Here is a 55,354-nt window from a genome sequence, read left to right as displayed (position 1 = left end):
AGCAGTCGTTCGGGCAGCAGCCCCTGGGTGCGCAGGCTGATCAGCGAGCCGAAGGTCAGGAAGCGCAGCCGCAGTTCCAGCTGGCGGCCGATGTGGTCGAGGGCCTCCTCGGCCTCCCCGGACTCCTCCGCGGCCGGGTCGGCGAGCAGCAGCTGCCGGAAATCGGACTCGGCGGCCACGGCCCAGGCCACGGCCTCCTCGGCGAACCCCAGCTCGGCGAGGCGGTCCCCGAGGAAGACCTTGGCCTGGGCCAGGCCCCGCCGGTTGACCGGATCCCGCTGGTCCAGGCCCGCCCACACCTCCACCGCGGCACGGGTCAGATCGCGGGCGCGCTCACCGGCCGCCCGTTCCATGGCGCTCGGTCCCTCGCCGACGGCCGGGCCCAGCGGGTGCTTCGGCAGCCGGGCCCCGTCGCTGAGCGGCCAGGACAGCCAGACCCCGTGGTTGATCAGCCCGCGGGCGTACCAGCGGGCGAACTCGGGGGAGTGCCCGGCCGCCCGCTCGGAGCTGCGTAACCCCTCCTCGATCGTGGCGAGGGCGCCGGCCCGGTCCCCCGCGGCGAACCGCAGGGCGGCCCGGTCGGCGAGGCGCAGCCCGAGCAGTGCGGTGCACCGCGGGTCGTCCGGGAACGGGCGCAGGGCGCCGATCAGCTCGTCGAGGAGCCGCGCCCGCTCGGCGGGCTCCGCGTGCTCCACCCCCGACCGCACGCGTGCCCATCGCTCGTCCAGCCGTAGAACGGCGTCCCGCTGCACCATGTCCGCCCCCCGGCTTCATGTGTGAGGGGCCCATCCTCGCGGCATCGCCGTCAGGAGGGGAGGGATTTCATTCCCAGCGGAAGAGCCGCGCGGCGGCGCCCAGACCGAGTACGGCCCAGCCCGCCAGTACGGCCACGTCGCCCCACGGGAGCGAGGCCCCGTGCCGGAGCACCTCGCGCAGCCCGTCGGACAGGGCCGAGATGGGCAGCAGCTCCAGGAGCGATCGCACGACGTCCGGGAACTTCTCCAGGGGCACGATCACCCCGCCGCCGACCAGCAGCAGCAGGAAGACCAGATTGGCGGCGGCCAGGGTCATCTCGGCCTTGAGGGTGCCCGCCATCAGCAGGCCGAGGCCGGAGAAGGCGGCGGTGCCCAGCAGGATCAGCGCGGCCACCGACAGCGGGTCGCCCTGCGGGGACCAGCCCAGCGCCAGCGCGATCACCGTCAGCAGGGCGATCTGCAGCACCTCGGTGAACAGCACCGACAAGGTCTTGGCGGCCATCAGGGCCCAGCGCGGCAGCGGGGAGGCCCCCAGCCGCTTGAGGACCCCGTAGCGGCGGTCGAAACCGGTGGCGATGGCCTGGCCGGTGAAGGCGGTGGACATCACGGCGAGGGCCAGGATCCCCGGCGCCAGGAAGTCCACGGACCTCTCGCCGCCCCCCTCTTCGATGGGCACAGTGACGATGTCGACCGCGGAGAAGAGGGTCAGCAGCAGCGCCGGGATGATCACGGTGAGCAGCAGCTGCTCACCGTTGCGCAGCAGCATCCGGGTCTCCAGCGCCGTCTGCGCGAGGATCATGCGGGACACGGGCGCGGCCCCCGGGCGGGGGGTGAACGTACCGGCGCTCATGCGCGCAGCTCCTTACCGGTCAGTTCCAGGAACACGTCTTCGAGGGTGTGCCGCTCCACGGTGAGGCTGCTCGGCATCACGCCGTGCTGCGCGCACCAGGAGGCGACGGTGGCCAGCAGCTGCGGGTGGACGTCGCCGGTGACCCGGTAGACGCCCGGGGTGAGCTCGGCCGCCTCGGTGCCGTCGGGCAGCGCCTTCAGCAGCGAGGCGAGGTCGAGGGAGGGGCGGCCGGTGAAGCGCAGGGTGTTCTCGGCGCCGCCGCGGCACAGCTGCTCGGGGCTGCCGTGGACGACGACCCGGCCCGCGTCCACGATGGCGACCTCGTCGGCGAGCTGCTCGGCCTCGTCCATGTGGTGCGTGGTGAGGACGACGGTGACCCCGTCGGCGCGCAGCTCCCGTACGAGGTCCCAGGTCGCGCGGCGGGCCTGCGGGTCCAGGCCGGCGGTGGGCTCGTCGAGGAAGACCAGCTCGGGGCGGCCGACCACGGCCATGGCCAGGGCCAGGCGCTGCTGCTGGCCGCCGGAGAGCCGGCGGTAGGGGGTGCGGCCGCAGCCGCCGAGTCCGAGGCGTTCCACCAGGGTGTCCGGGTCGATCGGGTCGGCGTACAGCTTGGCCATGTGGCGGAGCATCTCGACGGCGCGGGCTCCGGAGTAGACGCCTCCGGACTGGAGCATCACGCCGATGCGCGGGCGCAGGGCCTCGGCCTGGGCGACCGGGTCGAGGCCGAGGACGCGGACGGTGCCGGCGTCGGGGCGCAGGTAGCCCTCGCAGGTCTCCACCGTGGTCGTCTTGCCCGCGCCGTTGGGACCGAGGACCGCGGTGACGGAGCCGCTCCGGACGGTGAGGTCCAGGCCGTCCACCGCGGTCTTGGTGCCGTACCGCTTCACCAGTCCGCGGATCTCCACGGCGGGGTCGTTGCTCATGGGGGGTGAGTCTACGGAGCCCGGGGAGGGGTCGTGGGTGCCGGGGTCATGGCCTCTCGGTCCCCGGTTCGTCGCCGGTTCGTCGTCTGTCCGCCCCTGGTCCGTGGCCGGAGAATCGAACGCCGCATCATGAATGCGGCTCTTTTCGCTCCGCCGGTCCTGGAAGTGTCGGCATGTTTCCGTGATCTTTTCCGGACGTCGTCCTTCCCGGTGCCAAGGAACCGCCACGGGCACGGGTTCGCTGGTGGGAGGCGGTGCGCGGGCTCGGTGGGGGCCTTCGGGAAGATAGCGGAATGTCCTCGTCCGAATAACTCTCCGTCGATAAATAAGGTGACCCTTAGTGATGGAGGCCACCAGGGGTGGCGTCCATCACGGCTTGTCGTCGCTCGGTTAATTACGCAACAATGGCGTTGTGAAATACGGCGAACGGCAGATCGACACCCCTCAGGGGGAGCTCGGCACCGGGGAGCGGTCAACCCGCAACCGCGTGGCGCGCTCGATCCTGGACCACGGTCCGTCCACCGTCGCCGACCTCGCCCAGCGTCTCGGCCTCACCCAGGCCGCCGTCCGCCGCCACCTCGACACGCTCGTCACCGACGACGTGGTCGAACCCCGTGAGCAGCGTGTGTACGGAGCGCGCACCAGGGGTCGGCCCGCCAAGGTCTTCGCGCTCACCGACTGCGGCCGCGACGCCTTCGACCAGTCCTACGACACGCTCGCCGCGGACGCCCTGCGCTGGATCGCGCAGTCGGTCGGCGGCGGCGAGCAGGGCGAGGTGGCCGTCGCCGCCTTCGCCCGGTCACGGATGGAGACGCAGGCGCGGGCCTACCAGGAGGCCGTCGAGGCCGCCGCCCCGCAGGAGCGGACGGAGGCCCTTGCCAGGGCGTTGACCGCGGACGGGTACGCTGCTACGGCGAAGAGCGCTCCCGGTCCGCACAGCGGTGAACAGCTCTGCCAGCACCACTGCCCGGTCGCACACGTCGCCGAGCAGTTCCCGCAGCTCTGCGAGGCGGAGACCGAGGTCTTCTCCCGCCTGCTCGGGACCCATGTGCAGCGCCTCGCCACGATCGCCCATGGCGACGGGGTGTGCACGACGTTCATTCCGCGTAGCGCGAGCACCACACAGACCGACACATCAGTATCTGCAAGTACGGCCGGGAGGAACCCCGCATGACCACGGAGATCGCTCACCCTGAGCTCGATGGCCTGGGCACCTACGAATACGGCTGGGCCGACTCCGACGCGGCCGGCGCCGCTGCCAAGCGGGGTCTCTCCGAGGATGTCGTCCGCGACATCTCGGCGAAGAAGTCCGAGCCGGAGTGGATGCTGAAGCTCCGCCTCAAGGGCCTGAAGCTGTTCGACAAGAAGCCCATGCCGAACTGGGGTTCCGACCTCTCCGGCATCGACTTCGACAACATCAAGTACTTCGTGCGTTCCACCGAGAAGCAGGCCGCTTCGTGGGAGGACCTGCCCGAGGACATCAAGAACACGTACGACAAGCTCGGCATCCCCGAGGCGGAGAAGCAGCGCCTCGTCGCCGGTGTCGCGGCCCAGTACGAGTCCGAGGTCGTCTACCACCAGATCCGTGAGGACCTGGAGGAGCAGGGCGTCATCTTCCTCGACACGGACACCGCGCTCAAGGAGCACCCGGAGCTCTTCCAGGAGTACTTCGGCACGGTCATCCCGGTCGGCGACAACAAGTTCGCGTCGCTGAACACCGCGGTGTGGTCCGGCGGCTCCTTCATCTACGTCCCCAAGGGCGTGAAGGTCGACATCCCGCTCCAGGCCTACTTCCGTATCAACACGGAGAACATGGGCCAGTTCGAGCGGACGCTGATCATCGTCGACGAGGACGCCTACGTCCACTACGTCGAGGGCTGCACCGCCCCGATCTACTCCTCGGACTCGCTGCACAGCGCCGTGGTCGAGATCATCGTCAAGAAGGGCGGCCGCTGCCGCTACACGACGATCCAGAACTGGTCGAACAACGTCTACAACCTGGTCACCAAGCGCGCCGTGGCGTACGAGGGCGCGACCATGGAGTGGATCGACGGCAACATCGGTTCCAAGGTCACCATGAAGTACCCGGCCGTCTACCTGATGGGCGAGCACGCCAAGGGCGAGACCCTGTCGATCGCCTTCGCGGGCGAGGGCCAGCACCAGGACGCCGGCTCCAAGATGGTCCACATGGCGCCGAACACCTCCTCGAACATCGTCTCCAAGTCGGTGGCCCGAGGCGGCGGCCGCACCTCGTACCGAGGCCTGGTCGAGATCGGCGAGGGCGCCCACGGCTCGAAGTCCAACGTGCTGTGCGACGCGCTCCTGGTCGACACCATCTCCCGCTCGGACACGTACCCCTACGTGGACGTCCGCGAGGACGACGTCTCCATGGGCCACGAGGCCACGGTCTCCAAGGTCTCCGACGACCAGCTCTTCTATCTGATGAGCCGCGGTATGACGGAGTTCGAGGCCATGGCCATGATCGTGCGCGGCTTCGTCGAGCCCATCGCGCGTGAGCTGCCCATGGAGTACGCCCTGGAGCTGAACCGGCTGATCGAGCTGCAGATGGAGGGATCGGTCGGCTGACCGCCGGTCGCGCGGCATCCCCCGCCGCACATCCATCTACGTAGGCAGTGTTCTTCAAAGAGAGTGAGCAAGACGACAGCCATGGCTGAGGCTCAGAACATTCCGGCGGGTTCGACCACCGCCGGCGCGATCGCGGTGGCCGCCGAGTCCACCGTCGCCACCCGGATGAGTGCGCCCCCGTCGTTCGACGTGGCGGACTTCCCGGTTCCGAACGGCCGCGAGGAGGAGTGGCGCTTCACGCCGCTCGCCCGCCTCAAGGGCCTGCACGACGGCACCGCGGTCGCCAACGGCACCATGAAGGCCCAGATCGACGCGCCCGAGGGCGTCACGGTCGAGTCGGTGGAGCGCGGCGACGCGCGCATCGGCAAGGCCGGCACCCCGGTGGACCGGGTCGCCGCCCAGGCGTTCTCGTCCTTCGCCAAGGCCACGGTCGTCACCGTGCCCAAGGAGACGGTCCTGACCGAGCCGGTGCGCGTGACGCTGCACGGCGAGGGCGGCACCACCTTCGGCCACACCGTCTTCGACGTGCAGGCCTTCGCCGAGGCCGTCATCGTCATCGACCACACCGGTGACGGCGTGCGCGCCGCCAACGTCGACTTCCTGGTCGGCGACGGCGCCAAGCTCACCGTCGTGTCCGTGCAGGACTGGGACGACACCGCCGTCCACTGCTCCCAGCACAACACGCTGGTCGGCCGCGACGCGACCTTCAAGTCGATCGTGGTCACCTTCGGCGGCGACGTCGTCCGCCTCCACCCGCGGATCAGCTACGCGGGCCCCGGCGGCGAGGCGGAGCTCTTCGGCCTGTACTTCACGGACGCCGGCCAGCACCAGGAGCACCGCCTCCTGGTCACGCACGACGCCCCGCACTGCAAGTCGAACGTGGTCTACAAGGGCGCGCTCCAGGGTCAGGACGCCCACGCGGTCTGGATCGGTGACGTGCTCATCGAGAAGACCGCCGAGGGCACCGACACCTACGAGATGAACCGCAACCTCGTCCTCACGGACGGTGCGCGGGTCGACTCCGTGCCGAACCTGGAGATCGAGACCGGCGAGATCGTCGGCGCCGGCCACGCCTCCGCGACCGGCCGCTTCGACGACGAGCAGCTCTTCTACCTGCAGGCCCGTGGCATCCCGGCCGACGAGGCCCGCCGCCTGGTCGTCCGCGGCTTCTTCGCGGAGCTCGTCCAGCAGATCGGTGTCGACGACATCGAGGAGCGTCTGCTCGCCAAGATCGAGACCGAGCTCCAGGGTTCCGTCTGATGAATTACGTCAAGGCCTGCGCGCTCAGCGAGCTGGAGGAGGACACCCCGAAGCGGGTGGAACTCGACGGCACGCCGGTGTCCATCGTCTCCACCGAGGGGGAGGTGTTCGCGATCAACGACATCTGCTCGCACGCGAACGTCTCGCTCTCGGAGGGCGAGGTCGAAGACTGCATGATCGAGTGCTGGCTGCACGGGTCGGCCTTCGACCTGCGCACCGGCAAGCCCTCGGGTCTGCCCGCGACGCGCCCCGTACCCGTATACCCCGTAAAGATCGAAGGGGACGACGTGCTCGTCTCCCTCACCCAGGAGTCCTGAGGTATCCATGGCAACGCTTGAAATCCACGACCTGCACGTCTCCGTCGAGGCCGAGAACGGCGCCCGCGAGATCCTCAAGGGCGTCGACCTCACCGTCAAGCAGGGTGAGACGCACGCCATCATGGGTCCGAACGGCTCCGGCAAGTCCACCCTGGCGTACTCGCTCGCCGGTCACCCGAAGTACACCATCACCGGTGGCACCGTGACCCTCGACGGCGAGGACGTCCTGGAGATGTCCGTCGACGAGCGCGCCCGCGCCGGCGTCTTCCTCGCGATGCAGTACCCGGTCGAGGTCCCCGGTGTCTCGGTCTCCAACTTCCTGCGCACCTCGGCCACCGCGATCCGCGGCGAGGCGCCGAAGCTGCGTACCTGGGTGAAGGAGGTCAAGTCCGCGATGGAGCAGCTCCAGATGGACCCGTCCTTCGCCGAGCGCAACGTCAACGAGGGCTTCTCCGGCGGTGAGAAGAAGCGCCACGAGATCCTGCAGCTGGAGCTCCTGAAGCCGAAGATCGCGATCCTCGACGAGACCGACTCCGGCCTCGACGTCGACGCCCTGCGCATCGTCTCCGAGGGCGTCAACCGCGTCCGCGAGACCGGTGAGGTCGGCACCCTGCTGATCACCCACTACACGCGCATCCTGCGCTACATCAAGCCCGACTTCGTGCACGTGTTCGCGAACGGCCGTATCGCCGAGTCCGGTGGCGCCGAGCTCGCCGACCAGCTGGAGGCCGAGGGCTACGACAAGTACGTGAAGGGTGGCGCGACCGCGTGACACAGCTGCCTGGCCTCCTCGACATCGAGGCGATCCGCAAGGACTTCCCCCTGCTGGATCGTGTGGTCCACGACGGGAAGAAGATCGTTTACCTGGACAACGCTGCGACCTCGCAGAAGCCGCGCCAGGTGCTCGACGCGCTGAACGAGTACTACGAGCAGCACAACGCCAACGTCCACCGTGGCGTGCACGTGCTGGCCGAGGAGGCCACGGCGCTGTACGAGGGCGCTCGCGACAAGGTCGCCGCCTTCATCAACGCGCCGAGCCGCGACGAGGTGATCTTCACCAAGAACGCCTCGGAGTCGCTCAACCTGGTCGCGAACATGCTCGGCTGGGCGGACGAGCCCTACCGGGTCGACCGCGAGACCGAGATCGCCATCACGGAGATGGAGCACCACTCCAACATCGTGCCGTGGCAGCTGCTCTCGCAGCGCACCGGCGCGAAGCTGAAGTGGTTCGGCCTCACCGACGACGGCCGGCTCGACCTGTCCAACATCGAAGAGGTCATCACGGAGAAGACGAAGATCGTCTCCTTCACGCTGGTCTCCAACATCATGGGCACGGTCAACCCGGTCGAGGCGATCGTCCGGCGCGCCCAGGACGTCGGCGCCCTCGTGCTGATCGACGCCTCCCAGGCCGCCCCTCACATGCCGCTGGACGTGCAGGCGCTCGGCGCCGACTTCGTGGCCTTCACCGGCCACAAGATGTGCGGCCCGACCGGCATCGGCGTCCTGTGGGGCCGCCAGGAGCTCCTGGAGGACCTGCCTCCGTTCCTCGGTGGCGGCGAGATGATCGAGACCGTGTCGATGCACGCCTCGACCTACGCCCCGGCCCCCCACAAGTTCGAGGCGGGTACGCCCCCGATCGCCCAGGCCGTCGGCCTCGGCGCGGCCGTGGACTACCTGACCGCGATCGGCATGGACAAGATCGCCGCGCACGAGCACGCGATCACCGAGTACGCGATCAAGCGTCTCGCGGAGGTGCCCGACCTGCGGATCATCGGCCCCACCACGGCCGAGGACCGCGGCGCCGCGATCTCCTTCGTGCTGGGTGACATCCACCCGCACGACGTCGGTCAGGTGCTGGACGAGCAGGGCATCGCGGTCCGCGTGGGACACCACTGCGCGCGCCCCGTCTGCCTGCGCTACGGAATTCCTGCGACGACGCGAGCGTCTTTCTACCTGTACTCCTCTCCGGCCGATGTCGACGCGCTGATCGACGGGCTGGAGCACGTACGGAACTTCTTCGGCTGACGGACGAGGCGACGAGGACGCAGTGAAGCTGGATTCGATGTACCAGGAACTGATCCTGGACCACTACAAGCACCCGCACGGGCGTGGCCTGCGCGACGGCGACGCCGAGGTGCACCACGTCAACCCGACGTGCGGTGACGAGATCACGCTGCGCGTGAAGTACGACGGCGAGACGCTGACCGACGTCTCCTACGAGGGCCAGGGCTGCTCCATCAGCCAGGCCAGCGCGTCCGTACTGAACGAGCTGCTCGTGGGCAAGGAACTGGCCGAGGCGCAGAAGATCCAGGCTGTCTTCCTGGAGATGATGCAGTCCAAGGGCAAGATCGAGCCCGACGAGGCCATGGAGGAGGTGCTGGAGGACGCGGTCGCGTTCGTCGGCGTCTCCAAGTACCCGGCTCGTGTGAAGTGTGCTCTGCTGAGCTGGATGGCGTGGAAGGACGCGACGGCCCAGGCTCTGGGCGGCGCGGAGAGGGAGACGGCATGACCGAGAACGCGACGCCCGAGGCGTCGATCAAGCCGGCCACCGAGGAGGAGGTCCGCGAGGCCCTCTACGACGTGGTCGACCCCGAGCTGGGCATCGACGTCGTCAACCTGGGCCTGATCTACGGCATCCACATCGACGACGCGAACATCGCCACCCTCGACATGACCCTGACGTCGGCGGCCTGCCCGCTGACGGACGTCATCGAGGACCAGGCGAAGTCGGCGACGGACGGCATCGTGAGCGAACTTCGGATCAACTGGGTCTGGATGCCGCCGTGGGGCCCGGACAAGATCACGGACGACGGCCGCGAGCAGCTCCGCGCGCTCGGCTTCAACGTCTGAGCGGTTCTGAGGTTCTGAGTTTCTGCATGAGGAAGGGCCCCCGGCATGGCGCCGGGGGCCCTTCCTCGTGTCCGCGCCGCGGCCCGTCGGGCCGCTCAGTCGTCCGTCGGCTTGTTCGGCAGGGTGTTCGGCAGGGTGTCGGGCCGGGTGTCCGGCTCCGGGTCGGGTTGCCGTTCCGGCCGGTCCGGGTGCGCGAGGGTGGGTGCTTCCGCATCCGCATCCGCGTCCGTGAGCGTGGGCGCGAGCGTGGGTGCGTCCGCGTCCGTGGACGTGGGCGCGGAGGTAGGTGCGGGTCCGGCGGCGGGGGCCTGCGCGGCGAGTTCGGCGAGGAGGGCCTGGGCGAGGTTCTCGCGCCGGATCCGCTGGTCCACGTACAGCAGATTGCTGAACAGCTGGGTGTACCCGATCTGGAACATCTGGCTCATGCCGGCGCCGACCATGATGCACAGGAAGGCGAACGCGAGGGCGACGATCATGCCCGTCGTCGGGCCGGCCCCCTCCGCCCCCTCGCCCGCCTCGGCCATGATCGGGATCATCCCGAACGTGCCGACGAGCTGGAAGGGCATCTGGATCATGTAGGCGATGCTCATCGCGATCATGCTGCCGACCAGGGTGATGCCGAAGATCCGCCACCAGTCGCCCTTGACCAGCGCGGCCGAGCGGCGCAGCGCGGCGACGGGACCGGCCTTCTCCATGACCGCCACGGCGGGGGCCAGGCTGAGCCGGGTGCCGAGCCAGACGGATACCGGGATGGCGGGCAGGAGGAGCAGGGGCAGGAGGAGCAGTGCCCCGGGGGAAGGATCGTCGGCGGAGAGGGAGAAGATCAGCACCGGAATCCACACCACCAGGGCGGCGAGCACGGGAGCGCCCGCGATCAGTCCGGTGAGCACCTGCGCGCCCAGCACGGAGGGAGTCCGCCGCAGGGCCGTGCGCCACATCGCACGGAAGGTGGTCGGCCGGCCGACGACCGCCTCCTGGAGGATCGCCGGACACACCGCGGTGATCACGGCCATGCTCAGCAGCCCCACCGCGAACAGCAACACGAACAGCGTGATGGCGGCGACGAGGAACGGGGTGAGGTGCTCGGCCGCCGGGTCCTGGCCGTAGGGCGGGTCGAAGACCGGTTCGATGTGGTCGTACACCGCGGCGACGGCGATGCCCACCAGCAGGGCCATGACCGGCAGGCACAGGCCCAGCACGGCCAGCATCACGCCGGCGAGCTGCTTCCAGTAGCGGCCGAACGTGGCGAAGGAGGCGCTCACGACCTCCCCGAGGCCCAAGGGCTTCAGCGGCACCACCCCGGGCTGCGGCGGTGGCGGCGGGGCCCATCCTCCCCACTGCGGCGCGCCGCCGGGGCCTCTCGGCCCGGCTGCCCCCGTGGATCCCCACCCTGTGTTCTGCGTCATGCCTGCGCTCCGTCTTTTCGTTCCCCCGACGAGGCACACGGTATATCAGCATGTCAGGAGCATGGCAGCGGGATCAGGCGGATGTGTACGCACGTACGCATCGCTGTGTACAGTTGTACGCATGCCCTACGTCATGCTTGCCGCGGCCATCGCGGCTGAGGTCGCCGGAACCACCGCCATGAAGTACAGCGACGGCTTCACCAAGCTGTGGCCGTCGCTGGGCACCCTGCTGGGCTACGCCATCGCCTTCACCCTGCTCGCGCAGACGCTGAAATCGATGTCGGTCGGCACGGCGTACGCGATCTGGGCGGGTGTCGGCACCGCCGCGATCGCCGCCATCGGCATGGTCTTCCTGGGGGAGGCGGCCACCGCGGCCAAGATCGCCGGCATCGCCCTGGTGATCGGCGGCGTGGTCCTGCTGAATCTTGGCGGGGCCCACTGATGGCCTCCGGTGGACGGCGCTACGACCCGGACCGGCGGCAGCGGATCATCGACGCCGCGCTCCGGGTGGTAGGCGAACGGGGCATCGCCGGGCTGACCCACCGCAGCGCGGCGGCCGCCGCCGACGTCCCGCTCGGGTCGACGACGTACCACTTCAAGACGCTGGACGACCTGCTGGTCGCCGCGCTGCGCCAGGCCAATGAGGGCTTCGCCCAGGTGGTGGCCCGCTCGGCCGCACTGGCCGACCCGGACGCCGACCTCGCGGAGATCTTGGCCCGCCTGCTCGGGGAGTCCCTGGCGGCGGACCGGGGCCGGGTCGAGCTGGAGTACGAGCTCTACCTCGCGGCACTGCGCCGCCCGGCGCTGAGGCCGGTGGCGGCGCAGTGGTGCGAGGCGGTGTCGGCCGCACTGACCCCGCGGACCGACCCGGTGACCGCGCGGGCGCTGGTGGCGGCCATGGACGGGATCGGCCTGCAGGTCCTGCTGACGGACGCCCCGTACGACGAGGCGTTCACTCGCGAGGTCCTGCGGCGGATCATGCGTCAAGGCTGAGCGGGCCGGGCCAGGCCGGGTCGGGGCGGGTCAGGTGCCGGCGCCCGTGGACGCGGTGCGGACCGCCGTCAGGGCCGTGCCCACGCTCGCATCGATGTCCTGGATCGGGTAGATCACCTCGCGGATCGTGCGGTCGCGGTCGATGACCAGCGTCAGCCGCTTGATCCGGCTCGTGCCCGCCGCGCGGAACGTCGGCAGGCGCAGCGCGGCCGTCAGGGACAGGTCGGCGTCCGACAGCAGGGGGAATCGCAGCCGCTCCTGCTCCGCGAACTCCCGCTGCTCGTCCGGGCGCTGGGTCGACACCCCGTGCACGGTGGCACCGGCCGCGGTGAACTCCGCGAGCTGGTCGCGGTAGGTGCACGACTCGAACGTACAGCCCCTGGCGCCCGGGATCCCGGCCCAGCCGGGCGGGTAGGACTCGGCGCGTGCGTACGCGCCCGGGAAGCAGTACAGGACCGTGAACGGGGTGTCCGCCACCGGGTCGCTCAGCTCGCCGAAGCGGTCCGGCAGCAGCAGCGGCGGCACCCGCGTACCGCGCAGCGCGTGTACCCGTGCCGCCTCGCGCGAGGCCTCGTCGGTCGTCGCCGTCATCTCTCCCTCTCCCAGGACCCAGGTGTCTCCCCAGTCCTGGAGGGCCACCAGGACGGGCAGCAGCCCCCGCCCGCGCGGGGTCAGCCGGTACTCGTGCCGCACAGGACGTTCCTGGTACGGCTCGCGCGACAGCACCCCGGCCTCGACGAGCAACTTCAGTCGCTCCGCCAGCACCTTGCGGGACATCCCCAACTCGCGCTGGAGCTCGTCGAAGCGGTGCACGCCGCGCGCCGCGTCGCGCACGATCAGCAGCGTCCACCAGTCGCCCACCACATCGAGGGCCTGGGCGATGGCGCAGTCCGCGTCGCCGAGGTGTGTGCGCTGGGCCATGGCACTCCTTTGTCCGTTGACCCCAAGGCTGCCATGCTGACATAGTCAGTTCCTAAAGGGAACTTAGTCGATGGACGCAGGGGGACACGGGTGTGCTGCAGGGGTTCAAGGACATACCGAGGGTTGTGTGGTTGCTGGCTGCGGGGGTCTTCGTCAACGCCGTCGTCAGCTTCACCTTCGTCTTCGTCTTCCTCTACCTGACCGGCCCGCGGGGCCTCGGCGCCGCCCAGGCGGGCCTGGTCGTCGGCATCGGCGGCGTCGGGTTGATCGCCGGTAACTTCACCGGGGGTTGGTACGGCGACCGCTTCGGGCACCGCCGGGTCCTGCTCGCCGCCGCCACCCTCGGCGGCATGGCCCTCACCGTGCTCCCGCTGCTGCCCACCCCGCTGCTCTACGCGGCCCTGCCGGTGGCCGAGTACGCCTCCGGCGTGATTCGGGCCGCCAACTCCGCGCTGGTCGCGGTCGCCGTCCCGGAGGGTGCCCGCCGTCAGGCCTTCGCCCTCATGCGCTCCGTCTCCAACGGCGGATTCGCCCTCGGGCCGCCCGTGGGCGCCCTGGTCGCCACCGGCCTCTCCTACGACTGGCTCTTCGTCGGCGACGGCGTCGGCACGCTCCTCTTCGCCGTCTGGACCGCGCGGGTCGTCCCGGCCCGCGGCGTTTCCCCCCTACCCGCCGTGGCCCAGGACGGGGGTCCGGGCCACGGCGAACAGAGCCTCTGGCGCGAACTGCGCGCCCGCCCCGCCGTGCTGGTGCTGCTGGGCGCGATCCTGGTGACCGATGTCGTCTACCGCCAGCAGTACTCCACCTTCCCGGCCTCCCTCGCCGACCACGGCCTGGACGCGCGCGTCTTCGGGCTCGTCGTCGCCCTGAACGGCGGGGTGATCCTGCTGCTGGAACTGCCCGCCGCCGTAGCCCTGCGCGACCGGCCGGCCCTGCCGGTCATCGGCACCGGGATGGTGCTCGTCGGGGCCGGGTACGCGGCGCTGCTGCTCGGCGTCGGGATCGGTAGTGCCGTGGCGATGATGATCCTGCTCAGCCTCGGGGAGATCCTCTACAAGACCACCGCCACCGCCTACATGGCGGACCAGGCGCCCGAGCACGCCATCGGACGGTTCCAGAGCCTGTACGCGGGCGTCTCGGTCAGTGGCGTCGTCCTCGGGCCGCCGCTCGGCGGAGCCATGTATTCCGCCGCGCCCGGGCTGCTGTGGCCGCTCTGCGCGGTGCTCGCCGCGGGGGCGGGTGCGGCGCTGTGGGCGGCGCACGCCCGACGGGCCCGGCACGCGGCGCGACCCGCGCGCCCGGCACATGAGACCGGTTCGCGACCGACGGCCGTCGCCGGTTAGGTTTCGGCTATGACTGCTACGCGTACCACCGGCGCCGTCGCCGCCGGACTTGCCACCCTCACCGCCGACGGCACCGTCCTCGACACCTGGTTCCCCGCCCCCGAGCTGGTCGCCGAGCCCGGCCCGGCCGGCACCGAGCGCCTCACCGCCGACCAGGCCGTGGAGCTGCTGGGCGCCGCCGCGGCCAAGGCGATCCGCACGGACGCGGTCCGCGGTGTCGAGGTCGTAGCCGTCCGCACCGTCATCTCCTCCCTGGAGGACAAGCCGCTGGACGCGCACGACGCGTATCTGCGTCTGCACCTGCTCAGCCACCGCCTGGTCAAGCCGCACGGCCAGAACCTCGACGGCGTCTTCGGCCTGCTGACCAACGTCGCCTGGACCTCGCTGGGCCCGGTCGCCGTCGACCAGGTCGAGACCGTCCGCCTCAACGCGCGCGCCGAGGGCCTGCACCTCCAGGTCACCTCGATCGACAAGTTCCCGCGGATGACGGACTACGTCGCGCCCAAGGGCGTGCGCATCGCCGACGCGGACCGCGTCCGCCTCGGCGCGCACCTCGCCGAGGGCACCACCGTGATGCACGAGGGCTTCGTCAACTTCAACGCCGGCACCCTCGGCACCTCCATGGTCGAGGGCCGCATCTCCGCGGGCGTCGTGGTCGGCGACGGCTCCGACATCGGCGGCGGCGCCTCCACCATGGGCACCCTGTCGGGCGGCGGCAAGCAGATCATCTCGATCGGCGAGCGCACCCTGATCGGCGCCGAGGCGGGCGTGGGCATCGCGCTGGGCGACGAGTGCGTGGTCGAGGCCGGCCTCTACGTGACCGCGGGCACCCGCGTGACCCTGCCGGACGGCCAGATCGTCAAGGCCCTGGAGCTCTCCGGCGCCAACAACATCCTCTTCCGCCGCAACTCGGTGACCGGTGCCGTCGAGGCCCGCCCGTACAAGGCGGCCTGGGGCGGCCTGAACGAGGTCCTGCACAGCCACAACTGACGGCGGCCGACGGCCCCACCGGCCGGCCCCGTCACCCCGAGCGCCCTCCCGCCGTCCACCACCGGCCGGCCCCGTCACCCCGAGCGCCCTCCCGCCGTCCACCACGGCCGGGAGGGCGCTCGGTCGTTGTCGGGGCCGGCAGGCCGGCAGGCCGGCGGAGCCTGGGCCCGCGGGCCGGGGGCTGGGGGCCGGGGGTGTACGTACGTACTCGGTCGGGACTGAGTATGTGCGCGCTGGTGGCAGGCGGGGCCCGGGGGAAGGCTGGGGGCATGCGACGACGAATGGACTCCGCCCCCGCCTCCCCCCTCATGGTCGCCCTGGCGCTCGCCGTGACGGCGGCGGCCGCGTGGGCCGCCTGGCTCGGCTGGGACCAGCACCGCGACGTGCAGCCCGACGGTTCGGAGACCGGGCCCTACGAGGCCTGGCAGGTGATCGGGCTCGGGCTGACGCTGCTGGTGCCCGTGTGCTGGGCGGCGTACCGGGGCCTCGCGGCGGGCGCCGTCGTCGTGGGTGTCACGGCCGGACTGACCGTCGCCGCCGCCTATGACTGGTCGGACGACGCCAGCGGACTCTTCGTGATCGGCGTGGGGATGGTCATGGTCGGGAGCCTGGCGGTGACCGCCGGGGTCTGTGCCCTGATCGGCGCCCTGAGGCCGAAGGCGTCCGCGGGGCGACGCGACGGATAGGGCGTGGGCCGCCGTGCTCAGTGCAGGGGGATCGTGCGGATCAGGCCCGCGAAGGCCTGCTTCTCCGCCTCGGTCAGCTCCACCGACTCCATCGGGTGTCCGGCGGCGCCGCGCTGGGACGGGATCATCGGCAGGCCTTGGGCGACGGCGGGCTCCGCGGGGCGGAACCGGTCCTCGCCCCGCAGGTGGCGGAGGCCGGTGAACGAGACGATCGCGGCCACGAGCAGGACGGCGAGGCCGATTTCCTGCGCGAGGGAGATGGAGGGGAGCACGAGGATCCTCCGGGAGTGCGGTCGGTACGAGCCGGTACAAGATCGAGCGTGGAAATACTCAACCACCACAACCGGTCGATTCGGCCAGGATGTGTCGAGGGTCACGCCAGGGCCGAAAGTCCCTACCTTGTCCGGGAAGGCCCGGTTACGGCGCCAGGTGCAGTTTGAAGCCCTCGTGGCTGCGTGCGAAGCCCAGCCTCTCGTAGAACCGGTGCGCGGCCGTACGCCGCTTGTTACTGGTCAGCTGGACCAGGCCGCAGCCACGCTCGCGGGCCCGCTCCGCGGCGAGCCGCATCAGCTCGGCACCGAGCCCTGAGCCCCGCCGGTCCGCGCGGATCCGTACCGCCTCCACCAGCGCCCGCTCCTGGCCGTTCTGGCCCAGGCCCGGGACGTAGGTGAGCTGGAGGCAGCCGAGGACGACCTCACCCGCGGCGCCCGACCCGCCCGCCGATCCCGCCTCGCCTGCCGGCTCCGCCCTGTCGGTGAGCACCAGCATCTCGTTGCGGGCGTCCGCCTCGATCGCCGCGAAGGCCCGCTCGTGCGCCTCGCCGACCGCGATCGACGCCGGGTCGAGGACCGCGTCCTCGTCGGCGAGCAGGGCGAGCACGGCGGGCAGGTCCTGGCGCGTGGCCACACGGAAGATCATGGCCGGATTGTGGCAGGGGGCCCGGCCGGGACGGCGGCCGGACCCCCTGCGACTGCGGTACCCGAAGGGTTACGGGCGGAAGCGCAGCACCTGCGGGTCGTGGTCGCTGTTCTGCGCCGCGAACTCCGCGTTGATGTGCACGCTGTCGTACGTGAACTTCTTGATCGCCGGGCTGGTCAGGATCTGGTCCAGCACCTGCGCGTTGCCCTGGTAGACGTACGAGTAGCGCTCGGCCTTCGGCAGCGACTTGATCGCCGGGTACAGCGCCCCGCCGTCGGCCAGCGCGTCCGTCGTCGCCGAGAACTCGAAGTCGTTGATGTCACCGAGGACCAGGACGTTGGCGTTCTTGTCCTCGGCCAGGATCTGCTTCACGAAGCCGTTCACGGCCTGCGCCTGCTGCAGTCGCTTGGCCTCCGAGGAGCGGACCGGCGGCTGGTGGTGCGAGGTCAGGCCCTCGTCGCCGCCCTTGGAGCCGAAGTGGTTGGCGATCACGAAGACCGTCTTGCCACGGAAGACGAACTCGCCGGCCAGCGGCTTGCGGCTGTCCGCCCACGCCGGGTTGGCGGGGTCGACGCGGCCGGGGGAGTGGGTCAGGGCGGCCTTGCCGTTCACCTTGGTCACGCCGGTCGCGGTCACCGCGTCACCCGCGGCGCGCTCGGTGAAGGAGACCCGCGCCGGGTTGAAGAGGAACACCTGACGGATGTTGCCGCCGGGCTCGCCGCCGTCCTTCTTGTCCTCCGGGTTGACCGTCCGCCACTGGTAGGCAGGGCCGCCGGCGGCCGAGATCGCCGCGGTGAACTTGGCGAGGGTCTGCTCGGCCGAGACGGTGCCGTCGTTCTTGGCGCCGTTGTCGTCCTGGATCTCCTCCAGGGCGAGGACGTCGGGGGAGGCCAGGTTCTCGACGACGGCCTTCGCCAGCGCGTCGAACTTCTCCTGCGGGTCGGTCGGGTCGAGGTTCTCGACGTTGTACGTGGCCACCGCGAGCTCCTGCTCGGCCTGCGGCTTGGTCTTCTCGGGGGCGAGGGTGCCCGCCTTGACGGTGCCGAGGGTGCGCGCCACCAGCGTGTAGCCGCCGAACTGGTTGAAGTCCAGCGGGCCTTCCGTGGTGCCGGTCAGCCGGTCGCCGACGTTGGCCACCGGGAAGGGCTGCTGCGCGATGGGCGCGAGCTGCTGGATCTGCAGGCGGCCGGTGTTCTGGGACTCGTAGGAGCCGTAGATGGTGCCGCCGCGCTTGGCGGTGTTCTCCCAGCCCTTCACCGTGACCCACAGCTCCGAGTACGGGTCGGTGGCGCCGACCACGCGGGAGGTGCCGATCTTGACGTTCATGCCCTCCAGCGACTCGTAGTGGTCGAGGGCGTAGCGCGAGGGCTCCAGGGTGAGGCCGTTGATGCTGCCGCCGGCGGCCGGGTCACCGGCCGGGGCGTACTCGGCGGGCACCGTGTACTCGTTGATCGCGGTGGCCTCGGGCAGCGCGTTGCCGGAGGAGACCACGGTCACCGTCGGCTTGGAGATCTGGGTGACCGACTGGTTGCCGGAGTTCAGGCCGCCGGGGACGTACTCACCCACGGTGCCGGAGACCTTGACCGCGTCGCCCGCGGCGACGGTCGGGACCGAGTTGGTGAAGACGAAGACGCCCTCGCTGGTGGCGTCGTTGTCGTCGGCGTCGGGGTCCTGGATCCAGAAGCCGCGCGAACCGTACGTACGGACGGCCGTCACGATGCCCTCGACGTCCGTGACCTGCTTGCCGTTGAGCGGGGATATCCGAGTGGTGCCCTGAATGTCGTGGATGCGTATCGGATCGGCCGACACGGCGCCTTCGGCCGCGTCGGCGGAACCCGCGAGCAGGCCGGTGGCCAGTGCGGTGGCGACGAGGGCCGCGACGGCGGCGGAACGGGGATGCGAGGAGCGCATGGGCAGGAACTCCGGTGTGGGAGAGGGAAAAGGTGGGGGGTGCGGCAGTGATATCTGCGGGAGACGAGCCGCTCCCTATACATCTACGCGCGTCAATTTCCTGTGTGGTCAGCAAAGTTGTCAAGCCCTCCAGGGAATACGACAGCTGACTGTGGGATGAACCAAAGGGGATGGCCCGCCGGACACGCCCGAAATGCGTCTACGCTGGAGCGCCGTACGAAGGCCACGCCTGTCATCTGCGCCACATCCGCATGCCCGCACTGCCCGTCATGTCGGCCATGTCAGCGAAATCCGGGCGCACATGACGGTCCGGGCAGAAGTACGGCCGTGTCACCAACGCCACACCCCGTTCCACCCCGTACCGCCCGGCTCGACCCCGCTTCACCCCCGCCCTACCCCGTCCCATCGCGTCCGCGAGGAGATCCGCCCCATGTCCGCAGACTCGCACCCCACGCTGCCGCCCGTACGGCTGCGCTCCGACGCGGAACTGGCCCGCGACGCCCTCGGTGCCCCGCTGTTCGCGCGCGCCGTACGGCTCGCCCGCTGGGCCGGACCCGACACCCGGGTCGGGGTGGGCGGCGAGCTCGCCACCGACCAGCTGCCCGAGGCCGCGGCGATGCTCGGCCTCGACGCCGCCGACGAGGACTCCGCGGGGTACGCGAGCCAGGCCTGGCGGGTGGCCGTGGACACCGGGCTGGTCGACGTGACCGAGCCGGAGGACGACAACGGCGAAAGCACCGGGGAAGGCGCCGGAGAAGGCGACGAGGAGCGCTTCGGCACGGCCGCGCCCGGTGAGGACCTCGCGCTGGTGACGAGCGGTGCGCCCGGCGACGTACTGGACCTCTGGCTGGCGGCCCTGGACACGGTGCTCGCCGACGCGGCCGTGCCCGACCTGGACGACCTCGTCGACGCGCTGGACGCGGGCGGCGAGATCGACTTCGACCGGCTGGACTGGAACCCGGGGCGCGAGGCGGACTTCCTCGACGGGGTCCTCGCCAACCTCTACCTGCTGACCGTCACCGAGGGCGGGGCCGCGGACGGTCCGGTTCCGCTGCCGGTGCTCGCCGCGTCGATGATCGTGCCCGACGACATGGGCGAGCCGACCGACGCCGTGCTGGAGCAGGTCTCGGACGCGATGATGCGCCTCGACGACCAGTTCCGGCAGTTGGAGCCGATCGGACTGGTGGAGTTCCGGCCCGTCGACGAGGAGCTGATGGCGGAGGCCGACGGCCCCTTGGAGTCGGAGACCGCGGGCGCCGCGGACGACGAGGACGTCTCCCGCTACGGGATGGTCCGCCTCACCCCCCTCGGCCTGTACGGGATCCGGGCCCGGATGCTGGAGGCGGGGGTCGATGCCCCCGCCGTCGGCGAACTGGCCGAGAAGGGTGCCGACGCGCTCCTGGACGCGGTCTCCCTCTACTCGGAGAACGCCGCTCAGGCCGAGATCGAGCAGTGGCTGGCCGGCCGGGAACAGCCCGCCGCGGCCGCCGAACTCCTGGCCGCCGCCCGCGGGGACGACGAGGGCGGCCCGCTGCGCCGGCTCCGATGCCAGCAGGCCCTGGCACCGGCCGGACCGGAGGCCGAGCCCGCGGTCCGCTCGGTGCTGGACGACCCGGAGCTCGGTGGGCTCGCCCGGGTGTGGCTGGCGGAGCGCGGGGTGGGCGACGTACCGGCGCCGGACCCGGAGATGGTGTTCTGGCTGACGGTGGACACGATCGCGGCGCAGCTGGCCGCCGACGGGGAGACGGAGGAGCTGCCGCTCCTGATGGAGACCCTGACCGCTCATCACACCGGCTTCTTCGAGCAGGTGTGGCGGGTGGAGCACCCGGCGACCGCGTACGTCCTGGAGGCGATGGGCCGCCTGCACCCGGACAAGAAGGCGGCCAAGGAGGCCCGCAAGGCCGCCTTCAAGGCCCGCTCCCGCCGCCCGGCCTAGGCCGGTCCCTCGCGGATCGTGCCGGGCCCCTCCCCCCGGCACGGTCCGGCAGGAGCGGCTCGGCCTGCCGGAACCGGGTGGTGACAATGCGCCTTTCCTGGGGCCGGAGTTGGCCATTCCGGGGCAGGGCAAGGGGTCGGTTCCTCGTGGTGGGTAGTTCAGCCGCCGTTCACGTGCGGGCGAGAGCGTGTGCGCCGACGACCGCACGACAGGCGCACCACCTCCCCACCCATGGAGCCCCGATGCCGCTCAGCCGTAGAGACTTCACCGCCCGTACCGTCATCGCCGGCGCGGGAGTCGCGCTCACCGGGACGGTCGGCGCCCTCGCCACCGCCCCCGGGGCGCTCGCCGCCGAGGACAGCACCGATCGCGACGAGCACGGGCGGCCCTGCGAGCCCGGCTACGGCCCTCTCGTCCCCGACCCGGCCGGACTGCTGGCCCTGCCCGCCGGGTTCACGTACCGCGTCATCACGCACAGCGGGGTCACCGAGCTGGACTCCGGCGAGACCACCCCGTCCAACCACGACGGGACCGCCGCCTTCGAGGGCCACCGCGGGGTCACCCTCCTCGTCAACAACCACGAGCTCAAGGGCAAGCGGGAGAGCTGGGCCCGTCCGGTCCCGCTCACCGAGGGCCTGGTCTACGACCCGGCCGCGGCCGGCGGGTGCACGGTCGTCGAGGTCCGGCGCGGCGGCGAGGTCGCCGAATGGGTGGGCATCGCCGGTACGTCGACCAACTGCGCGGGTGGCGCCACCCCCTGGAACACCTGGCTGACCTGCGAGGAGAACTCGGACCTCGCCGGCAAGAACGGCATGACGAAGGACCACGGCTACGTCTTCGAGGTCGACCCGCACGACCGGCGCGCCAACCGCGACCCGCGGCCGATCAAGGCCTTCGGCCGTTACGACCACGAGGCCGTGGTCATCGACCCGCGCCAGGGCCACGCCTACCTGACCGAGGACGCTTCCGGCCCCAACGGGCTGCTCTACCGCTGGACCCCGCCCCGCGGTTTCCACCACGGGCGCGGCAAGCTCCGTACGCTCTCCGCCGACGCCGGTGTGCTCCAGGCCGCCAAGTGCATCGACAGCTCCGGCCGGTTCGTCGACGACTTCTCGCGCGCCACGAGGATCGGCACCGTGTACGGGGTCGACTGGGTGGACGTACCCGACCGCGACGCCCGGACCGTGCCGGTGCGCAAGCAGTTCGCGGACGGCGCGGTGACGCGCGGCCGCAAGCTGGAGGGCATGTGGTGGGCGGACGGCGGCGCCTACTTCGTCTCGTCCTACGCCCGTGAGGAGAGCCCGGGCACGGCCCACGACGGTCAGGTCTGGTTCTACGACCCCAAGCGGCGCACGGTCCGGCTCACCGTCCTCATCGGGGTCAACGCGGACCCGTCGGTCGACGGCGGCTACGACGGCCCCGACAACATCACCGTGTCGCCGTACGGCGGCCTGATCATCGCGGAGGACGGCTCGGGGCTGCAGCACCTGTTCGGGGCGACGGAGTCGGGTCGCACCTACCCGCTGGCGCGCAACGAGCTGAACAACGGGTCGGCGGAGGAGCCGGAGTACTCCGAATTCACCGGTGTCTGCTTCTCGCCGGACGGGCGCACGCTGTACGCCAACATCCAGGACCCGGGCATCATGCTGGCCATCACCGGGCCGTGGCGGCGCCGCCACTGACGCCACTGACGCCGGAGGCGTCCCGGCGTGGGGCCCCGGCGTGGGCACGGACGCCTCACGGGCCGCCTACAGGGCCGGGGAAACCTCCGCGCGAGAGGCCTCGGCCCACTCGGCGAGCAGGAACTCGTACGCCTCCGAGGGCCACTCGCCGTCCACCCGCGTCTCGACAAGGTGCCGTATCGCCTCGTTCGCCTCGGCGGCGGACGGGCGGGCGGGCCCCGCGGGGGTGAGTGTCTTGTGCATGGTTTCAAGGCTACGGGCGGGCACTGACAGCCACCTACGGATTACGCGTGGCATCCATCACCCGGATCGCGCACCGATGGCCGCTCGTGCCCGCCCACCTGCTCAGAGTGCCTGCGCGGCGGGCTTGACCATGCCGCGCACTGTGCGCGACTTCACAAAGTCGCCCATGGCGGTCATCTCCCACTCGCCGGAGAACTGCTTGATCAGCTTGGCCATCATCACGCCGGTCTGGGGCTCGGCGCCCGTCAGGTCGAAGCGCACCAGCTCTTCGCCGCTCGCCGCGTCGATGAGGCGGCAGTAGGCCTTGGCCACCTCGGTGAACTTCTGGCCGGAGAAGGAATTGACCGTGAAGACCAGGCCGGTGGCGTCGGCGGGGATCCGGCCGAGGTCCACGACGATCACCTCGTCGTCGCCCGCGCCCTCACCGGTGAGGTTGTCACCGGAGTGCTTGATGGCGCCCCCGAGGATGGACAGCTTGCCGAAGTAGCAGCTGTCGATGTGGTTGCGCTGGGGGCCGTACGCGATGACGGAGGCGTCGAGGTCGATGTCCTTGCCGCGGAAGGCGGGCTCCCAGCCCAGACCCATCTTGACCTGCGAGAGCAGCGGGCGGCCGCCCTTGACGAGGGAGACGGTCTGGTTCTTCTGGAGGCTGACCCGACCCTTGTCGAGGTTGATCTTTCCGGCACCGGGGGCGGGAGCCGGCGGCGCGGGGGGCGCGACGGGGGCGGCCGGGGCGGGAGCCGCGGGCTGGGTGGCGCTGCCGAGCCAGGGGGAGGCCGGGTAGGAGACCGGCGCGGCCGGCGGCGCGGCGGGCGCCGGGGGCGCGGGCGGGGCCACGGCCTGGGGTGCCGCGGGCTCCTCCTCCACGGAGACCCCGAAGTCGGTGGCGATCCCGGCGAGGCCGTTCGCATACCCCTGGCCGACCGCGCGCACCTTCCACACGCCGCCGCGCAGGTAGATCTCGACGACGACGAGCGCGGTCTCGGTGCCCAGCTGCGGCGGGGTGAAGCCGGCGATCACCGTGCCGCCGTCGGCGTTGCGCACGGTGGCGGTGGGCTCGATGCCCTGGAAGGTCTGCCCGGCGGCGTCCGGGCTGGCCGTGACCACGATCCGCTCGATGCCCGGGGGCACGGCGCCGGTGTCCACGGTGATCGAGTCCGGCGTCGCACCGCCGCCGGACCGGTAGCTGACACCGGGCCCGGTGGGCTGGTTGAAGAAGATGAAGTCGGCGTCGGAGCGCACCTTGCCGTCCGCCGTCAGGAGCAGGGCCGATACGTCGAGCCGCACCGGCGCAGCCACGTCGACCGTCACGCGGACGGCATTGAGCGGCAGGTTGGATCCAGGGGTCATAGCGGTCATGCCCGGAGAACGACCGGAGGTGCTTTGCCGTTCCCTTACCCAAGCCACATTTCCGTTCCGCTTCCGACGGGTGCGCCTTCGCGGATTTTGGTGGCCGGGTTCTGCGGGCAGCCTTCCCGTTCCGGTAGAGGATCCGGTTCCGGTTCCGGCCGAAGGCGTGGTGCGAGGACGGCGCGGAGAACCCTGCCTCCTCCTCCTCCGCCTCCGCCTGTGCCATCAGCCGTTCACCGCGTCGGCATGCCCCCGTGAGGACTGTTCAGGACCATGGCCAGTGATCCTGCGGCAAGGTAGTGGTGACCCGGGTGGTGCTCGATGTGCTGGTGCCCGCCGTCGTCCGTCTCCGCCGTCGACCGCACCTCGTCGGCGAGGGCGCTCAGGCCCCGCCCGTCGCCCTCGACGAGCAGGACGCGGTGCTCCAGGTCAACCCGCATACGGACCCCCGGTCCGCCGCTGCCCACCACGTCGACCGAGGCCGGTTCGGTGCCGCCGAAGCGCGGCTCGGCCGAGGCGGTCGTCCGTACGCGGCCCTTCCCCGCGGCGAGGGCGAGGGCCAGGGCGACGAGTTCCGTCGCGCCGCCCGAGACGTCCACCTCACTGTCGTCGGGGAAGAACAGGACCCTCATCCGGCATCACCCCTTCGGGTCCACCGCACCGGACTCAACGGTCGACGCTGTCGCCCGTGACCTGGCGCGGCAGTCCCAGCGGGTTGGACTCGCGCAGCTCCGGCGGAAGGAGCGCGTCCGGCACGGACTGGTAGGCCACCGGCCGCAGCCAGCGCTCGATCGCCGTGCCGCCCACCGAGGTGGAGTGCGAGGTGGCCGCAGGGTAGGGGCCGCCGTGGTGCTGGGCCGGGGCCACCGCCACCCCGGTCGGCCAGCCGTTGACCACGATCCGCCCCGCCAGGGCGGTGACCTGCCCGATCAGCTCGGCGGCCGGGCCCGGCGCGCCCTCGGTCTCGGCGGCCGACAGCTGGAGGGTGGCGCTCAGGTTCCCGCCGAGGAGCCCGAGGACCGCGCCCGCCTCGTCCTGATCGGCGTACCGCACGACGACGGTGACCGGACCGAAGCACTCCTCCAGCAGGACCTCGTACGCGTCGCCCTCCAGGAGCTGCCGGGCCCGCACGGTCAGGTAGCCCGCCCCGACGGTGTGCTCCCCTCCGGAACCGGGGGTCACGGGTGCCTCGACGCCGGGCAGCGCGGCCCGTTCGCGTACCCCGGAGACGAAGTTCTCCCGCATCCGGTGGTCGAGCAGCACCCCCGGCTCGGTCTCCCCGAGCGCCTTGGTGAGCTCGCCGGTGACTCTGTCGCCGTCCACGCCCTCGGGGACCAGCACCAGGCCGGGCTTCACGCAGAACTGGCCGACGCCGAGGGTGACCGAGCCCGCGAGTCCGACCCCGATCTCCTCGGCGCGTTCGGCGGCGGCGGCCGGGGTGACCACGACGGGGTTGAGGGAGCCCAGTTCACCGTGGAACGGGATGGGCACGGGCCGGGCGGCGGCCGCGTCGAAGAGGGCTCGCCCGCCCCGGATGGAACCGGTGAATCCGGCGGCCGACACCAGGGGGTGGCGGATCAGTTCCAGGCCGGCGTCGAACCCGTGGACCACGCTCACCACTTCGGCCGGGAGCCCGGTCGCGACCGCGGCCCGGCGCAGCAGCGAGGCGCACAGCTCGGAGGTGGCCGGGTGGTCGGGGTGCGCCTTGACGACCACCGGGCAGCCGGCCGCGAGCGCGCTCGCGGTGTCACCGCCGGGGACGGAGAAGGCGAGCGGGAAGTTGGAGGCGGCGTAGACGGCGACGACGCCGAGCGGGATCTTGTAGCGGCGCAGCTCGGGGCGCGGCGGGGTGAGGGTGGGGTCGGCGCGGTCGATCCGGATGTCGAGGTAGGACCCGGCGTCCACGGCGTCGGCGAAGGCGCGCAGCTGGCCGGTGGTGCGGGCCAGTTCGCCGGTGAGCCGGCCCGGGCCGAGCGCGGTCTCGGCGTCGGCGGCCTCGATCACGTGGGCGGCCGACTCGTCCAGCAGCGCGGCGGCCGCACGCAGGAAGGCGGCGCGGACGGTGGCGTCGGCGAGCGCGCCGCGGGCGGTGTGGGCGGCCCGTACGGCTTCGTCCACCTCCTGGGGTGTGGCCTCCACCGCAACCTGTTCGCGCTGCTTCCCGGTGCGGGGGTCCACACTCCAGACTGAAGTCGTTGTCATGGCCCGCCGCCTCCTGGATCGTTCAGTATTCTGAACGTCGTTCTGGTGGATGAATGATCACATCTGCTGTGGACTCTATTTCCGCGTCCTCGGCGTGACAAGAGGCGACCAGAGGGGGAGCAGGCGTATGACGACGGCCGAGTCGGGGATTCCGGTCCAGGCGGCGCCGGTCAAATCGGCGGTGCGGACCGTCCTGCTGCTGGAGCATTTCGCGGCGCGGCCGGGCCTGCACAGCCTGGCCGACATCCAGAACGACCTCTCGCTGCCGAAGTCCAGCCTCTATATGCTGCTGCGGACGCTCGTGAACCTGGGGTGGGTGGAGACGGACGCGACGGGCACCCGGTACGGCATCGGCGTGCGGGCCCTGTTGGTCGGCAGCTCGTACATCGACGGCGACGAGGTGGTCGCCGCAGCCCGGCCCACCCTGGACCGGCTGTCCGACGACACGACGGAGACGATCCACCTGGCCCGGCTGGACGGGACGAGCGTGGTCTACCTCGCCACCCGGCAGTCCCAGCACTACCTGCGCCCCTTCACCCGGGTCGGGCGGCGGCTGCCCGTGCACTCGACGGCGCTGGGCAAGGCCCTGCTGGCGACGCACACGGACCAGGAGGTACGGGGGCTGCTGCCGCGGCGGTTGGAGGCTGTCACCGAGCACACCGTCACCGACCGGGAGCAGCTGATCGAGGAGCTGGCGCTGGTGCGGGAGCAGGGGTACGCGGTGGACCGGGAGGAGAACACGCTCGGGCTGCGCTGCTTCGGGGTGGCCGTGCCGTACCGGACGCCGGCGCGGGACGCGGTGAGCTGCTCGGTGCCGGTGGCCCGGCTGACGGGGGAGCACGAGCAGCTCATCAAGGCGGCGCTGTTCGAGGCGCGGGACCGGCTGTCGGTGGTCACCCGCCGCATGTGACGCGTGGCGGGTGGCGTGGGCGGGTGATGCGGGGTGGGTGGCGTGGGCGGGTGATGCGGGGTGGGTGGCGCGAGGCCGGAGGGGCGGGTCGCGGTGGGTGGGGCGGGCGCTCGGCGGGCGGGTCGTGGTGGGTAGGGCGGGTCGCCGTTCCTCCCCCGCGTGGGGGAGGCGGTTCCCCATCACGGGGGAGGTGGCGGGGCCGCGCAGCCGCGAACGTTGAGTCATGAACACGCGAGCGACTCACCCGAGTGACCTGACGGAAGCGAAGCTGCCGTCGCCCTCCCGTCCGGGGGTCGGGCGGCGGGTCCCGCGGGCGGTGGCCCTGGCCGCCACCGTGCCGTATCTGGGGCTCAAGACGGCCTGGCTGTGCGGGAGTCACCTCGGGATACCCGAGGGCAGCGTGCTGCGGGAGCCGGGCCCGTTCTTCATGGCGGCCAATTCCGTCACGTTGGCCATGGACGCCTGCGTGATCCTGCTCGTCCTGGTGCTCACCCGGCCGTGGGGCATACGGGTGCCGGGCCCGCTGCTGACCGTCCCGGTGTTCGTGGCCACCGGGCTGCTGACCCCGATCCTCCTCGGATTCTCGGGCCAACTGCTCGTACGGGCCCTCGGCTTCGGGACGGAACCGAGGGGACAGGCGGCGCGGGAACCCTTCCTGGACCCGTGGGTGTTCCACGTCGTCTACACCGGATTCTCGATCCAAGGACTCGCCCTGGCGGCTCTGTTCGTGCCCTACGCGCGGGAGCGCTGGGGGCGGGCCTGGCGGGGCGTGACGGGGAAGCGGCTGCCGTCGTCCACGGGGGTGGTGGCGGCAGCCGCGGCGGTCACCGGCCTGGCGGTCGCGGGGGTCTCGCTCTACTGGGCCTTCGGTGGCGCCGCCGGCCTGGGCGCCGAGCGGGCGGCCGCCCATTCCTCCGACACGGCCGTGGTGTCCGCGGTCCACGCGGTGTGCGCGATCGCCGCCGGAGCCGGGGCTCTGCTGCTGGCCCGTGGCGGCACGCTGCGGGCGGCGTGGCCGCTGGGCCTCACCTGGGTCGGTGGGGCGGCGACGCTGAGCTGGGGGGCGTGGATGACGCTCGCCGCGCTGGGACCGCAGTTGGACCGCGGTGAAGCGCCTCCCGTCACCACGGTGTTGATCTACGCTGGCCAGATGACCACCGGATTGCTCGCCGGAACCGTACTCATACGGTTCCTCGCCACCCGCCGCCCGGGGTGAACCGGTCGTCGGTTGCGCGGGCCCGGTGGCGCTGGGTGCATCTGATCCTCGGCGGCGCCCTGCTGATGCCGTACTTCCTCCTCACGGAGGTGGTGGTCGGTGTCGTCGCGGGTGGGGTCAACGCGCTCAACTCCGGCTCCCTCACCCTCCTGTCCTACGTCGCCTCCCTGCCCCTGGTCGCCGTCACGGCGCTGTTCGGGCCGGTCCGGCCGATGTCGGTGGCCGCCGTACGGGCCATGTGCGAGGTGCCGGGGGAGGGATTGGCCGACGGGCCGGCGAGGTCCTGGGCCGCGCGGGTGCGGGCCTCGGCCTGGTGGACCCTGCACCTGGGGATCGGCGCGCTGATCAGCGCGATGACCCTCGCGGTACCGCCCATGGCGGTCCTGCTGATCGCGGTGCCCGTCGTGGGGCGGATGCGGGACGTCCAGTTGGGGTACGGCTGGTTCTCCACGGCCGCCGACCCGTACGTCGCCCCCCTGCTCGGAATCGGACTGCTCGCGGGGCTCACCCTGTGCGCGGTCGGGGCCGGGAGGCTGCTGGCCGGGAGGGCGCCCGTACTGCTCGGGCCCACGGCCGCGGACCGGCTGGCCGCGGCCGAGGAGCGGGCCGCCGACCTGGCGGTGCGCAACCGGCTGGCCCGGGAGCTCCACGACGCGGTCGGGCACGCCCTGAGCGCCGTCACCCTCCAGGCCGCCGCCGCCCGGCGGATGCTGGAGCGCGACCCCGAATTCGTGCGGGAGGCGCTGGCCGCGATCGAGGACACCACGCGGCGGACGGTGGGCGAGCTCGACGCCGTGCTGGGCCTGCTGCGGGACGGGGACCCGGCCCGGCCGGACACCGCGCCCGCACCCACCCTCGCCGCCGACCTCGACGGGCTGCTGGCCCGCACCCGGGCCGCCGGCACCACCGTGGCCGCCCACCAGGACCCCGGACCCGCCGGGGACTGGGCCGCCCTCCCGGCGATCGCCTCCCGCGAGGCGTACCGGATCGTCCAGGAGGGCCTGACCAACGCCCTGCGGCACGGGGCGGGCCCGGTGGATCTACGGATCCGCGTCCAGGCCGGCTCCGACACCGCACATCGTGAACTGGAGATCGTCATGACCAATCCGCCGGCGGACCCCGCCGAGGGCCGGGAGGCCCGTACCACCGGGGGTCGCGGACTGCGCGGCTCCGCCGAGCGGGCCGCCCTGCTCGGCGGCAGCGTCGAAGCCGGTCCGCACGGGGACCGGTGGCGGCTGCGGGCCGTCCTCCCGCTCGCCGGGGAGGACCGATGACCGTGCCCGCGACCACCCCCGCCACCCCGCCCGCGACCATGTCCGCCACCACTCCCGCCACCACTCCCGCGCCGCGGCCGCCGCTGCGCATCGTGCTCTGCGACGACGAGCGGATGGTCCGTACCGCGCTGCGGGTCATCCTGGAGGCCGAGGCCGACCTGGAGGTCGTCGGAGAGGCGGCCACGGGGGCCGAGGCGATTCCGTTGGTGCGCTCACTGGCCCCCGACATCGTGCTCATGGACGTCCGGATGCCCGAGATCGACGGCATCCGGGCCACCGAGCAGATCCTCGCCACCATGGCCGAACCGCCCCGGATCGTGGTCGTCACCACCTTCGAGAACGACGCCTACGTCTACGACGCGCTGCGCGCCGGAGCCGCCGGCTTCCTCCTCAAACGGGCCGACCCCGACGAGCTGATCGGCGCGGTCCGGCTCGTCGCCCGCGGCGACTCGCTGCTCTTCCCGGCCGCCGTCCGCTCCCTGGCCGCCGCCCACACGGCCGGCGCCCCGCCCGCCGACGCGCCCTGGGTGGCCCGACTCACCGAACGCGAGGCCGACGTACTGCGTCTGATGGCCACCGGGCTGTCCAACCACGAGATGAGCGAACGCCTCGGGGTCGGACCGCAGACCGTCAAGACCCACGTCGCGGCGGTCCTCACCAAGACCGGCTCCCGCGACCGTACCCAGGCGGTCATCGCGGCCTACGAGGGAGGCTTCATCATGAAGAAAGGCTGAGAACCCCGCCACAATCGGGTCAGAGCGGAACGGTCGGCGCGGCTGGGACGTCCTTCTGGGGGATGAACAAGACGATCAGGCGTGCGTCGGTCTTCTGTCTGCTTCTGGTGCTGGCCCTGCTGGTCCGCGTCACCTGGGTGCAGGCATACCAAGGCCAGGCCCTCGCAGAAGACAAGCACAACCGCCGGAATCTCATCGCGCAGTACGAGAACCCGCTGGGCAACATCATCGTGGGCGGGGAGGCGATCACCGGCTCGGAGAAGACGGGCGGCAAGGACTTCGGCTACAAGCGGACGTACGTCGACGGCCCCCTGTACGCGCCCATCACGGGCTACAGCTCCCAGGCCTACGGCACCACCCTGCTGGAGGGCATCTACCAGAACATCCTCAACGGTTCCGACAGTCGGCTGAGGACCGTGATGGACATGCTCACCAACAAGCGTGCCTCCCCCGGCAACGTCATGACCACCATCGACAAGGACGTCCAGAAGGCCACCTACGAGGCGCTCCAGGGCAAGCAGGGCGCGGCCGTGGCCATGGACCCCAAGACCGGCGAGATCCTCGCCGTGGTGAACAACCCCTCCTTCGACCCGGGCAGCATCGCCGGCGCCAACGACAAGGCGGCCTGGGAGGCGCTCTCCGCGGACAAGGGCAAGGCCATGGAGAACGTGGCGCTGCGCAAGCCCCAGGCGCCCGGCTCCACCTTCAAGCTGGTCACCCTCGCCGCGGCGATCGAGAACGGCCTCGTCACCGACCTCGACCGACAGACCGGGATCGCCGACCCGTACACGATCCCCGGCACCCGCACCCCGCTGCCCAGTGAGGCGGGCTCCGCGGCCTGCAACAACGTCTCGGTGCGCACCGCCCTGCGGCTGTCCTGCAACAACGTCTTCGCCGAGCTCGCCTTCAAGCTGGGCCAGGACAAGATGCGGGCGATGGCCGAGAAGCTCGGTTTCAACGTGCAGATCGACACCCCGGTCCGCACCAACCCGCCCAGCAAGTACCCGACGAAGAAGATGTCGGTCGACCAGGTCGCGCAGACCGGCATCGGCCAGTTCGACGTGCAGGCCACCCCGCTCCAGATGGCGATGGTGACGGCCGCGATCGAGAACGGCGGCAAGCTCGTCGCCCCGCACCTGGTCTCCGAGGTCACCGACTCCGGCGGCGACGTGCTGGAGAGCTTCAAGGACCCGAAGTCCCAGCAGGTCATGGGGGAGAGGACCGCCTCGATGATCCGCGACGCCATGCGTACGGTCGCCACCGAGGGCGGCGGCAAGCCGGCCCAGGTGTCCGGCGCCGAGGTCGGCGGCAAGACCGGTACCGCCCAGCGCGGTGTCAACAACAGCCTCGCCCCGCTGGCCTGGTTCACCTCCTACGGCAAGTCGAACGGCAAGCAGATCGCGGTGGCCGTGGTGATCGAGAACTCCGACACCGACCGCTCCGAGATCGGTGGCGGAAAGCTGGCAGCCCCCATCGCCCAGAAGATGATGGCGGCGTGGCTGAAGAAGTAGCCACGAACAGCGCGCGGCCGACGCGCCGGGAACCGTCGGGGTTCCCGGCGCGTTCCCACTCCCATGATCAGAGCCGCGCACCCCGCCGACCTCCCCGCGATCGCCGCCCTGCACACCCGGGCCCGCGCCACCTACTACCAGGGCCACTTCCCCGAGCAGGCCTACCTGGGCGACGCCGAGCTCCAGCGGACCCGCGAGGGCTGGTCGCGGGCCCTCGCGAACGCCGCCGAGGGTGAGGTGCTCTGCGCCGAGCAGGACGGCGAGCTGACGGGGGTCGCTGCGTTCCGCACGAGGGACGGCCGGACCACCCTCACCCAGCTCCACGTCGACCCCGTCCACTGGCGCCGCGGCACCGGGGCCGCCCTGCACGCCGCCTGCCTGGACGCCTGGCGGCGGGCCGGAGTCCGCCGGGTCCGTCTGGAGGTCTACGAGCACAACCTCCGAGCCCAGGCCTTCTACGCCACCCAGGGCTGGCTCGCGGACCCGTCGGCACCCCGCTCCGGCTCCCACCGGACCCTCTGGCTACAGGTGGGCCAGGCGCCGGAGCCGTCCGGGGAATGAGACGGACCCGCGGATGGTTGAACCGCAAACCGTCCACCCCCTGAATTCGGAGAACAGAAGGATCATGCGCGTCGAAATCTGGTCCGACATCGCTTGTCCCTGGTGCTACATCGGGAAGGCCCGTTTCACCAAGGGACTGGCCGAGTTCGCGCACCGGGACGAGGTGGAGGTCGTCTTCCGGTCCTTCGAGCTCGACCCGGGCGGTGCGAAGGGCGTGACCGCTCCCGTCGTGGAGATGCTCGCCAAGAAGTACGGCCGCACCCTCGACGAGGCGCGCGGCATGGAGGAGCACGTCGCCGCCACCGCCCGCGCGGAGGGGCTCACCTACCTCACCGACGGCCGCGACCACGGCAACACCTTCGACATCCACCGACTGCTGCACCTGGCCGCCGCCCGCGGCCGGCAGGAGGAGCTGCTCGACCTCGCCTACCGGGCCAACTTCGGCGAGGAACGCTCCGTCTTCGACCCCGAGGTGCTGATCGCCCTCGCCGTCGAGGCCGGCCTGGACGAGGCCGAGGCACGCGCCGTCCTCGCCGACGACTCCGCCTACGCCGACGAGGTCCGGGCCGACGAGCGCGAGGCCGCCGAGCTGGGCGCGAACGCCGTACCGTTCTTCGTCCTGGACCGCCGCTACGGGATCTCCGGCGGGCAGCCGGCGGAGGTGTTCACCCAGGCCCTGGAGCAGGCGTGGGCCGGACGCGAGGTACTGGAGCCGGCCGCGGCCGCCGAGGCCTGCGAGCCCGACGGCGCGTGCGCGGTCCCGCAGGCCTGAGGCTCGCCCGGGCGGGCTGAGGATCGCCCGGGGAGGGGCTGAGGCTCGCCCGGGCGGGCTGAGGATCGCCCGGAGAAGGGCTGAGGATCGTCCGGGGAGGCCGGCGAGGCCTGGGGAGGGTGGACTACGGGTCGTCGCCGGCGCAGAGTGGAAGGCATGGATCTTGCGCTCGCCGAAGCGACCCGTGCCGAGTTCGCCCCATCCACCACCTACCTCAACACCGCCAAGTGCGGGGTCGTCCCGCGTTCCGCCGTCGCGGCCGTACGGGAGCTGGCCGAGGCGGCGGGGGCCGGGCTCCCCACCGGCTTCGGCGACTTCGACCGCGTGGACGGGGCCCGGGCGGCCTTCGCCCGCCTCGTCGGGGTGGACACCGACCGGGTGTCCGTCGGCTCCGCCGTCTCCACCCACGTCGGCCTCGTCGCCGCCTCGCTCCCGTCCGGCGCCGAAGTGCTCTGCCCCGAGGGCGAGTTCTCCTCCGTGATCAACCCCTTCGTGGCGCGCGGCGACCTCAAGACGCGTTTCGCCCCGCTCGAATCCGTCGCCGAGCACATCGGTCCCGGCACCGCTCTGGTCGCGCTGAGCGTCGTGCAGTCCATGGACGGCCGCAAGGCCGACCTGGCCGCGGTGCGCGCGGCGGCGACCGCGTACGGGACCCGGATGCTCGTCGACGCGACCCAGGCGGCCGGCTGGCTCCCCTTCGACGCCTCTCCCTACGAATACACGGTCGCCGGCGGCTTCAAATGGCTGCTCGGCATGCGCGGAGCCTCGTACCTGACCGTGTCGCGCGAGGCCCAGCACACGCTGACCCCGCTGCACGCCGGCTGGGTGCCCGCGGTCGCCGACGGGGACGCCACCTACGGGCCGATGGCGGGACTCGCCCACGGGGCACGGCGGTTCGACGAGTCCCCCGCCTTCCTGGCCTACCACGCGTCCGCGTCCGCGCTGGCCCTGTTGGAGCGGATCGGCATCGAGGCCGTCCACGCCCACGACACCGCCCTGGCCGCCCGCTACCGGGCCGGCGTCGAGCGCCTGGGCCACGAGCCCGTCCCCGGCGACTCCGCCATCGTCTCCGTGCCGGGCCTCGCGGGCCGGCAGCCCGACCTGGAGGCGGCCGGCATCGCCACATCGGCCCGCGCGGGCCTGTTGCGCGCCTCGTTCCACCTCTACAACACGGAGGCGGACGTGGACCGGCTCCTGAACGCCCTCGCAGGCTCCTGACGCGGCAGGTCCCGTGCGTACAGTGCCGCCATGAGTGATGTGAGGGATGTGAGCGACGTGAGCGACGCGAGCGACGTGCTGCACGTGAAGGGGCGGGTGCTGGTCGGGCCCGACGAGGTACGCGACGAGCTCTGGGTGGTCGGCGGGCGGATCACCTACGAGCGCCCGTTCGCCGCCCGTGAGATCACCACGGTGACCGGCTGGGCCCTGCCCGGACTGGTCGACGCGCACTGCCACGTGGGGCTGGACGCCCACGGCCCGGTCGACGCCGAGACCGCCGAGCGCCAGGCCCTCACCGACCGCGACGCCGGGACGCTCCTCATCCGCGACGCCGGATCGCCCTCCGACACCCGCTGGATCGACGACCGCGAGGACCTCCCGAAGATCATCCGAGCCGGCCGGCACATCGCGCGCACCCGCCGCTACATCCGCAACTACGCCCACGAGATCGAGCCCGCCGACCTCGTCGAGTACGTCGGCCGCGAGGCGCTGCGCGGCGACGGCTGGGTCAAGCTCGTCGGCGACTGGATCGACCGCGACGCCGGTGACCTCGCCGCCTGCTGGCCGCGTGCCGAGGTCGAGGCGGCCATCGCGGAGGCGCACCGGCTGGGTGCCCGCGTCACGGCGCACTGCTTCGCCGAGGACTCGCTGCGCGACCTCGTCGAGGCGGGCATCGACTGCATCGAACACGCCACCGGCCTCACCGAGGACACCGTCCCGTTGTTCGCGGAGCGGGGGGTCGCGATCGTCCCTACGCTCGTGAACATCGCGAACTTCCCGAAGATGGCGGCGGGCGGCGAGGCGAAGTTCCCGGACTGGTCGGCGCACATGCGCCGGCTCCACGAGCGGCGCTACGACACCGTCCGAGCCGCCTACGACGCGGGCATCGAAGTCTTCGTCGGCACCGACGCGGGCGGCTCCCTGCCGCACGGTCTGGTCGCGGCGGAGGTCGCGGAGCTGGTCAAGGCCGGTATCCCGGCGATCGACGCCCTCTCCGCGACGGCCTGGGCGGCCCGCGAGTGGCTCGGCAGGCCGGGGCTGACCGAGGGGGCGCCCGCCGACCTCGTGGTGTACGCCGCCGACCCCCGAGCCGACGTGGGCGTGCTGGCGCAGCCGCTGCGGGTCGTCGTGAACGGCAGGGTCCGGGCCTGAGTCATGTGTCGTGGCGCCCGGTTGACGTCGCGTGACATCGGTGGCCCGTCGGTCGTTGAAGACGGCCGCACGAGCCGGATCTCCGTGAAAGGAGAGCACTTGCGTTCATCCTGAGGCGCAATGATTCGAATATGCGCCCGGAAACCACCCTTTGGGGTGAAGTAACGTCAGGTTGCCCCTCGTTCACCCACAGTGCGTAAAGATTCCGGGGTCGAGTCCGTCGGCGCCCGCGGTGTCCCCCATCGGCGGCGCGACGGCACCCAACTCCCCGGGGGTTCCACCACCGTGAACAGCCATACCTTCCGCCTGCCCGCGGCCGTCCTCCTCGCCACGGGCGCGGTCGCCCTGCTCACCGCGCCGCCCGCCTTCGCCACGGGAGGAGGCGCGGCCGGGGGTGAGGGCAAGGCCGGCGCCGTCGTCCTGCGCGCCGGACTGGACGTGGGCCTGCTCAACGCCGTGCACGTCCCGCTGAAGACGACCCTCAACGAGGTCAGTGCCCCGGCGACGGCCGAGAAGACCGCGCTGACCGTCACGCTGGACGGGGCCGAGGGGAACAAGCCGGTCAGTGTGCTGCGCGCCGACGTGGCGACCTCGAAGGCGACCGCCGACAAGACCCGGGCCGAGGCGGAGGCGAACCTCGCCAAGGCTTCCGTCCACGTCCCCGGACTGCCGCTGCTCTCCCTCATCGAGGTGGAGAAGGTCACCTCCAAGGCCGTCTGCGAGGCGGGCAAGAAGCCGGTGGCCCGTGCGAACGTCCTCGGGACGGTGACGGCGCTCGGCAAGAAGGTCACCCTGTCCGCAGGCGGCCCCACCAAGGTCGAGGTCCCCGGAGTGGGCCGGATCGACCTGGAGTTGTCCGGTACGGAGACGACCTCCACCACGGCCGCCGCGGCCGCGCTCCGCCTGAAGATCGCGGTGAACCCGCTCAACCTGAACGTCGCGAAGGTCGACGGCGAGATCGTCCTCGCCGAGGCGCACTGCGAGTCCCCGGCGGGTGCGGCGGCGGCCCCGCCCGCGAACCCGGACGTCAAGCCCCAGGCGGCGACCGGGCCGGGCGCCGGCTCGGCCACGTCCGGCGGCACGTCCGGCACGTCCGGCACCACCGGCGCCAACCTCGCCGAGACCGGCGGCGGTTCACTGACCCCGTACGTCGCGGGCGGGGCCCTGACCCTGCTCGCCATCGGCGGCGGCGCCCTCCTGATCACCCGGCGGGGCAGGGCCTCGTAGGGCGGCCGGGAGTCCCGGGCCGCCGCCCGGCGCGCCCGCCCGAGGAGCGCACGGAGGGGAGTGCTCAACGGGATGACGGGCGAGGACGAGCGGCGGACCCGGGGCGACTCGTGGACCGTCGGGCCCCGGCCGATCCCGGCCCGGCCCCGTCGGGCACCCGTGCTCAGCGGGTGGCGTGCTCCAGGCCCTGCGGGCCCGCGCCACGTGACATCACGGCCTCGGTGACCTGCTGGTCGATCCGCGCGTACTCGCTCCGTTTCGCGGCCGTGAGCGAGGTGTCGGAGGCCGCGCAGGAGGCGCAGACGACACGGAACGGCGGCCCCATGTCCGAGTACTGCGTGAGGAATTCGGCCTTCACCACCTCCCAGCGGCCCGGACGGCCCGCCGCCGGGGAGAAGGTGAAGCGGGGGACCGAGGACTGGTTGCCGCGCAGTTTGTCGGCCGGGACGAAGCTGGCGACCTGGTCGCCCATCCCGAAGACCACCCAGGTGCCGTTGATCTTCTCGTAGGGCTGCGGAACGTGGTTGTGCGTGCCGATGATCAGATCGATGTCGGGGAGCCCGTCGGCCGCGCGGGAGGCGGTCAGTGCCTGCGCCAGCGCCTTCTGCTGCTCGTCGGGCGCCGTCTGCCACTCGGTACCCCAGTGGACGCTCAGCACCACCACGTTCGCGCCCTGCGCCCGGGCGGCCCGGGCGTCCGCGATGATCCGGTCCTGGTCGATCAGATTGACGGCCCACGGCTTGCCCTGCGGAAGCGGGATGCCGTTCGTGCCGTACGTGTAGGAGAGCTGGGCCACCTTCGCCCCGCCGGCCGCGAGCAGAGCCGGGGCCTTGGCCTCCTCCGCGCTGCGGGCCGAGCCGACGTGCGGGATGCCGACCCGGTCGAGGTGCTCCAGGGTGCGGGCGAGGCCCTCGTAGCCGTCGTCCAGGGTGTGGTTCGAGGCGGTGGAACAGCTGTCGTACCCGGCATCCTTGAGCGCGTCCGCCAACTGGTGCGGGGCCTTGAAGGTGGGATAGCCGGTATAGGGGCCGCCGGGCCGCCCGTACGGTATCTCGTGGTGGCATATCGCCAGGTCGGCGGCGGACACCAGGGGTTTCACCCCGGCGAGTATCTTCCGGAAGTCGTACTCCCCGGCCTTGCCCGCGTCGTCGGCCGACCGCTGGACGATCGACGGGTACGGGATGATGTCGCCGGTCGCCACCAGGGTGAACGGCTTCCCGGGGACCGCCGCGGCGGTGCCCTCGGGCGCGTCCGCCTCGCCCTGTCCCGGTCTGCCGTGGAACCTTTGCCCCGTGGCCGGCGTCGCCCCTTCGTCGAACAGTCGCGGTACGGCGTAGATCCCCCCGCCCACGACCGCCAGTACGGCCAGCGCGATGCCTGTCCTCGCGGATGCCCTCATTCCCGCCCCCCGGTGTCATGCACTGATGCGGGGATCCTCACCCGGCCCCGCCCCCGCGGCCATCGTAGGGGGTCGAACGGGTGATCGCATGATCGGCGCTCGGTGACGACCGCAGGTCAGACGGGTGCTGCGCGGCGCGCGTTCAGCGCGCGACCAGTGCGAGGGCGTGGTCCATGGCCTGGAGCAGCCGGCCCGTCGTCGCCCGGTCGCGCACCGCCAGCCGCAGCCAGGAGTGGTCCAGCCCCGGGAAGGTGTCCCCGCGACGGACGGCGAAGCCGAGGGCGCGCAACCGGGTGCGGACCTCGGCCCCGCCCGCCACCCGGATCAGGACGAACGGCCCCTCCGCCACCCCGACGGACGTCACCTCGTCGAACTCCGCGAGCCCGGCCAGCAGGTGCGCCCGGTCCACCGCGATCCGCCGGGCCGCCTCCTCGGCCTCGGCCAGCGCCGCCGGGGCCATACAGGCCTCGGCCGCGACCAACGCCGGGGTCGAGACCGGCCACAGCGGCTGCGCGGCCGCCAGCTTCGCGATCACCTCGGGCTCGGCCAGTACGTAGCCGATCCGCAGCCCCGCCAGCCCCCACGTCTTGGTCAGGCTCCGCAGCACCACCAGCCCCGGCAGGTCCATCCGTCCCGCCAGGGCCTCCCGCTCGCCCGGGACCGCGTCCATGAACGCCTCGTCCACGACCAGGATCCGGCCCGGCCGGGCCAGCGCGGAGAGGGTTCCGGCCGGGTGCAGCACGGACGTCGGGTTGGTCGGATTGCCGATCACCACGAGGTCCGCGTCCTCGGGCACGGCCGCCGGGTCCAGCCGGAAGCCGTCCGCCGCCCGCAGCACCACGCGCTCGACCTGGTGCCCGGCGTCCCGCAGCGCGGCCTCCGGCTCGGTGAACTGCGGATGCACCACCACCGGCCGCACGGCTCCCAGGGCCCGGGCGATCAGTACGAAGGCCTCCGCGGCCCCGGCCGTCAACAGCACCCGCTCGACCGGCAGCCCGTGCCGAGCCGCCACCGCGGCGCGGGCGGGCCGCCCGTCGGGGTATGCGGCGAGATCCCCGAGGGAGGCGGCGATCCGCTGCTTGAGCCAGTCCGGGGGCGTGTCCGCCCGTACGTTGACGGCCAGGTCCACCAAGGCGGAGCCCGCGTCGATCACCTCGGCGTCCCCGTGGTGGCGCAGGTCGTGCGTGTGCGCCGTGGCCACGGCGCAGGTCGCGGCCACCGACCGCCGCTTGGGTACGAGGAGTTCCCCGCCGCCCGCGAGGGCGGCGGCCTCCGCCACCGAGGGGGTCCCCGTGGCGGCACGCGCGGCCTCCGAGGGATGCGGCACGGTGACGGCGGCCAGTCGGTCGGCGGGGTAGCTCACCAGGGGGACGCCGAAACGTTCCGCCGCACCCGTGATCCCCGGCTCGCCCGCCTTCGCCTCCACCGTGGCCAGCGCCGTCACCGCCCCCACGGCCAGCCCGGCCCCCCGCAGCGTCTCCTCGACCAGGGCGCAGACCTCCGCGACGGAGACCCCCGCGCGTCCGCCGACCCCGACCACCACCTGCGTCGTGTACTCGCCCACCGGGGGCCCTCCCTCCGTAGTCACCGTCACCGTCACTGCCACCGATACATCACCGGCACCGGGCGTTCGTCAACACTCCGCCGCCTACCCACCCGCGCGCGTACGTGCGCGCGGGCCGAGGAGTCTGTATTCAGGGGCGCATGGCCGTGATCGTGGCGCTGGGCGCGTTCCTGATGACCCTGGCGGGCGGATGGGCGGCGCAGCGCGTCACCGACCGCCGCCACCTCGTGCTGGGCCTGGCCGGCGGGCTGATGCTCGGCGTCGTCGGCCTCGACCTGCTCCCGGAGGCCCTCCACGCGGCGGGCGACGAGGTGTTCGGTGTCCCGCTCGCCCTGCTGCTCTTCGTGGCCGGGTTCCTGGTCGCGCACGTCGTGGAACGGCTGCTGGCGGTCCGCCAGGCCGCGCACGGCGCCGAGGACGGCGCCCGGGTGCCGCAGGTCGGGCTCACCGCGGCCGCGGCCATGGTCGGCCACAGCCTCGCCGACGGGGTGGCCCTGGGCGCGGCCTTCCAGGTCGGCGGGGGGATGGGTGTGGCCGTGGCGCTGGCCGTCATCACGCACGACTTCGCCGACGGCTTCAACACCTACACGCTCACCAGCCTGTACGGGAACGACCGCCGCAAGGCCCTGATCATGCTCTTCGCGGACGCCGTCGCCCCCGTCGTGGGCGCGGCGTCCACTCTGCTGTTCACCCTTCCGGAGGAACCCCTCGGCGCGTACCTCGGCTTCTTCGGAGGCGTCCTGCTGTACCTCGCGTCCGCCGAGATCCTCCCCGAGGCCCACCACAAGCACCCCGCCCTGTCCACGCTGATGTGCACGGTGGGCGGCGTGGCCGGGATCTGGCTGGTGGTGGGCATCGCGGACTGAGCGCCGGCCGGGGACGGAGGTCACCGCCGTGCTGCCGCGGCTTCCGTGAAGCGGCGGGCGACGGACGGCTCCGCCGCCCAGTGCGTGTGCAGGTAGCTGGCGTGCACGCCCTGCTGCACGAAGCCCTCCACGCGGCGCTCCGGGTGCGTGAACCCCCAGGCCGGGGACGCTCCGGCGCCCGGCTCGATCACCGTCCGGTGGAACTCGTGCCCACGCAGCCGGGTCCCGGCCCGCGCGAGCGCGCTGTCGGACACCGCCACCGCTTCGCGGTAGCCGAGGGTGAGGCGTTCCGACATCCGCGCGTCGGCGTCGAGCACCCCGCACATGGGCTTCCCGTCCAGCGACCGGCCGAGGTAGAGCAGCCCCGCGCACTCGGCGGCGACCGGGCCGCCCGCCGCCGCGAAGGCGGCGACGGCCGCCCGGAGCGGCTCGTTGGCGGACAGTTCGGGCGCGTACATCTCCGGGAAGCCGCCGCCTATCACCAGGCCGCCGGTACCGGGCGGGAGCGCCTCGTCCCGCAGGGGGTCGAAGGTGACGACCTCCGCCCCGGCGGCGGTGAGCAGCTCGGTGTGTTCGGCGTAGGAGAACGTGAACGCGGCGCCGCCGGCGACCGCGATCACCGGCGCGGCGCCGTCGCCCGGGGCGCCGCTGACCGGGGCGCCGCCGACCGGTTCGAGTTCCGCGGAGTCACGAGCGCCGGCGGCCGCCAGGGATCGTTCGGGCGACCAGGCCTCGCAGTCCAAGGGCGGGGCCGTGCGGGCCAGGGCCATCAGGGCGTCCAGGTCGCAGCCCGCCCGGACCTGCGCGGCCAGCGCCGACACCGAGGCCAGCGCGTCGGTGTGCCGCTCGGCCACCGGGACCAGCCCCAGGTGGCGCGAGGGCGTGGCGACCTGCGGCGCCCGCCGCAGGACGCCGAGCACCGGCATCCCCGCCTCCTCCAGGGCCTCCCGCAGCATCACCTCGTGCCGGTCGGAGCCGACCTTGTTCAGGATCACCCCGCCGAGGCGCACCTGCGGGTCGAAGGACGCGAAGCCGTGCACCAGCGCCGCCACCGACCGCGACTGCGAGGAGGCGTCGACCACCAGCACCACCGGTGCCCGCAGCAACTTCGCGACCTGCGCCGTCGACGCCAACTCACCCCGGCCCGCGGCGCCGTCGTAGAGCCCCATGACACCCTCGACCACGGCCAGATCGCACCCGGCCGCCCCGTGCGCGAACAGCGGGGCGACCAGGTCCGGCCCGCACATGAAGGCGTCGAGGTTGCGCCCCGGCCGGCCGGTGGCCAGCGCGTGGTAGCCGGGGTCGATGTAGTCGGGCCCGGCCTTGTGCGGGGACACGGCGAGGCCGCGCTCCGCGAAGGCCGCCATCAGGCCCGTGGCCACGGTGGTCTTGCCGCTGCCCGACGAGGGAGCGGCGATGACCAGACGCGGCACGTCGCAGCGGTACGAAGTCACCACTCGATGCCCTTCTGGCCCTTCTGCCCCGTGTCCATCGGGTGCTTGACCTTGGTCATCTCGGTGACGAGGTCCGCGAACTCCACCAGCTTCTCCGGCGCGTTGCGGCCCGTGATCACCACGTGCTGCGTGCCGGGACGGTTCCGCAGCACCTCGATGACCTCGTCGACGTCGATCCAGCCCCAGTGCATCGGGTAGGCGAACTCGTCCAGCACGTACAGCTTGTGCGTCTCGGCGGCCAGATCGCGCTTGACCTGCTCCCAGCCTTCCTTGGCCGCCTGCTCGTTGTCGAGCTGCGCGTCCCGCTGGACCCAGGACCAGCCCTCGCCCATCTTGTGCCAGACGACGGAGCCGCCCTCGCCGGAGGCGCCGAGCACCTTGAGCGCGTTCTCCTCGCCGACCTTCCACTTCGCCGACTTGACGAACTGGAACACCCCGATCGGCCAGCCCTGGTTCCAGGCGCGCAGCGCCAGCCCGAAGGCCGCCGTGGACTTGCCCTTGCCGGGGCCGGTGTGGACGAAGACCAGCGGACGGTTACGGCGCTGGCGCGTCGTGAGCCCGTCGTCCGGAACGACGGACGGCTGTCCCTGAGGCATTACGCGGCCCTCCTGTTGCTGCTGCTGTCGGATGAAGCGGTGGATGCCACCGCGGTACGTACGTTCTTCACGAGCCCGGCCAGCGAGTCGGCCCGCAGACCGTCCAGCGTGACGGCGGGCCCGCCGAGGTCACGGGCCAGTACGCCGGCCAGCCCCAGCCGGACCGGCCCGGACTCGCAGTCCACGACCACCGAGGCGACCCCCCCGGCCTGCAACAGCCGCGCGCTGTGCCCCGCGAGCTCCCGCGGGCTGCTGTCCGTACGGCCCCCGAGGTTCCCGGCCGAGGTGGCCCGCCCGTCGGTGACCACCACGAGCAGCGGCCGCCGCGAGGGATCCCGGAGCCGCTCGATCCGCAGCACCTCGTGGGCCTTCAGCAGTCCGGCGGCCAGTGGGGTGCGGCCCCCCGTCGGCAGCTGCTCCAGCCGGGCCGCCGCCGCGTCCACCGAGGAGGTCGGCGGCAGGGCGAGCTCGGCCGTGGCACCCCGGAAGGTGATCAGGCCGACCTTGTCCCGGCGCTGGTACGCGTCCAGGAGCAGCGACAGCACGGCGCCCTTGACCGCGCTCATGCGCTGCCGGGCTGCCATGGAGCCGGAGGCGTCGACGACGAAGAGGACGAGGTTGCCCTCGCGGCCCTCCCGCGTGGCCTGCCGCAGATCGTCCTTGCGGATCACGAGCCCGCGCCCGTCACGGCCGCGCGCCTTCTGGTGCGGGGCGGCGGCCTGGATGGTCGCGGCCAGGTGCAGCTTCGTCAGGTGCCCGCGCGGGCGCTGGGCTCCGGTGGTGCGGCCGTGGGCGGTGCGGGCGCGGGACCGGCGTCCGGACGCGCCTTCGCCGAGGCCGGGCACGCTGAGCATCTTGGTCCGGAACGGCTCGGCGGCACGCACCGCGGCCTGCTCGGGCCCGGTGGCTTCCTGGGCGGCGGGCTGCGGAGACTCGGGGGCCTCCGCGGGGGCCTCGCCGGTCTCGGGCGCCTCGGGGGCCTCGGGGGTGTCGGCCGGGGCGCCCGGGTCCTGGGACCCGTCGCCCCGCGGGGGCGTGCCACCGGGCCCGCCGTCGGGACCGCCGTCCTCGGGACCGCCGTCGTCAGGGCCCTCGGGCTCCGGCTCCGGCTCGGGGTCCTCGTCGGGGAACTCGTCCAGGATCCGGTCGAGCATGTCCTCGTCGAGCCCGGGCGCGTCGAACGGGTTGCGGCGCCGCCGGTGGGGGAGCGCCAGCAGGGCCGCCTGCCGGACGTCTTCCTTCCGTACCTCGGTCCGCCCGGCCCAGGCGGCCAGCGCCGTCGCGGTCCGCGCCATCACGATGTCCGCCCGCATCCCGTCGACCTCGAACCCGGCGCAGGTCGCCGCGATCTGCAGGAGCGCGGTGTCGCCGAGCGAGACCTTCGGGAGCAGCGCCCGCGCGGCCACCACCCGGGCGCGGACCTCGTGCTCGTCCCCGGCCCAGCGGGTCGCGAACCCGGCGGGGTCGTCCTCGTAGGCGAGCCGGCGACGGACCACCTCGACGCGCTGCGCGGGTTCGCGGGAGGCGGCCACCTCGACGGTGAGCCCGAACCGGTCGAGGAGCTGCGGGCGGAGCTCGCCCTCTTCGGGGTTCATCGTGCCGACGAGCAGGAACCGGGCGGCGTGGCGCACGGAGACGCCCTCGCGCTCGACGTAGGAGGCGCCCATCGCGGCGGCGTCCAGCAACAGGTCGATCAGGTGGTCGTGGAGCAGATTCACCTCGTCCACGTAGAGGATCCCGCGGTGGGCGTCGGCGAGCAGGCCGGGCTCGAAGGCCTTCACACCCTCGGCGAGGGCCCGTTCGATGTCGAGGGCTCCGACGAGGCGGTCCTCGGACGCGCCGACCGGCAGCTCCACCATGCGGGCGGGCCGGACTCCACCAGGGCCGGACTCGTGCGGGCCGTCCGGGCAGGCCGGGTCCGGCGTCGTGGGCGCGCAGCTGAACCGGCAGCCCGAGACGACGTCCACCTGCGGCAGCAGTGCGGACAGTGCACGGACGGCGGTGGACTTGGCGGTCCCCTTCTCACCGCGCACGAGCACACCACCGACCGCTGGGCTCACGGCGTTGAGCAGGAGCGCCAGCCGCAGGTCGTTCTGGCCGACCACTGCGGTGAACGGATAGGGGGTGCTCATGCGGTGCCTTTCTTCGGGCGGGTGCGGGTGCGGGTGCGGATGCGAGTGCGAGTGCGGGTCTGTGCGTGCGGGCGATCGCGGTCGTACGGGTCGGCCCCGGGCCGGGGCACCGGTGCGGCGGGCCGCCCGCTCCCCGGGACTCCGCCCCGGACCCCGCGCCTCGAACGCCGGCGGGGCCGGTGTTCGAGGCCCGTCCGGCGATCGCGGACCGGGGCCGGGCAGCGCCCGGTTCCGGGAAGGGGCGGGGAGGGGAGGGCCGCCCGCGGCGCACCGCCCGTCACGGCGCGCCCGGCGGCAGGAAGGGCAGGCTCGCGGGGGCTCCGCCCTCGATCAGCCGCAGCAGCGCCGCGGTGTCCGCGTGTTCCTCGATCAGGTCGCCGAGCAGGTCCAGCTGCTCCTCCCGCAGCGCGCCGAACGAGGTGTCCGGCGCCGGGACGAAGCGCCGTCCGGCGGCCGAGGCCACCTCCCGCAGGAACGCCCGGCGGAAGCCGTCCGACTCCAGCGACCCGTGCCAGTGGGTGCCCCACACCGACCCGACGCGGCAGCCGTCCAGGAAGGCCTCGCCGCCGAGCACCTCGGCCACGCCGTGGTGGATCTCGTAGCCCGCGACGTCCTCGCCCAGTGCCGAACCCACCGGCCGGGCCAGGGTCTTCTCCCGCTCGAAGCGGACCCGTACGGGGAGCAGCCCGAGGCCGTCGACCTCGCCCGCCCGGGATTCGACCTCGTCCGAGATCCGCTCGCCCAGCAGTTGGAACCCGCCGCAGATGCCCAGCACCGGCCGCCCCTCCGCGGCCCGCCGTACGAGGGCGTCCGCGAGTCCGCGTTCCCGCAGCCACTCCAGGGCCTTCACCGTGCCCCGGGTGCCCGGTACGACGACCAGGTCCGCGTCGGCCAGCTCCTCGGCCCGGTCCACGAACCGCACCACGACCCCCGGCTCCGCCGCGAGCGCGTCCACGTCCGTGAAGTTCGACATCAGTGGCACGGCGCACACCGCGACCCGCAGGACGTCCTCGCCCACCGGCGGCGCCACCACGGACTCGCGTACCGCACCGCGCAGGGAGACCCGCAGGCCGTCCTCCTCGTCGATGCCCAGGCCGTGCTGGAACGGCAGCACCCCGTACGTGGCCCGGCCCGTCAGGCCGCGCAGCATCTCCATGCCCGGCTCCAGCAGCGACACGTCGCCGCGGAACTTGTTGACCAGGTAGCCGGCGATCAGGGACTGGTCCTCGGGGGAGAGCAGCGCCGTCGTCCCGAAGAAGGACGCGAAGACCCCGCCCCGGTCGATGTCCCCGACCACGACCACCGGGAACCGCGCGGCGCGCGCGATGCCCATGTTCACGATGTCGGTCCGGCGCAGGTTGATCTCGGCCGGACTCCCCGCCCCCTCGCAGATCACGGCGTCATACGTGCCCCGTAGCTGCTCCAGGCAGTCCGTGACGATGCCGAGCAACTGCTCCTGACGCCCTCCGTGGTAGCCGCGGGCACTCATCTCGCCCACCGGCTTGCCCAGCAGCACCACCTGGCTGCTGCGGTCACTGCCGGGCTTGAGCAGCACCGGGTTCATCAGCGCGGTCGGCTCCACACGGGCCGCCTGGGCCTGCATCGCCTGGGCGCGCCCGATCTCGGCGCCCTCCAGCGTCACGAAGGAGTTCAGCGACATGTTCTGCGCCTTGAACGGCGCCACCTTCACACCCTGCCGGGCCAGCCAACGGCAGATGCCCGCCGTGACCACGCTCTTGCCCGCGTCCGACGTCGTGCCCGCGACCAGCAGGCCCCCGCCACGCTTCGCGCCGCTCATGCGCGTCCCCCTCGTACTCGTGCCACCAGAGTCCGCGCCGCCACGCAGGCGCCCAGGGCCAGCCAGGTCACCTGCCGCGACAGCCGTACCGCCCGCTCGATGTCCGCGACCTCCACCGGCCGCCCCGCCCCGCCGTTCAGCACGGCCCGGTGCTCGACCCGGCCGCCGTACGCGAGGGTTCCGCCCAGTCTGACGCCCAGCGCCCCGGCGAAGGAGGCCTCCACGGGGCCGGCGTTCGGGCTCGGGTGCGCGGCGGCGTCCGCGCGCCAGGCCCGTACGGCGCCCCGCCGGTCGGGGCCCGCCAGTACGGCGGCGACCGCCGTCAGCCGGGCCCCCGGCCAGCCGGCCAGGTCGTCGAGCCGGGCGGAGGCCCAGCCGTAGCGCAGGTAGCGGGGGGACTTGTGGCCGACCATCGCGTCCAGGGTGTTCACGGCGCGGAAGGCCAGCAGTCCGGGGACTCCGGCGACGGCGCCCCACACGAGGGCCCCCACCACCGCGTCAGAGGTGTTCTCGGCGACGGACTCCACGACGGCGCGGGCCATCTGCTGCCCGTCCAGGGCCTGCGGGTCGCGCCCGCACAGGTGGGGCAGCCGCTCCCGGGCCACCTCGATGTCCCCGGCGGCGAGCGCGCCGCCGATGGCGCGGGCCTCCCGGCCCAGCGAGGTGCCGCCCACGACGGCCCAGGTGGCGGCGGCGGTCAGGGCGATACGGGCGGCCGCGGGCCGGGAGCGCACGGCGCGGGCGCCCAGCGCTCCGACGGCGGCCGCGCCCCCGGCGCACACCAGGGTGTGCAGGAGTCCCCGGGCGCGGTCGTCGCGCCACAGGGAGCGTTCGACGGCGGCGGCGGCCCGTCCGAAGGCGGCCACGGGGTGCCCTCGGCGCGGATCCCCGAGGATCCGGTCGCCGATCAGGCCCGCCGTGGCGCCGTACGCGAAGACGCGATCGGCACGCATGGTGGCAGGTATGTCCTCACTCAGGGTCCGCGCCCTGGTTCGACGTGTCCGGCGGCGAGAGTTCCTGGCTCCCGGAACCGCACGCGCGGCGTGCGGTTGCGGTGACAGTGGCGGGACCGCGCCGGATTCGCACCGGACTTCCTCTCCATGCCGCCGTATTGGCTCGGGCAGTCCACCACGCAGCTCGAACGCCCGTCAACTCGCCGTTGACCTGCGGTGCGGCGCGGACGGAGGGTGCGGGAGGGAACGCGAAAGCTCCCCCCGGGACAAACCCGGAGGGAGCCTTCGCACCCGACCCGCCCTACGGCGGTGGATCAGGCGACGATCAGGTAGATCCCGTACGTCACGGCCGCCGCGACGAGCGTGAAGCAGAGGTACGCGCCGGTGCGGGCGAGGGTGGCGGTGCCGCCCTGCTCGGTGGCGGCCTCGTGCTTGGACAGGCCCACCAGGCCCAGGGTGAAGAGGGCCACGAGGGCGACGGTGGCGGAGAGGCTGACCCCGAAGACGGAGCCGAGTGCTTCCCAGTCGATCTTCATACTGCCGTTTTCCTCTGTATGTCTCGGTCAGACCGCGGCGGCGGGAGCCGGGGCGGTCGTCGGGGCGGTCGTCTCGGCCGGGATGGTGGCCTTGAGGTCCTCGTCCGTGACCGCGGCGGTCGTACCGGCGACCGCCACGGACGGACCGGCCGCCGCGACGGTCGGCGGGACGGTGACGGCGGCGATCGCCGTGGTGACGACACCCGGCTCCTCCGCGGCGGCCGACTCCACGTCGTTGACGTTGTGGTGGTCGACGACCTGGCGGCGGGAGATGACCCAGATGGCGAAGCAGGAGGCGACCAGGAAGACGGTGACGGCGGCGATGCCGATGTCACCGGAACGCATGACCAGCTCGGCACCGGCCGAGACCAGCGCGGCGGCCGGCAGGGTCAGGCCCCAGGCGGCGAACATGCGGGTCGCGGTGGACCAGCGGACCACACCGCCCTTGCGGCCCAGGCCCGAACCCATGACGGCGCCGGAGCACGCGTGGGTCGTGGAGAGCGAGAAGCCGAGGTTCGAGGAGGCGAGGATGACGGACGCGGCCGAGGTCTGGGCGGCGAAGCCCTGCTGCGGCTGCAGGTCGGTCAGGCCGGTGCCCATGGTGCGGATGATGCGCCAGCCGCCCAGGTAGGTGCCCATCGCGATGGCCATACCGGCGGAGACGATGACCCAGACCGGCGGGTTCGCGTCGGGCGCGATCGCGCCGCCGGCGATGAGGGCCAGGGTGATGATGCCCATCGTCTTCTGCGCGTCGTTGGTGCCGTGCGCGAGGGAGACGAGACCGGCCGAGGCGATCTGCCCGGCGCGGTAACCCTTGGCGGAGGTCTTCTCGCCGACCTTGTCACCCAGCTTGTAGGTGAGCTTGGCGGCCAGGTACGCGGCGATGCCGGCCACCAGCGGGGCGGCGATCGCGGGGATGAGGACCTTGGTCACGACGACGCTGCCGTTGACCGCGCCGATGCCGGCGGAGGCGACCGCGGCGCCGATCAGGCCGCCCATCAGGGCGTGCGAGGAGCTGGAGGGGAGACCGACCAGCCAGGTGACGAGGTTCCAGAGGATCGCTCCGACCAGGGCGGCGAAGATCACCTCTGGCTGGATGCCTTCTTCGTTGACCAGGCCCTTGGAGATCGTCTTGGCGACCTCCACGGACATGAACGCGCCGACGAGGTTGAGCACGGCGGACATGGCCACCGCCGTCTTGGGCTTGAGGGCGCCGGTCGAGATGGTGGTAGCCATCGCGTTGGCTGTGTCGTGGAAACCGTTCGTGAAGTCGAACACGAGAGCGGTGATGATCACGATCCCGAGGAGAAGCGTTATGTGCTCCATTTACCCAGGCTTCTGTTTGACGTCAGTGGCTCGGCGACCGTAGGCAATCTGGGTGAACGGAAGATGAACTGGCGCAGGCGGAGCGGTGTACTGGCGCGGGGTGTGATCGGGTCATTCGTCCTGATTCTTGCGGACATAACGCCATTAATGCACGTCAAAGCCCGGTGAATGAGTACCTCCGGAGCGTGTCCCGCACGCGTCCGACTCCACCTCCGGAGCGCCGAAAGAGACCCAGATCACTCGACGACGGACCGGCTCGCGCCGCCGGCGGAGGGATCTGCTCCGGTGGCCCGCCGAAGGACCCGACCCGACACTGGAGCAGTGCGTACCGCGACAGCGACGGCAGCGGCCGTCACCACGACTCTGCTGGGTGCCGGCGCGGCCGCCGTCGTCATCGGCAGGCACGCCGCCGACGCGGCCCTGCGGCCCGAACCCGGACGCCCCCTGCCCGGCGGACGGCTCAGCGTCCACTCCGTGGCCGACGGCCGGATCACGCTGACCCGCTCGCTCGCCTCCCTGCGACCCGGTACGTACGGCCTGGTCGCACCCGGCGTGCACGCCGTCGTCGGACCCGTGGTCCCGGGCGCCGACCCCGGCCCGGACGCGGTCGTACGGCGGCTCGTCTCCGTCAGCCACGGCACCCTCGAAGCCGGGACCCGGGTCTCCCTCACCCCCCAGGTGTACGTGGGCAACCCGCGCACCGCCCTCGGGCTCGACCACGCCGACGTGGACATCCCCGGGGAGCTCGGCGCCCTGCCCGCATGGTTCCTGCCCGCCGCCCGGGACACCTGGGTGATCACCGTGCACGGGCTCGGCGGTAGCCGTGAGCACCCGATGGTGGTCATCCCCTTCCTGCACCGCCACCAGCTGCCCGTCCTGGACCTCGGCTACCGGGGCGACCTGGGCGCCCCCGCCTCCCCGGACGGCCTCGGCCACCTCGGCGAATCGGAATGGCGTGACCTGGACGCCGCCATCCGCTACGCCCTGCGCTACGGAGCCCGCCGCGTGATCCTGTACGGCTGGTCCACCGGCGCCACCATGGCCCTGCGCGCCTTCGAGCGCTCGCCGCTGGCCCACCGGATCTCCGGCCTGGTCCTCGACTCCCCGGTGCTCGACCGGAACGCCACCCTGCGGGGGCTCGCCGCGGCACGCGGCGTCCCCCGGGTGGTGCTGCCGCTGGCCGTCCGGGCCGCCGACGGCCTCACGGGCCTGCGCGCCGCCCACGGCCCGGCGGGCGCCGACCCCGGCCTGCTGCGCGTCCCCGTACTGATCGCCCACGGCCCGGACGACACGCTCGCCCCCTGGGGGCCCTCCCGCGCACTCGCCGCCGCCCGCCCCGACCTCGTCACGCTGCACACCGTGGCCGGGGCCGGGCACGGCGCGATGTGGAACGCCGACCCGGCCGGCTACGAGGAGGCCCTGCGCCGCTTCCTCACCCCTCTGATGTGAAGACCGTGTCGAGGCGCGCGCCGAAGCCCTCGTGAGCGGGCGTGTGAAGGGGCTTCATGTGAAGGCCCTGTGACGGACAGGGCCTCACGGGCGGCTTGTCCCGGTCTGCACTGCGGGTGAGCGGCGGCAACGGCCGGTTCCGTTTGGGCTTTCGGCCAGTGACGGGCGAGACTGCTTCCGTGACGTCCCGAAAGCCTGATGAGCAGTTGGCTCGCGACTCCAGACTCCGACTCGTCTCGCCGCGCTCCGTCGCCGCGGCCCGCAAGGCGGTGACCGACCGACGCACCCGGCCCGCGCCCAGGCCCCCGGCGGGCACACCCGCCACGGCCGACCTCGCGAACCGGGCCCGGGCCTCGCTCGCCGACGCCGTACGCCTGACCCGCTGGGCCGAACGCAACCTCGGCGCCGGGGACGGCGGCCGGCCCGCCCCCACGGGCGCCCTGCCCGCGTCCGACGTCGAACGCGCAGCCGAGGAACTGGGGCTGACGCACGGCCAGATCCAGGTCGGCTGGGACCGCGCCCGCCTCGCCGGACTCGTGGAGGTGCACGGCGGCCACGCCCGACCCGGCTGGCGGCTGCGCGCCTGGGACCGCGACGACACCGCCGTACTGCGCGGCTGGGTCGCCCTCTTCGACGCCTGGTCGCTGGTCCATCCCGCACCCGCCGACATCGCCGCCTCTGCCGTCGCCGAGGTCGTCGAGGCGATGCCCCAACTCCTCTCCCTGCTCCAGCTGTCCGCCGGCCCGGTGACCGTCCCCGACCTGCTCGACCTGCTCGGGCAGCGCGTCACCGAACTGCGCGACGAGCGGTGCGAGATCCCCTACGAGTCCGAACCCACCGTGGCGCTGACGTCCGCCGCCGGCTCCGCGGAGGCCCGCCCCGTCCCGCTCGCCCGGCTGCTGCGCTGGGCGCTCGGCGGACTCGCCGCCGTGGACGCCGTCACCCTCGGCCCCGCCCGGGCCACGCTCACCCCGCTCGGCAGCTGGGCCGTCTGGGTCAAGCTGGAGCAGATCTGCGTCGCGGCGCAGAGCCCCGCCGGGAACATCGAGCAGTCCGCCGCCGCCATGCTGCACGGCTGCGCGCGGCTCACCCCCGGCCCGGCCCGCGCCGAATACCAGGCCTGGCTCGCCGCCCGGCCCGTCGGGCACGCCGTCACCGAGCTCCTGCAGGCCGCTCGCGGCGAGGACGCCCTGCTGCGCGGCCTCGCCTTCGAGGCGCTGCGCGTGGTCGGAGCCCCTGCCGAGCCGGAGGTGCGCGCCGCCGTACGCGAACCCGCCCTGCGCCCCTACGCCCTGCTCTGGCTCGCCGTGCACGACGGGGTCGACCCGGACGACGCCCAGGACGTCCTGACCGCCGAGGAGTCGACCTGGCTCTGGGTGGACACCGCGGCGGCCATCGCCGACCACGGCGAGGCCGAGCTGCTCGCCCGCCACCTGGACTCCGCCGTCCGGACCACCGTCCCCCGGCTGCTGGACGAGGTCCGTGCGGTCGGCCATCCGCGCACGGTGCAGGTGCTGGTCGCGCTCGCCGCGGCCCACCCCGACCCGACGCTGGCCAAGGCGGTCCGCCGGGCCGCCTTCCAGGTCCACACCGGTGGCGAGTGACCCCGTAGGAGAACGTGGGCGGGGGCGGGCGCGCCGTCGGGGTCAGACCTGCGGCGCGTACGTCCCGAAGCTCCAGACGTTGCCCTCCGCGTCCCGGGCCATGTAGTCGCGGGAGCCGTAGTCCTGGTCGGTGGGTTCCATCACGATCTCCGCGCCGTGCTCGACCGCCCGCCGGTGGTGGGCGTCGACGTCGTCGACCACGACATAGACCCCCGAGGGGCCGGCGCCCTCCATGGCCTTGTCGAAGGCCCCGCCCCGGCCCGAGCTGCCCAGCATCACCATGCCGTTGCCGTACGCCAGCTCGGCGTGCGTCACCGAGCCGTCCTCACCCTCGTAGACGGCGACCTGGCTGAAGCCGAAGGCCTCGGTCAGCAGCTTGATGGCCGCCTTCGCGTCGCGGTAGACCAGGGTGGGACAGATGGACGGAACGCCTGCCATGGACGATCACTCCCTCTCGTGACGGTGACCCGCGTCACACCAGCATGGCAGGCGTCACCGACAGTCAGCGGAAGGTGTTGCACTGGGCCATGTCACCGGTCCGGTAGCCCTGGTAGAACCACTGCTGACGCTGCTCGGCCGAGCCGTGCGTCCAGGACTCCGGGGACACCCGGCCCTGGAACTTCTCCTGGATCCGGTCGTCGCCGACCGCGGCCGCCGCGTCCAGCCCGTCCCTGATGTCCGCCTCGGTCAAGGACTTGATCAGCGGGCGACCGGTGGAGGCGTCCGCGACGTTCGTCGCGTTGTGCGCCCACACCCCGGCGTAGCAGTCGGCCTGCAGCTCGACCTTGACCGCGTTGCTGTTCGGTCCCACCCGGCCGTCCTGGGCCCGCTGCAGGGTTCCGGTCAGGTTCTGGATGTGGTGCCCGTACTCGTGGGCGACGACGTAGGCCTGGGCGAAGGGGCCGCCGGTCGCGCCGAACTTCGTCCGCAGGTCGTCGAAGAAGCCCAGGTCCAGATACACCTGCCGGTCCGCCGGGCAGTAGAAGGGGCCCACCGCCTCGCTCGCGGTCCCGCACGCGGTGTTCACCCGGTTCTCGAAGAACACGGTCGACGCCGGGCTGTACTGGCCGCCGCGCTTGGCGAACTCCTGCTTCCAGAAGGCCTGGGTGCTCCTGACGACCGCCACCAGCCGGCAGTCCTCGCGCGTGTTCGCGTCCCGTCCCGACCTGCACGCCTGCTGTACCTGGTTGAGCGACGAGGAGACCGGCGTCGGCTCCGGCTCACCGGTGGACAGCCCCAGCTGGTCCGGCCCCACCCCGAACAGCAGCCCGATGACCAGCGCGATCAGACCGACGATGCCGCCGCCGACGGTGGCCTTCCCGCCCGGGATGCGGCCGCCGCCGCCCCGCATGTCCTTGACCTCGGAGCTGTCGAGACTGGCGTCGTCGTCGAACTGCATCCCGCACCGCCCTCCATCCGTGGAACGGGCGCGGTCGCGTCTCCGCCCATGCGGCGAGTATCAACCCAATCATCCCTGTATGCGCCTCGGCCGCTCCGTGGGGCCGCTGGGCCGAACAGGGGATACGCGGGAGCGGATCCCGCAGGCCGGACGGCCAGGCCCGGGCCCGAAAAGTAGTTGCGCACCCCCGGTAGAATGTCTCCCATGGCAAATCTCCTCGCGGATTAGCGGCGTCGAAGCTTCGCGTCCTGCCCCCCTTCCGCCGTCCCGACCCGCCCTGGAGTATTTCCGTGATCACCGCCACCGGCATCGAGCTGCGCGCCGGCGCCCGCGTCCTTATCGAGTCCGCCTCCTTCCGTGTCGCCAAGGGCGACCGCATCGGCCTGGTCGGCCGCAACGGAGCGGGCAAGACCACCCTCACCAAGTGCCTGGCCGGCGAGGGCCAGCCCGCCGCCGGCTCCATCGCCCGCTCGGGCGAGGTCGGCTACCTCCCGCAGGACCCGCGTACCGGCGACCTCGACGTGCTGGCCCGCGACCGCATCCTGTCCGCGCGCGGCCTCGACGTGCTGATCAAGAAGATGCGCGCCAACGAGGAGCGCATCGCCAACGGCACCGGCGGTACCCGCGACAAGGCGATGAAGCAGTACGAGCGCCAGGAGACGGAGTTCCTGACCAAGGGGGGGTACGCCGCCGAGGCGGAGGCCGCGACCATCTCGGCCGCCCTGGGCCTGCCCGACCGGGTGCTCGGCCAGCCGCTGCACACCCTCTCCGGTGGTCAGCGTCGCCGCGTCGAGCTGGCCCGGATCCTCTTCTCGGACGCCGACACCCTGCTCCTCGACGAGCCCACCAACCACCTCGACGCCGACTCCATCGTCTGGCTGCGCGACTACCTGAAGACCTACCGCGGTGGCTTCATCGTCATCTCCCACGACGTCGACCTGGTCGAGACCGTCGTCAACAAGGTCTTCTACCTGGACGCCAACCGCTCCCAGATCGACGTCTACAACATGGGCTGGAAGCTCTACCAGCAGCAGCGCGAGGCCGACGAGAAGCGCCGCAAGCGCGAGCGCCAGAACGCCGAGAAGAAGGCCGCGGCCCTGAACTCGCAGGCCGACAAGATGCGCGCCAAGGCCACCAAGACCGTCGCCGCGCAGAACATGGCCAAGCGCGCCGACCGGCTCCTGGCCGGCCTGGAGGCCGTCCGCGTCTCCGACAAGGTCGCCAAGCTCCGCTTCCCGGACCCGGCGCCCTGCGGCAAGACCCCGCTCACCGCCGAGGGCCTCTCGAAGTCCTACGGCTCGCTGGAGATCTTCACCGACGTCGACCTGGCCATCGACAAGGGCTCCCGCGTCGTCATCCTCGGCCTCAACGGCGCCGGCAAGACCACCCTGCTCCGTCTGCTCTCGGGGACCGAGAAGCCCGACACCGGCACGGTCGTCCCCGGCCACGGCCTCAAGCTCGGCTACTACGCCCAGGAGCACGAGACCCTGGACCCGGAGCGCACGGTCCTGGAGAACATGCGTTCCTCCGCGCCCGACCTGGACCTGGTCGCCGTCCGCAAGACCCTCGGCTCCTTCCTCT

Annotated in this window: 51 protein-coding genes, 1 pseudogene and 1 riboswitch (2 of these 53 only partly in view); of the genes and pseudogenes, 29 read left to right on the top strand and 23 right to left on the bottom strand. The window is 72.5% G+C overall.

The annotated features are described in order from the left end of the window. The 3 genes from ACGFYY_RS19290 to ACGFYY_RS19280 form a co-directional block, all read right to left on the bottom strand. Nucleotides 1-755: the 5' portion of a hypothetical protein gene (locus ACGFYY_RS19290; RefSeq protein WP_365265497.1), read on the bottom strand. The gene continues 379 nt to the left of window position 1, outside the view; 755 of the gene's 1,134 nt are visible here — the first part of the coding sequence; its start codon is at nucleotides 753-755; the stop codon falls past the left edge of the window. Between the two features lie 67 nt (nucleotides 756-822). Next, complete coding sequence (locus tag ACGFYY_RS19285; protein ID WP_393710785.1) at nucleotides 823-1,605, bottom strand: ABC transporter permease; 783 nt, start codon at nucleotides 1,603-1,605, stop codon at nucleotides 823-825. Beyond that, nucleotides 1,602-2,528, bottom strand: a complete 927-nt coding sequence (locus ACGFYY_RS19280; protein WP_365265501.1) for an ABC transporter ATP-binding protein — start codon at nucleotides 2,526-2,528, stop codon at nucleotides 1,602-1,604. The genes ACGFYY_RS19285 and ACGFYY_RS19280 overlap by 4 nt, the downstream gene beginning before the upstream one ends. 412 nt (nucleotides 2,529-2,940) lie before the next feature. Between ACGFYY_RS19280 and ACGFYY_RS19275 the strand changes: the two genes are divergently transcribed. The 8 genes from ACGFYY_RS19275 (at nucleotide 2,941) to ACGFYY_RS19240 (ending at nucleotide 9,541) form a co-directional block, all read left to right on the top strand. After that, nucleotides 2,941-3,702, top strand: coding sequence for a metalloregulator ArsR/SmtB family transcription factor (locus ACGFYY_RS19275; protein ID WP_365265503.1), 762 nt, complete (start codon nucleotides 2,941-2,943; stop codon nucleotides 3,700-3,702). Then, complete coding sequence (gene sufB / locus ACGFYY_RS19270) at nucleotides 3,699-5,114, top strand: Fe-S cluster assembly protein SufB (RefSeq protein ID WP_030762516.1); 1,416 nt, start codon at nucleotides 3,699-3,701, stop codon at nucleotides 5,112-5,114. Before ACGFYY_RS19275 ends, sufB begins: the two co-directional genes overlap by 4 nt. An 81-nt stretch (nucleotides 5,115-5,195) precedes the next feature. Next, the gene (sufD, locus tag ACGFYY_RS19265) at nucleotides 5,196-6,374 is read left to right on the top strand and encodes a Fe-S cluster assembly protein SufD (RefSeq protein ID WP_365265505.1); all 1,179 of its coding nucleotides are present in this window, start codon (nucleotides 5,196-5,198) and stop codon (nucleotides 6,372-6,374) included. Continuing rightward, a complete protein-coding gene (locus ACGFYY_RS19260; RefSeq protein ID WP_030388907.1) occupies nucleotides 6,374-6,691 on the top strand; it encodes a bifunctional 3-phenylpropionate/cinnamic acid dioxygenase ferredoxin subunit in 318 nt (105 codons plus the stop codon). Before sufD ends, ACGFYY_RS19260 begins: the two co-directional genes overlap by 1 nt. 7 nt (nucleotides 6,692-6,698) lie before the next feature. Continuing rightward, nucleotides 6,699-7,463: a Fe-S cluster assembly ATPase SufC gene (gene sufC / locus ACGFYY_RS19255; protein ID WP_109782220.1), complete on the top strand. Its 765-nt coding sequence runs from the start codon at nucleotides 6,699-6,701 to the stop codon at nucleotides 7,461-7,463. Next, nucleotides 7,460-8,716: a cysteine desulfurase gene (locus tag ACGFYY_RS19250; RefSeq protein ID WP_030762523.1), complete on the top strand. Its 1,257-nt coding sequence runs from the start codon at nucleotides 7,460-7,462 to the stop codon at nucleotides 8,714-8,716. Before sufC ends, ACGFYY_RS19250 begins: the two co-directional genes overlap by 4 nt. A gap of 22 nt (nucleotides 8,717-8,738) precedes the next feature. After that, on the top strand, nucleotides 8,739-9,200 hold the full coding sequence (gene sufU / locus ACGFYY_RS19245; protein ID WP_150256905.1) for a Fe-S cluster assembly sulfur transfer protein SufU: 462 nt from the start codon (nucleotides 8,739-8,741) through the stop codon (nucleotides 9,198-9,200). Beyond that, the gene (locus ACGFYY_RS19240; RefSeq protein WP_030009139.1) at nucleotides 9,197-9,541 is read left to right on the top strand and encodes a metal-sulfur cluster assembly factor; all 345 of its coding nucleotides are present in this window, start codon (nucleotides 9,197-9,199) and stop codon (nucleotides 9,539-9,541) included. Before sufU ends, ACGFYY_RS19240 begins: the two co-directional genes overlap by 4 nt. Before the next feature lie 95 nt (nucleotides 9,542-9,636). Here ACGFYY_RS19240 and ACGFYY_RS19235 read toward each other — a convergent pair whose 3' ends face one another. After that, nucleotides 9,637-10,803 (bottom strand): hypothetical protein, encoded by a 1,167-nt coding sequence (locus ACGFYY_RS19235; RefSeq protein ID WP_393710779.1) that lies wholly within the window; start codon nucleotides 10,801-10,803, stop codon nucleotides 9,637-9,639. Nucleotides 10,804-11,068: 265 nt separating this feature from the next. On the opposite strand from ACGFYY_RS19235, the gene ACGFYY_RS19230 reads away from it, so the two are divergent. Then, nucleotides 11,069-11,389: a multidrug efflux SMR transporter gene (locus tag ACGFYY_RS19230; RefSeq protein ID WP_030720338.1), complete on the top strand. Its 321-nt coding sequence runs from the start codon at nucleotides 11,069-11,071 to the stop codon at nucleotides 11,387-11,389. Further along, nucleotides 11,389-11,940, top strand: coding sequence for a TetR/AcrR family transcriptional regulator (locus ACGFYY_RS19225; RefSeq protein WP_393710776.1), 552 nt, complete (start codon nucleotides 11,389-11,391; stop codon nucleotides 11,938-11,940). Before ACGFYY_RS19230 ends, ACGFYY_RS19225 begins: the two co-directional genes overlap by 1 nt. 30 nt (nucleotides 11,941-11,970) lie before the next feature. Here the strand turns inward: ACGFYY_RS19225 and ACGFYY_RS19220 are convergent, their stop codons facing one another. Beyond that, the gene (locus tag ACGFYY_RS19220) at nucleotides 11,971-12,861 is read right to left on the bottom strand and encodes a winged helix-turn-helix transcriptional regulator (protein WP_393710774.1); all 891 of its coding nucleotides are present in this window, start codon (nucleotides 12,859-12,861) and stop codon (nucleotides 11,971-11,973) included. A gap of 131 nt (nucleotides 12,862-12,992) precedes the next feature. On the opposite strand from ACGFYY_RS19220, the gene ACGFYY_RS19215 reads away from it, so the two are divergent. The 3 genes from ACGFYY_RS19215 (at nucleotide 12,993) to ACGFYY_RS19205 (ending at nucleotide 15,880) form a co-directional block, all read left to right on the top strand. Beyond that, nucleotides 12,993-14,204: an MFS transporter gene (locus tag ACGFYY_RS19215; protein WP_393710772.1), complete on the top strand. Its 1,212-nt coding sequence runs from the start codon at nucleotides 12,993-12,995 to the stop codon at nucleotides 14,202-14,204. 9 nt (nucleotides 14,205-14,213) lie between these two features. Continuing rightward, nucleotides 14,214-15,194 (top strand): 2,3,4,5-tetrahydropyridine-2,6-dicarboxylate N-succinyltransferase, encoded by a 981-nt coding sequence (gene dapD / locus ACGFYY_RS19210; RefSeq protein ID WP_030012676.1) that lies wholly within the window; start codon nucleotides 14,214-14,216, stop codon nucleotides 15,192-15,194. A 269-nt stretch (nucleotides 15,195-15,463) separates the two neighbouring features. Continuing rightward, on the top strand, nucleotides 15,464-15,880 hold the full coding sequence (locus ACGFYY_RS19205; protein WP_393710769.1) for a hypothetical protein: 417 nt from the start codon (nucleotides 15,464-15,466) through the stop codon (nucleotides 15,878-15,880). A 17-nt stretch (nucleotides 15,881-15,897) separates the two neighbouring features. On the opposite strand, the gene ACGFYY_RS19200 is transcribed toward ACGFYY_RS19205, so the two are convergent. The 3 genes from ACGFYY_RS19200 to ACGFYY_RS19190 form a co-directional block, all read right to left on the bottom strand. Further along, the gene (locus tag ACGFYY_RS19200) at nucleotides 15,898-16,152 is read right to left on the bottom strand and encodes a hypothetical protein (protein WP_393710767.1); all 255 of its coding nucleotides are present in this window, start codon (nucleotides 16,150-16,152) and stop codon (nucleotides 15,898-15,900) included. 145 nt (nucleotides 16,153-16,297) lie between these two features. Then, nucleotides 16,298-16,798, bottom strand: a complete 501-nt coding sequence (locus tag ACGFYY_RS19195; protein WP_393710765.1) for a GNAT family N-acetyltransferase — start codon at nucleotides 16,796-16,798, stop codon at nucleotides 16,298-16,300. Between the two features lie 69 nt (nucleotides 16,799-16,867). Then, entirely contained in the window at nucleotides 16,868-18,709 is a 1,842-nt protein-coding gene (locus ACGFYY_RS19190; protein ID WP_393710763.1) for an endonuclease/exonuclease/phosphatase family protein, read from the bottom strand. 430 nt (nucleotides 18,710-19,139) lie between these two features. Between ACGFYY_RS19190 and ACGFYY_RS19185 the strand changes: the two genes are divergently transcribed. Both ACGFYY_RS19185 and ACGFYY_RS19180 read left to right on the top strand, forming a co-directional pair. Then, nucleotides 19,140-20,645 carry a hypothetical protein gene (locus tag ACGFYY_RS19185; protein ID WP_365265524.1) on the top strand — a complete coding sequence of 502 codons (1,506 nt, stop codon included), beginning with the start codon at nucleotides 19,140-19,142 and terminating at the stop codon, nucleotides 20,643-20,645. Nucleotides 20,646-20,887: 242 nt separating this feature from the next. Then, nucleotides 20,888-22,327, top strand: a complete 1,440-nt coding sequence (locus ACGFYY_RS19180) for an alkaline phosphatase PhoX (protein WP_393710760.1) — start codon at nucleotides 20,888-20,890, stop codon at nucleotides 22,325-22,327. Between the two features lie 66 nt (nucleotides 22,328-22,393). Here the strand turns inward: ACGFYY_RS19180 and ACGFYY_RS19175 are convergent, their stop codons facing one another. The 4 genes from ACGFYY_RS19175 to ACGFYY_RS19160 all read right to left on the bottom strand — a co-directional run bounded on the left by ACGFYY_RS19175 (nucleotide 22,394) and on the right by ACGFYY_RS19160 (nucleotide 26,122). After that, entirely contained in the window at nucleotides 22,394-22,570 is a 177-nt protein-coding gene (locus ACGFYY_RS19175) for a hypothetical protein (RefSeq protein WP_190620251.1), read from the bottom strand. Nucleotides 22,571-22,672: 102 nt separating this feature from the next. After that, nucleotides 22,673-23,929, bottom strand: coding sequence for a TerD family protein (locus tag ACGFYY_RS19170; RefSeq protein ID WP_393710758.1), 1,257 nt, complete (start codon nucleotides 23,927-23,929; stop codon nucleotides 22,673-22,675). A 224-nt stretch (nucleotides 23,930-24,153) separates the two neighbouring features. Beyond that, on the bottom strand, nucleotides 24,154-24,552 hold the full coding sequence (locus tag ACGFYY_RS19165; protein ID WP_393710756.1) for a hypothetical protein: 399 nt from the start codon (nucleotides 24,550-24,552) through the stop codon (nucleotides 24,154-24,156). A 34-nt stretch (nucleotides 24,553-24,586) separates the two neighbouring features. After that, nucleotides 24,587-26,122, bottom strand: a complete 1,536-nt coding sequence (locus ACGFYY_RS19160; RefSeq protein ID WP_393710754.1) for an aldehyde dehydrogenase (NADP(+)) — start codon at nucleotides 26,120-26,122, stop codon at nucleotides 24,587-24,589. 127 nt (nucleotides 26,123-26,249) lie between these two features. Between ACGFYY_RS19160 and ACGFYY_RS19155 the strand changes: the two genes are divergently transcribed. From ACGFYY_RS19155 to ACGFYY_RS19110, 10 genes are all read left to right on the top strand, one after another. Beyond that, nucleotides 26,250-27,032, top strand: coding sequence for an IclR family transcriptional regulator (locus tag ACGFYY_RS19155; RefSeq protein WP_109782236.1), 783 nt, complete (start codon nucleotides 26,250-26,252; stop codon nucleotides 27,030-27,032). A 223-nt stretch (nucleotides 27,033-27,255) separates the two neighbouring features. Further along, complete coding sequence (locus ACGFYY_RS19150) at nucleotides 27,256-28,248, top strand: hypothetical protein (RefSeq protein ID WP_393710751.1); 993 nt, start codon at nucleotides 27,256-27,258, stop codon at nucleotides 28,246-28,248. A gap of 65 nt (nucleotides 28,249-28,313) precedes the next feature. Further along, the gene (locus tag ACGFYY_RS19145; RefSeq protein WP_393710915.1) at nucleotides 28,314-29,522 is read left to right on the top strand and encodes a sensor histidine kinase; all 1,209 of its coding nucleotides are present in this window, start codon (nucleotides 28,314-28,316) and stop codon (nucleotides 29,520-29,522) included. Nucleotides 29,523-29,560: 38 nt separating this feature from the next. Continuing rightward, on the top strand, nucleotides 29,561-30,256 hold the full coding sequence (locus ACGFYY_RS19140) for a response regulator (RefSeq protein ID WP_393710913.1): 696 nt from the start codon (nucleotides 29,561-29,563) through the stop codon (nucleotides 30,254-30,256). A 62-nt stretch (nucleotides 30,257-30,318) separates the two neighbouring features. Continuing rightward, complete coding sequence (locus ACGFYY_RS19135; protein ID WP_365265538.1) at nucleotides 30,319-31,767, top strand: penicillin-binding protein 2; 1,449 nt, start codon at nucleotides 30,319-30,321, stop codon at nucleotides 31,765-31,767. A 63-nt stretch (nucleotides 31,768-31,830) separates the two neighbouring features. Further along, the gene (locus ACGFYY_RS19130) at nucleotides 31,831-32,328 is read left to right on the top strand and encodes a GNAT family N-acetyltransferase (RefSeq protein ID WP_365265540.1); all 498 of its coding nucleotides are present in this window, start codon (nucleotides 31,831-31,833) and stop codon (nucleotides 32,326-32,328) included. Between the two features lie 64 nt (nucleotides 32,329-32,392). Next, nucleotides 32,393-33,100 carry a DsbA family oxidoreductase gene (locus tag ACGFYY_RS19125; RefSeq protein ID WP_393710748.1) on the top strand — a complete coding sequence of 236 codons (708 nt, stop codon included), beginning with the start codon at nucleotides 32,393-32,395 and terminating at the stop codon, nucleotides 33,098-33,100. Nucleotides 33,101-33,256: 156 nt separating this feature from the next. After that, nucleotides 33,257-34,318: an aminotransferase class V-fold PLP-dependent enzyme gene (locus tag ACGFYY_RS19120; protein WP_393710746.1), complete on the top strand. Its 1,062-nt coding sequence runs from the start codon at nucleotides 33,257-33,259 to the stop codon at nucleotides 34,316-34,318. Between the two features lie 30 nt (nucleotides 34,319-34,348). Beyond that, nucleotides 34,349-35,470: an amidohydrolase family protein gene (locus ACGFYY_RS19115; RefSeq protein WP_393710744.1), complete on the top strand. Its 1,122-nt coding sequence runs from the start codon at nucleotides 34,349-34,351 to the stop codon at nucleotides 35,468-35,470. Between the two features lie 285 nt (nucleotides 35,471-35,755). Beyond that, nucleotides 35,756-36,697 (top strand): SCO1860 family LAETG-anchored protein, encoded by a 942-nt coding sequence (locus ACGFYY_RS19110; protein WP_393710742.1) that lies wholly within the window; start codon nucleotides 35,756-35,758, stop codon nucleotides 36,695-36,697. 163 nt (nucleotides 36,698-36,860) lie between these two features. On the opposite strand, the gene ACGFYY_RS19105 is transcribed toward ACGFYY_RS19110, so the two are convergent. Both ACGFYY_RS19105 and cobC read right to left on the bottom strand, forming a co-directional pair. Beyond that, nucleotides 36,861-38,096 (bottom strand): CapA family protein, encoded by a 1,236-nt coding sequence (locus ACGFYY_RS19105; RefSeq protein WP_393710740.1) that lies wholly within the window; start codon nucleotides 38,094-38,096, stop codon nucleotides 36,861-36,863. A gap of 142 nt (nucleotides 38,097-38,238) precedes the next feature. Further along, nucleotides 38,239-39,660 (bottom strand): Rv2231c family pyridoxal phosphate-dependent protein CobC, encoded by a 1,422-nt coding sequence (gene cobC / locus ACGFYY_RS19100; RefSeq protein ID WP_393710738.1) that lies wholly within the window; start codon nucleotides 39,658-39,660, stop codon nucleotides 38,239-38,241. 140 nt (nucleotides 39,661-39,800) lie between these two features. On the opposite strand from cobC, the gene ACGFYY_RS19095 reads away from it, so the two are divergent. Next, nucleotides 39,801-40,526: a ZIP family metal transporter gene (locus ACGFYY_RS19095; protein WP_109782245.1), complete on the top strand. Its 726-nt coding sequence runs from the start codon at nucleotides 39,801-39,803 to the stop codon at nucleotides 40,524-40,526. 20 nt (nucleotides 40,527-40,546) lie between these two features. Here ACGFYY_RS19095 and ACGFYY_RS19090 read toward each other — a convergent pair whose 3' ends face one another. The 7 genes and pseudogenes from ACGFYY_RS19090 to ACGFYY_RS19060 form a co-directional block, all read right to left on the bottom strand. After that, nucleotides 40,547-41,959 (bottom strand): cobyrinate a,c-diamide synthase, encoded by a 1,413-nt coding sequence (locus tag ACGFYY_RS19090; RefSeq protein ID WP_393710736.1) that lies wholly within the window; start codon nucleotides 41,957-41,959, stop codon nucleotides 40,547-40,549. A 17-nt stretch (nucleotides 41,960-41,976) separates the two neighbouring features. After that, a complete protein-coding gene (gene cobO, locus ACGFYY_RS19085) occupies nucleotides 41,977-42,576 on the bottom strand; it encodes a cob(I)yrinic acid a,c-diamide adenosyltransferase (protein WP_030013115.1) in 600 nt (199 codons plus the stop codon). After that, nucleotides 42,576-44,708 (bottom strand): putative cobaltochelatase, encoded by a 2,133-nt coding sequence (locus ACGFYY_RS19080; protein ID WP_393710911.1) that lies wholly within the window; start codon nucleotides 44,706-44,708, stop codon nucleotides 42,576-42,578. Before ACGFYY_RS19080 ends, cobO begins: the two co-directional genes overlap by 1 nt. Before the next feature lie 189 nt (nucleotides 44,709-44,897). Continuing rightward, a pseudogene (locus tag ACGFYY_RS19075) lies at nucleotides 44,898-46,506 on the bottom strand (cobyric acid synthase); the annotation flags it as partial. Then, nucleotides 46,503-47,459, bottom strand: coding sequence for a cobalamin biosynthesis protein (locus ACGFYY_RS19070; protein ID WP_393710733.1), 957 nt, complete (start codon nucleotides 47,457-47,459; stop codon nucleotides 46,503-46,505). The pseudogene ACGFYY_RS19075 and the gene ACGFYY_RS19070, both read right to left, overlap by 4 nt. A 58-nt stretch (nucleotides 47,460-47,517) precedes the next feature. After that, a riboswitch (cobalamin riboswitch) is annotated at nucleotides 47,518-47,604 on the bottom strand. 169 nt (nucleotides 47,605-47,773) lie between these two features. Further along, nucleotides 47,774-47,995: a hypothetical protein gene (locus tag ACGFYY_RS19065; RefSeq protein ID WP_365265562.1), complete on the bottom strand. Its 222-nt coding sequence runs from the start codon at nucleotides 47,993-47,995 to the stop codon at nucleotides 47,774-47,776. A 27-nt stretch (nucleotides 47,996-48,022) separates the two neighbouring features. Next, nucleotides 48,023-49,321, bottom strand: coding sequence for an anion permease (locus ACGFYY_RS19060; protein ID WP_393710730.1), 1,299 nt, complete (start codon nucleotides 49,319-49,321; stop codon nucleotides 48,023-48,025). Between the two features lie 321 nt (nucleotides 49,322-49,642). Between ACGFYY_RS19060 and ACGFYY_RS19055 the strand changes: the two genes are divergently transcribed. Both ACGFYY_RS19055 and ACGFYY_RS19050 read left to right on the top strand, forming a co-directional pair. Then, entirely contained in the window at nucleotides 49,643-50,770 is a 1,128-nt protein-coding gene (locus ACGFYY_RS19055) for an alpha/beta hydrolase (protein WP_393710728.1), read from the top strand. Nucleotides 50,771-50,949: 179 nt separating this feature from the next. After that, the gene (locus ACGFYY_RS19050; protein ID WP_393710726.1) at nucleotides 50,950-52,374 is read left to right on the top strand and encodes a hypothetical protein; all 1,425 of its coding nucleotides are present in this window, start codon (nucleotides 50,950-50,952) and stop codon (nucleotides 52,372-52,374) included. Between the two features lie 42 nt (nucleotides 52,375-52,416). On the opposite strand, the gene ACGFYY_RS19045 is transcribed toward ACGFYY_RS19050, so the two are convergent. After that, a complete protein-coding gene (locus tag ACGFYY_RS19045; RefSeq protein ID WP_393710723.1) occupies nucleotides 52,417-52,812 on the bottom strand; it encodes a VOC family protein in 396 nt (131 codons plus the stop codon). Between the two features lie 64 nt (nucleotides 52,813-52,876). After that, a complete protein-coding gene (locus tag ACGFYY_RS19040) occupies nucleotides 52,877-53,773 on the bottom strand; it encodes a neutral zinc metallopeptidase (RefSeq protein WP_393710721.1) in 897 nt (298 codons plus the stop codon). Nucleotides 53,774-54,063: 290 nt separating this feature from the next. Between ACGFYY_RS19040 and ACGFYY_RS19035 the strand changes: the two genes are divergently transcribed. Further along, on the top strand, nucleotides 54,064-55,354 hold the 5' portion of the coding sequence (locus ACGFYY_RS19035) for an ABC-F family ATP-binding cassette domain-containing protein (RefSeq protein ID WP_365265572.1). It continues 308 nt past the right edge of the window; the window shows 1,291 of its 1,599 coding nt (coding positions 1-1,291); it begins with the start codon at nucleotides 54,064-54,066; its stop codon lies off the right edge, out of view.

It is taken from the genome of Streptomyces sp. NPDC048331, from assembly GCF_043201215.1.
Classification (GTDB): domain Bacteria; phylum Actinomycetota; class Actinomycetes; order Streptomycetales; family Streptomycetaceae; genus Streptomyces.
Note: the sequence above shows the minus strand (reverse complement) of the source record. Positions and strands in the feature narration are given on the sequence as shown.

Excerpts from the sequence above, each read along its gene's own strand:
- ACGFYY_RS19285 (WP_393710785.1), bottom strand. The coding sequence starts at position 1,605 with ATGAGCGCCGGTACGTTCACCCCCCGCCCGGGGGCCGCGCCCGTGTCC.
- ACGFYY_RS19280 (WP_365265501.1), bottom strand. The coding sequence starts at position 2,528 with ATGAGCAACGACCCCGCCGTGGAGATCCGCGGACTGGTGAAGCGGTAC.
- sufB (WP_030762516.1), top strand. The coding sequence starts at position 3,699 with ATGACCACGGAGATCGCTCACCCTGAGCTCGATGGCCTGGGCACCTAC.
- sufD (WP_365265505.1), top strand. The coding sequence starts at position 5,196 with ATGGCTGAGGCTCAGAACATTCCGGCGGGTTCGACCACCGCCGGCGCG.
- ACGFYY_RS19260 (WP_030388907.1), top strand. The coding sequence starts at position 6,374 with ATGAATTACGTCAAGGCCTGCGCGCTCAGCGAGCTGGAGGAGGACACC.
- sufC (WP_109782220.1), top strand. The coding sequence starts at position 6,699 with ATGGCAACGCTTGAAATCCACGACCTGCACGTCTCCGTCGAGGCCGAG.
- ACGFYY_RS19240 (WP_030009139.1), top strand. The coding sequence starts at position 9,197 with ATGACCGAGAACGCGACGCCCGAGGCGTCGATCAAGCCGGCCACCGAG.
- ACGFYY_RS19230 (WP_030720338.1), top strand. The coding sequence starts at position 11,069 with ATGCCCTACGTCATGCTTGCCGCGGCCATCGCGGCTGAGGTCGCCGGA.
- ACGFYY_RS19225 (WP_393710776.1), top strand. The coding sequence starts at position 11,389 with ATGGCCTCCGGTGGACGGCGCTACGACCCGGACCGGCGGCAGCGGATC.
- ACGFYY_RS19220 (WP_393710774.1), bottom strand. The coding sequence starts at position 12,861 with ATGGCCCAGCGCACACACCTCGGCGACGCGGACTGCGCCATCGCCCAG.
- dapD (WP_030012676.1), top strand. The coding sequence starts at position 14,214 with ATGACTGCTACGCGTACCACCGGCGCCGTCGCCGCCGGACTTGCCACC.
- ACGFYY_RS19205 (WP_393710769.1), top strand. The coding sequence starts at position 15,464 with ATGCGACGACGAATGGACTCCGCCCCCGCCTCCCCCCTCATGGTCGCC.
- ACGFYY_RS19195 (WP_393710765.1), bottom strand. The coding sequence starts at position 16,798 with ATGATCTTCCGTGTGGCCACGCGCCAGGACCTGCCCGCCGTGCTCGCC.
- ACGFYY_RS19190 (WP_393710763.1), bottom strand. The coding sequence starts at position 18,709 with ATGCGCTCCTCGCATCCCCGTTCCGCCGCCGTCGCGGCCCTCGTCGCC.
- ACGFYY_RS19185 (WP_365265524.1), top strand. The coding sequence starts at position 19,140 with ATGTCCGCAGACTCGCACCCCACGCTGCCGCCCGTACGGCTGCGCTCC.
- ACGFYY_RS19180 (WP_393710760.1), top strand. The coding sequence starts at position 20,888 with ATGCCGCTCAGCCGTAGAGACTTCACCGCCCGTACCGTCATCGCCGGC.
- ACGFYY_RS19175 (WP_190620251.1), bottom strand. The coding sequence starts at position 22,570 with ATGCACAAGACACTCACCCCCGCGGGGCCCGCCCGCCCGTCCGCCGCC.
- ACGFYY_RS19170 (WP_393710758.1), bottom strand. The coding sequence starts at position 23,929 with ATGACCGCTATGACCCCTGGATCCAACCTGCCGCTCAATGCCGTCCGC.
- ACGFYY_RS19165 (WP_393710756.1), bottom strand. The coding sequence starts at position 24,552 with ATGAGGGTCCTGTTCTTCCCCGACGACAGTGAGGTGGACGTCTCGGGC.
- ACGFYY_RS19160 (WP_393710754.1), bottom strand. The coding sequence starts at position 26,122 with ATGACAACGACTTCAGTCTGGAGTGTGGACCCCCGCACCGGGAAGCAG.
- ACGFYY_RS19155 (WP_109782236.1), top strand. The coding sequence starts at position 26,250 with ATGACGACGGCCGAGTCGGGGATTCCGGTCCAGGCGGCGCCGGTCAAA.
- ACGFYY_RS19150 (WP_393710751.1), top strand. The coding sequence starts at position 27,256 with ATGAACACGCGAGCGACTCACCCGAGTGACCTGACGGAAGCGAAGCTG.
- ACGFYY_RS19145 (WP_393710915.1), top strand. The coding sequence starts at position 28,314 with ATGCCGTACTTCCTCCTCACGGAGGTGGTGGTCGGTGTCGTCGCGGGT.
- ACGFYY_RS19140 (WP_393710913.1), top strand. The coding sequence starts at position 29,561 with ATGTCCGCCACCACTCCCGCCACCACTCCCGCGCCGCGGCCGCCGCTG.
- ACGFYY_RS19135 (WP_365265538.1), top strand. The coding sequence starts at position 30,319 with ATGAACAAGACGATCAGGCGTGCGTCGGTCTTCTGTCTGCTTCTGGTG.
- ACGFYY_RS19130 (WP_365265540.1), top strand. The coding sequence starts at position 31,831 with ATGATCAGAGCCGCGCACCCCGCCGACCTCCCCGCGATCGCCGCCCTG.
- ACGFYY_RS19125 (WP_393710748.1), top strand. The coding sequence starts at position 32,393 with ATGCGCGTCGAAATCTGGTCCGACATCGCTTGTCCCTGGTGCTACATC.
- ACGFYY_RS19120 (WP_393710746.1), top strand. The coding sequence starts at position 33,257 with ATGGATCTTGCGCTCGCCGAAGCGACCCGTGCCGAGTTCGCCCCATCC.
- ACGFYY_RS19115 (WP_393710744.1), top strand. The coding sequence starts at position 34,349 with ATGAGTGATGTGAGGGATGTGAGCGACGTGAGCGACGCGAGCGACGTG.
- ACGFYY_RS19105 (WP_393710740.1), bottom strand. The coding sequence starts at position 38,096 with ATGAGGGCATCCGCGAGGACAGGCATCGCGCTGGCCGTACTGGCGGTC.
- ACGFYY_RS19095 (WP_109782245.1), top strand. The coding sequence starts at position 39,801 with ATGGCCGTGATCGTGGCGCTGGGCGCGTTCCTGATGACCCTGGCGGGC.
- cobO (WP_030013115.1), bottom strand. The coding sequence starts at position 42,576 with ATGCCTCAGGGACAGCCGTCCGTCGTTCCGGACGACGGGCTCACGACG.
- ACGFYY_RS19080 (WP_393710911.1), bottom strand. The coding sequence starts at position 44,708 with ATGAGCACCCCCTATCCGTTCACCGCAGTGGTCGGCCAGAACGACCTG.
- ACGFYY_RS19070 (WP_393710733.1), bottom strand. The coding sequence starts at position 47,459 with ATGCGTGCCGATCGCGTCTTCGCGTACGGCGCCACGGCGGGCCTGATC.
- ACGFYY_RS19065 (WP_365265562.1), bottom strand. The coding sequence starts at position 47,995 with ATGAAGATCGACTGGGAAGCACTCGGCTCCGTCTTCGGGGTCAGCCTC.
- ACGFYY_RS19060 (WP_393710730.1), bottom strand. The coding sequence starts at position 49,321 with ATGGAGCACATAACGCTTCTCCTCGGGATCGTGATCATCACCGCTCTC.
- ACGFYY_RS19045 (WP_393710723.1), bottom strand. The coding sequence starts at position 52,812 with ATGGCAGGCGTTCCGTCCATCTGTCCCACCCTGGTCTACCGCGACGCG.
- ACGFYY_RS19040 (WP_393710721.1), bottom strand. The coding sequence starts at position 53,773 with ATGCAGTTCGACGACGACGCCAGTCTCGACAGCTCCGAGGTCAAGGAC.